General features: G+C 44.2%; 61 protein-coding genes and 1 pseudogene (2 of these 62 only partly in view). 58 read left to right on the top strand and 4 right to left on the bottom strand.

The genetic code is table 11. The features are described 5' to 3' along the window. The 8 genes from ANCC_RS16530 to ANCC_RS16495 form a co-directional block, all read left to right on the top strand. A protein-coding gene (locus tag ANCC_RS16530; RefSeq protein WP_006568324.1) for an ATP-binding protein crosses the window boundary here: on the top strand, positions 1-72 show its end. Its footprint begins 1,263 nt before the window's first position; the window shows 72 of its 1,335 coding nt (coding positions 1,264-1,335); the start codon falls outside the window, past its left edge; the stop codon is at positions 70-72. Between the two features lie 160 nt (positions 73-232). Then, on the top strand, positions 233-895 hold the full coding sequence (locus ANCC_RS16525) for a DUF6088 family protein (RefSeq protein ID WP_006568325.1): 663 nt from the start codon (positions 233-235) through the stop codon (positions 893-895). A gap of 667 nt (positions 896-1,562) precedes the next feature. Beyond that, on the top strand, positions 1,563-2,792 hold the full coding sequence (locus ANCC_RS16520) for a hypothetical protein (RefSeq protein ID WP_006568326.1): 1,230 nt from the start codon (positions 1,563-1,565) through the stop codon (positions 2,790-2,792). A gap of 181 nt (positions 2,793-2,973) precedes the next feature. Next, positions 2,974-4,089 (top strand): alanine dehydrogenase, encoded by a 1,116-nt coding sequence (ald, locus tag ANCC_RS16515; RefSeq protein WP_006568328.1) that lies wholly within the window; start codon positions 2,974-2,976, stop codon positions 4,087-4,089. Positions 4,090-4,130: 41 nt separating this feature from the next. Then, positions 4,131-4,919, top strand: a complete 789-nt coding sequence (locus ANCC_RS16510; protein ID WP_039946934.1) for a DeoR/GlpR family DNA-binding transcription regulator — start codon at positions 4,131-4,133, stop codon at positions 4,917-4,919. A gap of 98 nt (positions 4,920-5,017) precedes the next feature. Continuing rightward, positions 5,018-5,467, top strand: coding sequence for a PTS sugar transporter subunit IIA (locus tag ANCC_RS16505; protein ID WP_006568330.1), 450 nt, complete (start codon positions 5,018-5,020; stop codon positions 5,465-5,467). A 17-nt stretch (positions 5,468-5,484) separates the two neighbouring features. Next, positions 5,485-7,074, top strand: coding sequence for a PTS system mannose/fructose/sorbose family transporter subunit IID (locus ANCC_RS16500; protein WP_006568331.1), 1,590 nt, complete (start codon positions 5,485-5,487; stop codon positions 7,072-7,074). Between the two features lie 127 nt (positions 7,075-7,201). Next, the gene (locus tag ANCC_RS16495) at positions 7,202-7,696 is read left to right on the top strand and encodes a PTS sugar transporter subunit IIB (protein ID WP_006568333.1); all 495 of its coding nucleotides are present in this window, start codon (positions 7,202-7,204) and stop codon (positions 7,694-7,696) included. Positions 7,697-7,736: 40 nt separating this feature from the next. On the opposite strand, the gene ANCC_RS16490 is transcribed toward ANCC_RS16495, so the two are convergent. Further along, positions 7,737-8,525, bottom strand: coding sequence for a DeoR/GlpR family DNA-binding transcription regulator (locus ANCC_RS16490; RefSeq protein WP_006568334.1), 789 nt, complete (start codon positions 8,523-8,525; stop codon positions 7,737-7,739). 140 nt (positions 8,526-8,665) lie between these two features. Between ANCC_RS16490 and ANCC_RS16485 the strand changes: the two genes are divergently transcribed. The 8 genes from ANCC_RS16485 (at position 8,666) to ANCC_RS16450 (ending at position 15,580) form a co-directional block, all read left to right on the top strand. Beyond that, positions 8,666-9,037, top strand: a complete 372-nt coding sequence (locus tag ANCC_RS16485) for a hypothetical protein (protein ID WP_006568335.1) — start codon at positions 8,666-8,668, stop codon at positions 9,035-9,037. Between the two features lie 15 nt (positions 9,038-9,052). Continuing rightward, a complete protein-coding gene (locus tag ANCC_RS16480) occupies positions 9,053-10,315 on the top strand; it encodes an aminotransferase class III-fold pyridoxal phosphate-dependent enzyme (protein ID WP_006568336.1) in 1,263 nt (420 codons plus the stop codon). Positions 10,316-10,738: 423 nt separating this feature from the next. Then, positions 10,739-11,704, top strand: a complete 966-nt coding sequence (locus tag ANCC_RS16475) for a sugar-binding transcriptional regulator (RefSeq protein ID WP_009290061.1) — start codon at positions 10,739-10,741, stop codon at positions 11,702-11,704. Positions 11,705-11,723: 19 nt separating this feature from the next. Continuing rightward, complete coding sequence (locus tag ANCC_RS16470; RefSeq protein ID WP_006568338.1) at positions 11,724-12,131, top strand: transcriptional regulator GutM; 408 nt, start codon at positions 11,724-11,726, stop codon at positions 12,129-12,131. Positions 12,132-12,309: 178 nt separating this feature from the next. Then, the gene (gene srlA, locus ANCC_RS17535; RefSeq protein WP_006568339.1) at positions 12,310-12,831 is read left to right on the top strand and encodes a PTS glucitol/sorbitol transporter subunit IIC; all 522 of its coding nucleotides are present in this window, start codon (positions 12,310-12,312) and stop codon (positions 12,829-12,831) included. A gap of 21 nt (positions 12,832-12,852) precedes the next feature. Then, entirely contained in the window at positions 12,853-13,848 is a 996-nt protein-coding gene (gene srlE, locus ANCC_RS17530; RefSeq protein ID WP_006568340.1) for a PTS glucitol/sorbitol transporter subunit IIB, read from the top strand. Positions 13,849-13,870: 22 nt separating this feature from the next. Beyond that, entirely contained in the window at positions 13,871-14,239 is a 369-nt protein-coding gene (locus ANCC_RS16455; protein WP_006568341.1) for a PTS glucitol/sorbitol transporter subunit IIA, read from the top strand. Between the two features lie 21 nt (positions 14,240-14,260). After that, on the top strand, positions 14,261-15,580 hold the full coding sequence (locus tag ANCC_RS16450; protein ID WP_006568342.1) for an NAD(P)H-dependent oxidoreductase: 1,320 nt from the start codon (positions 14,261-14,263) through the stop codon (positions 15,578-15,580). 47 nt (positions 15,581-15,627) lie between these two features. Here ANCC_RS16450 and ANCC_RS16445 read toward each other — a convergent pair whose 3' ends face one another. Then, positions 15,628-16,563, bottom strand: a complete 936-nt coding sequence (locus ANCC_RS16445; RefSeq protein ID WP_006568343.1) for a sugar-binding transcriptional regulator — start codon at positions 16,561-16,563, stop codon at positions 15,628-15,630. Between the two features lie 251 nt (positions 16,564-16,814). On the opposite strand from ANCC_RS16445, the gene ANCC_RS16440 reads away from it, so the two are divergent. From ANCC_RS16440 to ANCC_RS16370, 15 genes and pseudogenes are all read left to right on the top strand, one after another. Continuing rightward, the gene (locus ANCC_RS16440) at positions 16,815-17,222 is read left to right on the top strand and encodes a transcriptional regulator GutM (protein ID WP_006568344.1); all 408 of its coding nucleotides are present in this window, start codon (positions 16,815-16,817) and stop codon (positions 17,220-17,222) included. 158 nt (positions 17,223-17,380) lie between these two features. Continuing rightward, entirely contained in the window at positions 17,381-17,902 is a 522-nt protein-coding gene (gene srlA, locus ANCC_RS17525; RefSeq protein WP_006568345.1) for a PTS glucitol/sorbitol transporter subunit IIC, read from the top strand. 18 nt (positions 17,903-17,920) lie between these two features. Next, the gene (gene srlE, locus ANCC_RS17520; RefSeq protein WP_006568346.1) at positions 17,921-18,913 is read left to right on the top strand and encodes a PTS glucitol/sorbitol transporter subunit IIB; all 993 of its coding nucleotides are present in this window, start codon (positions 17,921-17,923) and stop codon (positions 18,911-18,913) included. A gap of 38 nt (positions 18,914-18,951) precedes the next feature. Further along, entirely contained in the window at positions 18,952-19,320 is a 369-nt protein-coding gene (locus ANCC_RS16425) for a PTS glucitol/sorbitol transporter subunit IIA (protein ID WP_009290054.1), read from the top strand. Positions 19,321-19,361: 41 nt separating this feature from the next. Beyond that, the gene (locus ANCC_RS16420; protein ID WP_006568342.1) at positions 19,362-20,681 is read left to right on the top strand and encodes an NAD(P)H-dependent oxidoreductase; all 1,320 of its coding nucleotides are present in this window, start codon (positions 19,362-19,364) and stop codon (positions 20,679-20,681) included. A gap of 101 nt (positions 20,682-20,782) precedes the next feature. After that, positions 20,783-21,619 carry a class II fructose-bisphosphate aldolase gene (locus ANCC_RS16415; protein WP_006568348.1) on the top strand — a complete coding sequence of 279 codons (837 nt, stop codon included), beginning with the start codon at positions 20,783-20,785 and terminating at the stop codon, positions 21,617-21,619. A gap of 29 nt (positions 21,620-21,648) precedes the next feature. Further along, positions 21,649-22,170 (top strand): YjbQ family protein, encoded by a 522-nt coding sequence (locus ANCC_RS16410; RefSeq protein ID WP_006568349.1) that lies wholly within the window; start codon positions 21,649-21,651, stop codon positions 22,168-22,170. A gap of 17 nt (positions 22,171-22,187) precedes the next feature. Then, a complete protein-coding gene (locus tag ANCC_RS16405) occupies positions 22,188-22,877 on the top strand; it encodes a triose-phosphate isomerase (protein WP_006568350.1) in 690 nt (229 codons plus the stop codon). A 217-nt stretch (positions 22,878-23,094) separates the two neighbouring features. Then, the gene (locus ANCC_RS16400) at positions 23,095-23,799 is read left to right on the top strand and encodes a ComF family protein (protein ID WP_039946935.1); all 705 of its coding nucleotides are present in this window, start codon (positions 23,095-23,097) and stop codon (positions 23,797-23,799) included. Positions 23,800-24,022: 223 nt separating this feature from the next. Then, complete coding sequence (gene mutY, locus ANCC_RS16395; RefSeq protein ID WP_006568352.1) at positions 24,023-25,075, top strand: A/G-specific adenine glycosylase; 1,053 nt, start codon at positions 24,023-24,025, stop codon at positions 25,073-25,075. A gap of 50 nt (positions 25,076-25,125) precedes the next feature. Then, positions 25,126-25,941 carry a MetQ/NlpA family ABC transporter substrate-binding protein gene (locus ANCC_RS16390; protein ID WP_006568353.1) on the top strand — a complete coding sequence of 272 codons (816 nt, stop codon included), beginning with the start codon at positions 25,126-25,128 and terminating at the stop codon, positions 25,939-25,941. Positions 25,942-25,980: 39 nt separating this feature from the next. Beyond that, positions 25,981-26,760 carry a basic amino acid ABC transporter substrate-binding protein gene (locus tag ANCC_RS16385; RefSeq protein ID WP_006568354.1) on the top strand — a complete coding sequence of 260 codons (780 nt, stop codon included), beginning with the start codon at positions 25,981-25,983 and terminating at the stop codon, positions 26,758-26,760. A gap of 24 nt (positions 26,761-26,784) precedes the next feature. Beyond that, positions 26,785-27,465 carry an amino acid ABC transporter permease gene (locus tag ANCC_RS16380; RefSeq protein WP_006568355.1) on the top strand — a complete coding sequence of 227 codons (681 nt, stop codon included), beginning with the start codon at positions 26,785-26,787 and terminating at the stop codon, positions 27,463-27,465. Further along, positions 27,452-28,174, top strand: coding sequence for an amino acid ABC transporter ATP-binding protein (locus ANCC_RS16375; protein WP_006568356.1), 723 nt, complete (start codon positions 27,452-27,454; stop codon positions 28,172-28,174). Before ANCC_RS16380 ends, ANCC_RS16375 begins: the two co-directional genes overlap by 14 nt. Positions 28,175-28,534: 360 nt before the next feature. Next, a pseudogene (locus tag ANCC_RS16370) lies at positions 28,535-29,554 on the top strand (virulence RhuM family protein). Positions 29,555-29,622: 68 nt separating this feature from the next. Here ANCC_RS16370 and gdhA read toward each other — a convergent pair. Further along, on the bottom strand, positions 29,623-30,957 hold the full coding sequence (gene gdhA / locus ANCC_RS16365; RefSeq protein WP_039946937.1) for an NADP-specific glutamate dehydrogenase: 1,335 nt from the start codon (positions 30,955-30,957) through the stop codon (positions 29,623-29,625). Between the two features lie 174 nt (positions 30,958-31,131). Between gdhA and ANCC_RS16360 the strand changes: the two genes are divergently transcribed. The 19 genes from ANCC_RS16360 (at position 31,132) to ANCC_RS16270 (ending at position 50,366) form a co-directional block, all read left to right on the top strand. Beyond that, on the top strand, positions 31,132-31,923 hold the full coding sequence (locus ANCC_RS16360) for a glycosyltransferase (protein ID WP_009290040.1): 792 nt from the start codon (positions 31,132-31,134) through the stop codon (positions 31,921-31,923). Then, on the top strand, positions 31,898-34,456 hold the full coding sequence (locus ANCC_RS16355; RefSeq protein WP_006568362.1) for a YfhO family protein: 2,559 nt from the start codon (positions 31,898-31,900) through the stop codon (positions 34,454-34,456). Before ANCC_RS16360 ends, ANCC_RS16355 begins: the two co-directional genes overlap by 26 nt. Positions 34,457-34,700: 244 nt before the next feature. Next, the gene (locus tag ANCC_RS16350; RefSeq protein WP_006568363.1) at positions 34,701-35,576 is read left to right on the top strand and encodes a DUF1002 domain-containing protein; all 876 of its coding nucleotides are present in this window, start codon (positions 34,701-34,703) and stop codon (positions 35,574-35,576) included. A gap of 63 nt (positions 35,577-35,639) precedes the next feature. Continuing rightward, entirely contained in the window at positions 35,640-35,906 is a 267-nt protein-coding gene (locus tag ANCC_RS16345; protein WP_009290037.1) for a pro-sigmaK processing inhibitor BofA family protein, read from the top strand. Between the two features lie 454 nt (positions 35,907-36,360). After that, positions 36,361-38,436 (top strand): BglG family transcription antiterminator, encoded by a 2,076-nt coding sequence (locus ANCC_RS16340; protein ID WP_233458287.1) that lies wholly within the window; start codon positions 36,361-36,363, stop codon positions 38,434-38,436. Further along, complete coding sequence (locus tag ANCC_RS16335) at positions 38,430-38,705, top strand: PTS sugar transporter subunit IIB (protein ID WP_006568367.1); 276 nt, start codon at positions 38,430-38,432, stop codon at positions 38,703-38,705. Before ANCC_RS16340 ends, ANCC_RS16335 begins: the two co-directional genes overlap by 7 nt. Before the next feature lie 25 nt (positions 38,706-38,730). Beyond that, positions 38,731-40,011 (top strand): PTS ascorbate transporter subunit IIC, encoded by a 1,281-nt coding sequence (locus ANCC_RS16330; RefSeq protein WP_006568368.1) that lies wholly within the window; start codon positions 38,731-38,733, stop codon positions 40,009-40,011. Then, positions 40,012-40,728, top strand: a complete 717-nt coding sequence (locus ANCC_RS16325; RefSeq protein WP_006568369.1) for a tryptophan synthase subunit alpha — start codon at positions 40,012-40,014, stop codon at positions 40,726-40,728. Positions 40,729-40,765: 37 nt separating this feature from the next. Further along, positions 40,766-41,263: an A24 family peptidase gene (locus ANCC_RS16320; RefSeq protein WP_006568370.1), complete on the top strand. Its 498-nt coding sequence runs from the start codon at positions 40,766-40,768 to the stop codon at positions 41,261-41,263. Continuing rightward, a complete protein-coding gene (locus ANCC_RS16315; protein ID WP_006568371.1) occupies positions 41,260-42,117 on the top strand; it encodes a hypothetical protein in 858 nt (285 codons plus the stop codon). The genes ANCC_RS16320 and ANCC_RS16315 overlap by 4 nt, the downstream gene beginning before the upstream one ends. Beyond that, entirely contained in the window at positions 42,096-43,328 is a 1,233-nt protein-coding gene (locus ANCC_RS16310; RefSeq protein WP_006568372.1) for a TadA family conjugal transfer-associated ATPase, read from the top strand. Before ANCC_RS16315 ends, ANCC_RS16310 begins: the two co-directional genes overlap by 22 nt. Then, on the top strand, positions 43,273-44,052 hold the full coding sequence (locus ANCC_RS16305; protein ID WP_006568373.1) for a type II secretion system F family protein: 780 nt from the start codon (positions 43,273-43,275) through the stop codon (positions 44,050-44,052). The genes ANCC_RS16310 and ANCC_RS16305 overlap by 56 nt, the downstream gene beginning before the upstream one ends. Positions 44,053-44,054: 2 nt before the next feature. Further along, a complete protein-coding gene (locus tag ANCC_RS16300; protein WP_233458288.1) occupies positions 44,055-45,356 on the top strand; it encodes a type II secretion system F family protein in 1,302 nt (433 codons plus the stop codon). A gap of 15 nt (positions 45,357-45,371) precedes the next feature. After that, a complete protein-coding gene (locus ANCC_RS16295; protein ID WP_006568375.1) occupies positions 45,372-45,533 on the top strand; it encodes a Flp1 family type IVb pilin in 162 nt (53 codons plus the stop codon). Further along, positions 45,530-46,984, top strand: coding sequence for a DUF5702 domain-containing protein (locus ANCC_RS16290; protein ID WP_006568376.1), 1,455 nt, complete (start codon positions 45,530-45,532; stop codon positions 46,982-46,984). The genes ANCC_RS16295 and ANCC_RS16290 overlap by 4 nt, the downstream gene beginning before the upstream one ends. 27 nt (positions 46,985-47,011) lie before the next feature. Continuing rightward, the gene (locus tag ANCC_RS16285) at positions 47,012-47,863 is read left to right on the top strand and encodes a TadE family protein (protein ID WP_039946939.1); all 852 of its coding nucleotides are present in this window, start codon (positions 47,012-47,014) and stop codon (positions 47,861-47,863) included. Beyond that, a complete protein-coding gene (locus tag ANCC_RS16280) occupies positions 47,842-48,249 on the top strand; it encodes a hypothetical protein (protein WP_039946940.1) in 408 nt (135 codons plus the stop codon). The genes ANCC_RS16285 and ANCC_RS16280 overlap by 22 nt, the downstream gene beginning before the upstream one ends. Then, positions 48,242-49,396, top strand: a complete 1,155-nt coding sequence (locus ANCC_RS16275; RefSeq protein ID WP_006568380.1) for a DUF6382 domain-containing protein — start codon at positions 48,242-48,244, stop codon at positions 49,394-49,396. Before ANCC_RS16280 ends, ANCC_RS16275 begins: the two co-directional genes overlap by 8 nt. Before the next feature lie 40 nt (positions 49,397-49,436). After that, complete coding sequence (locus tag ANCC_RS16270) at positions 49,437-50,366, top strand: rhomboid family intramembrane serine protease (protein ID WP_009290023.1); 930 nt, start codon at positions 49,437-49,439, stop codon at positions 50,364-50,366. Here ANCC_RS16270 and ANCC_RS16265 read toward each other — a convergent pair. Next, a complete protein-coding gene (locus tag ANCC_RS16265) occupies positions 50,332-51,012 on the bottom strand; it encodes a sensor histidine kinase (protein WP_006568382.1) in 681 nt (226 codons plus the stop codon). The genes ANCC_RS16270 and ANCC_RS16265 overlap by 35 nt on opposite strands. A 167-nt stretch (positions 51,013-51,179) precedes the next feature. On the opposite strand from ANCC_RS16265, the gene dnaX reads away from it, so the two are divergent. The 8 genes from dnaX to ANCC_RS16225 form a co-directional block, all read left to right on the top strand. After that, on the top strand, positions 51,180-52,778 hold the full coding sequence (gene dnaX / locus ANCC_RS16260) for a DNA polymerase III subunit gamma/tau (RefSeq protein WP_039946941.1): 1,599 nt from the start codon (positions 51,180-51,182) through the stop codon (positions 52,776-52,778). 29 nt (positions 52,779-52,807) lie between these two features. Continuing rightward, positions 52,808-53,161 carry a YbaB/EbfC family nucleoid-associated protein gene (locus ANCC_RS16255; protein WP_006568384.1) on the top strand — a complete coding sequence of 118 codons (354 nt, stop codon included), beginning with the start codon at positions 52,808-52,810 and terminating at the stop codon, positions 53,159-53,161. A gap of 15 nt (positions 53,162-53,176) precedes the next feature. Further along, on the top strand, positions 53,177-53,773 hold the full coding sequence (gene recR, locus ANCC_RS16250) for a recombination mediator RecR (RefSeq protein ID WP_006568385.1): 597 nt from the start codon (positions 53,177-53,179) through the stop codon (positions 53,771-53,773). A gap of 830 nt (positions 53,774-54,603) precedes the next feature. Then, positions 54,604-55,020, top strand: coding sequence for an HIT family protein (locus ANCC_RS16245; protein ID WP_039946942.1), 417 nt, complete (start codon positions 54,604-54,606; stop codon positions 55,018-55,020). Between the two features lie 4 nt (positions 55,021-55,024). Further along, on the top strand, positions 55,025-55,624 hold the full coding sequence (locus ANCC_RS16240) for a flavin reductase family protein (protein WP_006568387.1): 600 nt from the start codon (positions 55,025-55,027) through the stop codon (positions 55,622-55,624). Next, positions 55,602-56,111 (top strand): shikimate kinase, encoded by a 510-nt coding sequence (locus ANCC_RS16235; protein ID WP_006568388.1) that lies wholly within the window; start codon positions 55,602-55,604, stop codon positions 56,109-56,111. Before ANCC_RS16240 ends, ANCC_RS16235 begins: the two co-directional genes overlap by 23 nt. Positions 56,112-56,294: 183 nt before the next feature. Next, positions 56,295-57,590 (top strand): UDP-N-acetylglucosamine 1-carboxyvinyltransferase, encoded by a 1,296-nt coding sequence (locus ANCC_RS16230; RefSeq protein ID WP_039946944.1) that lies wholly within the window; start codon positions 56,295-56,297, stop codon positions 57,588-57,590. Between the two features lie 20 nt (positions 57,591-57,610). Beyond that, positions 57,611-57,671, top strand: the beginning of a protein-coding gene (locus tag ANCC_RS16225; protein WP_006568390.1) for a hypothetical protein. It continues 578 nt past the right edge of the window; the window shows 61 of its 639 coding nt (coding positions 1-61); it begins with the start codon at positions 57,611-57,613; its stop codon lies off the right edge, out of view.

The following is a 57,671-nucleotide window of genomic DNA, read 5'->3' as shown; positions in this document are numbered from 1 at the left end:
GTGCTGAATATTCCTCTGTTCATGGCAGATCAGACTGATCAACTGATCGGATTGGCATTAGAACAGATCTAGAAATAAACACAAAAGTATTGCATTGTATAAAACAGCATCCTTGCAAAGGCTGCTGTTTTTGTGTTTTTATGGATTTTGAGTTGATTCTTTAGCGGGAGAGTGTTATTATTTTTACATAAATATAGAAATAAGATATTAAGATAATAACAGAGGTGAGTATATGGAGAAGCCGATTTATCGAGAAATTTTATTACAGTATATTAATAAACAAGAACCAGAACAGCCTATCCTTACAGAAAGAATTGCAAAGTATGCTGCGGTGTGCCTTGGAGTGGATGAAGATAAGGTGAAGAAAGCTGTAAATGTAAATATGGCCCGGCTTGAAAAAGCAGACTTACTAATAAGAGTAACAAAAGGGGTTTATTGCAGGAAAATAAAAACCCCTTTTGGTTATTATAGGCCAAATAAAGAAACTGTATTTTGTAATCAGCTTTTGCGGGATGATACCGGTGCAATCGGATATGAAACGGGCTTATCTGCGCTAAATAAGCTCGGTCTTGTTTCTCAGATGCCAAACCGCAGGAGTATTGCAACAAATCTTCATAACAAAAGAGTTCCGAAGGAGTTTCAGGTAGATGTGCGCAAGCCGGTAACTACGATTACTGAGTCAAACTATAAGTATCTTCAATTTTTAGATGCCGTGCGGGGGTTAGCGCATGCGCCAGTGGATGTATTGAAACCTGAATTAGTTTTGAGGGGGACAGCAAAAGATTTTGATTTGAATACCGATATATTAATCCTTTTTGCGCGAAAGTATTATAATCAGAAAACTTTGCTGAAAACGATTGATATTTTGCTGGAGGGTGTGTATGAAACTGCATAAGGATAAATATAAGTTTTTTAGCACTATTTCCGTCACGCTTTGAAATGCGTTCCTCCAATAGTGCTAAAAAACTATCGTTAGATAGTCCCAAATGGACCGCCGCAGAGACTTTGCTGAATGTTAGAAAATCTTACATCTCTGAGGTAGCAAGTCGTAAAACTAGTCAAAATATCATGACATACAAAAAAATACCCTGGCAGTTAAACACAGACTTCTTTTCTGTGCCTAACTATCAGGGTATATCTTATTTCTGTTACTGTTTATCCGAAGCACACATCTGTGGCAACCTGAGTCTTTCGATTTCAATAAAACTCAGGCATTCTAAGAGCCGAACGGAAATCATTTGACTACGTCAAATCGCATCTGGTACGCAAAGTTGTCAAGCCCCTCAAGGAGTGAGGGGCTTGACAACTTTGTTCCCGAAAAAGGGGTGTTATATTGCAGTTAAAGGAACCAACAACATTTAAGGAGCAGCAGATTATTCTGTAATATCGGTAAGGGTGTATTTATAGCTGTGGAATTACATTTAAATTAGGTTAAAAAATTACAAAAAATCCTGCCAATAGCCGTTTCAGCTGTTGGCAGGATTTTTTAATGTGTCAATTTGTTGTATAATGAAATGGATATATAAGGAAGACTGCAAAAGATATAGTGGAGGTAGAGAACAATGGGGATTTTCGAAGTTTTATTGTCATCTGCTGTGATCGTAGCGTTGATTGAATACATTTCTAAAAATAAGTCAAATAACCTTCAGTACATCACCAGTGCCAGAAGTGAGTGGAGAAAAGCCATGAAACAGACAGCCTGCAGGCTGCATCAGGCAGACAGAGGAAATATCGGAGAAGCGTTTGCAAAATTAAAGGTCAACTTAAACGGATATGGATTCTTTCCGTCGTTTGACCAATATCCTGCTGATAAGCAGCTTGATTTTTTCAGAGATGAACACATATGGAAGCAAATCGCATATATCGAAGAAAACATGTACTGCTGGGAAGAAGAAACATTCACGCGGGAGAAAAATAAGGTCAATAAATATATTACAAGCCTGCTGAAGTTTGACTGGGAGAGGACGAAGCAGGAAGTGAAGTCTAAAAGTTTAATTTTGCTGTGCACAGTTTTGTATCTCTGTGTACATATCCCGGTACTGCATCTCTTTCCGGGGAATAAAAGTCTGATTGGGCAGATAAGTGAACAGATAATCCCGATTACCTGTATTGTTCTGGCACTGATATCAGTATGTCTTCCCTACTTGGTCAATGAGGCTAAGATACTGCAGTTTGGAAAGTGGTACAAATATTTGACGTTTAACATTAGTGGTTGGATCATAGGAATTTTTTTAGAAGCAGGTGGGCTTTGGAGATTATCAGCCTGCTCGGATCACTCGGAATACTGGACTTACTATGTCACAGGTGCAGCTGCTTTCATCATAACAATAGGTATCATGTTTTATATTTTTGGACATAAAATTGTTTATTTAGACTATGATCGGGCAGTAAGAAGAATTATAGGCTGTGATTCTGTTATCTGCTACCATTGCGGGACTGGTATTTTAGCAGATTTTAAGGGTTTTGTTGTGAATGACTTTTTTGCGCAGTTAAATCTGGACTTTTCAGAGAGAGAGCTGCCGGAACAGATGGATGACATGATAGAGTTTATCTGCAGTCCGGAGAATCACATTCTCAAAGATCAGGAGCAACTGCTGAGATTTGGCAGTCGGATAAGGTTCATTTTCAAGAGTGATATTAAAAAATTTGTAAAAGAAAAACCAAAGAGGTGCAAACTTATTTTTAAGTATACCTCAGGATCAGAAGAACGTTATGCGGTTGGATATAATAAAAATACGAAGAAGGAACTCAGAGAATGGATTTACGAAGACAGCGTAAATAGAAATAATTAGTTCTACAAAACAGCATCCTTACAAGGGGTGCTGTTTTTATGCCGAAAAAAGTCTGTCAATCCTTGGTGAGAATAAAACAATCGAAAAACAAGAAAGAAACAATCAAAAATATGTTGACATATGAAAGAAACAGTCATAATATAAAGATAACAATCAAAATAAAAAAGTCAGGAGGTAAAAGATGAGAGTCGGATGTGTGACAGAGATCAAGAAAAAGGAGTACCGCGTAGGGCTGACACCGGACAACGCAAAAAGCTATGTGTCTGAAGGCCATGAAGTTCGTGTTCAGAAAGGTGCAGGCAGAGGATCGGGATTTGCAGACCAGGAGTATGAAGCCGCCGGGGCAGTAATTGTGGAAGAAGCAAGGGCAGTGTGGGACTGGGCTGAGATGATCATAAAAGTGAAAGAACCGCTCAAAGAGGAATATCAGTTTTTTCATAAAGGGCTGATCTTGTATACCTATCTGCACATTGCGGCTGATGAACCGCTGATGAATGCTTTACTGGATGCAGAGGTAAAAGGGGTTGCCTATGAAACTTTGATGGAAGATGACAGAAGTCTGCCGCTGCTGACGCCTATGAGCCAAATTGCGGGACGGCTCAGTGTTCAGGAGGGAGCAAAGTACTTAGAAAAACCATTTGGGGGAGAGGGAATTCTCCTTGGAGGAGTGCCGGGAACACAGAGGGCAAAAGTTGTGATTCTGGGTGCGGGAACCGTTGGTTCCAATGCATGCAAGATTGCTGTGGGCATGGGAGCCTACACAACGATCATGGACATCGACCTGATGCGGCTTAATTATCTGGATGATATTTTCGGGAGCCGGATTCAGACTCTGATGAGTACAGACGGCGCGGTGAGAGATGCCTTAGCCGGAGCAGATCTTGTCATAGGTTCTGTCCTGATTCCAGGGAAAGCCGCACCTAAGATCATAAAAAAAGAGTATTTGAAGCGGATGAAGCCGGGTTCTCTAATCGTTGATGTGGCAGTGGATCAGGGAGGGTGCTGTGAAACCACAAAGATGACGTATCATAATGATCCTGTTTATGAGGTGGACGGGGTAGTGCACTATTGTGTGGGAAACATGCCGGGAGCAGTGCCGCGGACCTCAACGATTGCTCTCACCAATGCTACCATCGGCTATGGCAGGAAAATCGCAGAACATGGACTGGAGGAAGCGTGCAGAAAATATCCGTCACTTTATTCAGCGGTCAATACATATGAGGGGAAAATTACATGCAGGGCTGTGGCCGAAAGTTTTGGATGCAGTTATGTGAAGCCAGACCGTCTTATGGAATGAGAGAGGCGGAAATATCGGCGGGAAACTCACAGGAGGATAGTATGAATAAAACGAATTCTTCCAATGAAACAAAGGTATTGGAATATATAAAAACGAACGGAGAAATGACAACCGGGGAAGGCATCAAACTTCTTGGAGTATCTGAGTCGACTATAAGAAGAATTTTTATCAAACTTCAGAAGGAAGGTGAAGCAGACCGAATTTTTGGGGGTATTAAGGCGGTCTCAGAAGAAGGGAGGTACCGGTATAAGGAGATTGCCGTGCAGAATGTGGCAGAAAAAAAGGAAATAGGAACAGCAGCATCGAAGCTGGTGAAGGACGGAGAATTTTTATATCTCGACAGCGGTACGACAACACTGGAAATGTGCAGGGCGCTTGCCAGAAGGCTGAAACGCAAAGAAGTAAAAAATGTGACGGCGATAACCAATTCCGTAAAGAATGTAGACATTTTGGCGTCGTATTGTGATGTGATTCTTGTGGGCGGAAAGTATTCCAAAGACAGAAAGGATGTATCCGGAAATTTAAGTGAGTCATTTCTGACCCAGTTCCGACTGGATAAAAGTTTTCTGGGAACAGATGGATTTACATTTGCCGAAGGATTTATGTCAACCAGTGTTAATGTCTCGCTGCTGAGCAGACGAGCTTCTTCCCAGGCCGGGGAAACCTACGTATTGATGGATTCCTCCAAGATAGGCCGGCATTCCTTTGGAATCAGCTGTAAGCTGGAAAATGTCAACGGCATCGTTATCGATTCCAAAATAGAGGATTCCGACCGGATTCAATTTGAGGAAAAATCAGTGAAAGTTATTACAAATGACAATATTGAATGAAATAATCAATATTATGAATGAATCAATCAAAAAAGATTGACTGTAAGAACAGACCGTGCTAAAATTTTATTAACAAAAATGAGGAAGGAGGATGAGGAATGATACGGATCGTCCCGGAACATATCGACAGCGATTGTATTGGTATTTTGATCTGCAGCCATGGCAGTATTGGCCGCAGCATGATCGAAGCGGTACAGATGATCTACGGTGACTGCCCGAATATTGCCTGCATAGGACTGGAACCTTCTGACGACATTGACGACTGGGGGAAAGAGCTGGGAGCTTTGACAGAAATATTTCCGAAAGGAACCATTGTATTCCTAGACTTATTTGGAGGGACACCGTGTAATCAGTACTTGATGAACGAGGCAGGAGAAGCACTCGCACAGAGGGACGGACAGGCATGTGCGGTTGCAGGAGTGAACCTCTCTATGATACTGGAAGCGATTGGACAGCGGGAGTATACAGAACTGAAGGAGATTTCAGAAATCCTGGACAAAGCAGGAAAGGATGCAGTTGTTAACGTATTGCAAAAGATGAAAAAGTAAGAGAGGAGATGTATAGTATGCATTTATGGCAGGCAATTATACTCGGTGGATTTTACTGGTTTAGTTTCCTGGGAGTGTTCGATCATTCCCTCAATCTGTTATTCTATCAGCCACTGACATCAGCTCTGCTGGTAGGGCTTGTAATGGGAGACATCCCCACTGCTATGATCGTGGGTGCTACGATCCAGCCTATGTTCCTGGGACAGACTCAGGCCGGATGGGTCATCACCAATGACAATGCGGCGGCAGGTATCATTACGGCATCCGTTGTCATAGCTTCAGGAATGGATATCAAATCAGCTATGGCAGTTGCAGTTGCAGTGGGTATCGTTATGAGCCAGCTGACCAATATCCGTATGACAGTAGGTTCCTTCTGGAATGCCCTGACTGATAAATTTATCAGCAAAAGACAGTATGATAAACTGTGGCTGTCCACCGTCATTTACCCATCGTTATTTAAAGTTATTTTGTATTGGCTTCCTATGACACTCGTTTTGTATTTTGGGGCGAGCAACATCGGATTTTTCGTCAACGGGCTTCCGGGCTGGCTGCAGAATGGGCTGAATGCGCTGGCTTCTTTAATGCCGATCGTAGGACTCTGTATCGTGGCTTCCTCTATTGGAAAAAAGGGCTATATGCCGTTCTTTATCGCAGGCTTTTTATTTGCGGCGTATTCGGGAGTCAGCGGAATCGGCATAGCGATCGTGTCTGTGATCCTTGCGTGGTTTGACTTCCGCTGCCAGAACAAGGGAGAACATCTGTCACTGAATTTAAGAAGCACCACTGTAGAAGACGCGGCACTGAGCAGGAGAGATTTAAATTGGGCGTCTATCCGTATGCTGTCCTTCTATTCCAATGGAAACAGTTACGAGAGGTATCAGGCAAATGGTATTGTAGCGACTATGATGCCGTGCTTGAGGAAACTATATAAGGGTGATGATGATGGCCTTCAGGAAGCAATGGTCAGGACATCGGAATTATTTAATGCGGAAGATATGACATCCGCACTTCCCGTAGGTATCCTCTTATCTATGGAAGAACAGAAAGCCAAAGGGGCGCCGATTCCCGGAGAGATTATTTCGGATACGAAAGCTGCACTGTTTCCTCCGATGGCAGCAGTCGGTGACACACTAAACTGGGCGACGATCGTTCCAACAACTTTGGCGCTGATGTGTCCATATGCCCTGACAGGGGCGTGGTGGCCGGCATTGGTCGTTGTCTTGGTGGGAGCCGTACTCTGTAATTCCCAGGCATTTTTCTTAATGCATCTGGGTTACAACTTGGGAAATAAGGCAATCAAAGATCTGGTGCAGAGCGGGCTGATCAACAAGGTAATGTCCTTCTTTACCGTCATGGGTATGTTTGTAATCGGCGGAATGATCAGTTCCCTGGTAAGTGTATCCTGTCCGTTGACGATCGCCACAGGAAAATTCTCCTTTGCGGTTCAGAAAGAACTGTTTGACGTGCTGATGCCGAATCTCCTGACCTTTATTGCGACTATGATTATCTTCTTTACGATCAAACGGAAAAATATGAGTGTCATTAAAGTCATCTTCGGAACCATGATTGTGGGAATTATCCTGGGAGCTTTGGGAATCATAGCGTGACATTTTCTGCATGATTTCCATTCGGCTCTTAGAATGCCTCACTCCAATCATGCAGAAAATGGACATAAGGTCTGCCGGAGGAGGTTGTCATTGAAACAATTATATTGATTTTTCTTAGGTGAAAAGTATGAAAGAATGGAAAGGTGGTTTTTATATGGGGAAACTTGCTTTGGTTAGAATTGATAACCGTCTGATCCACGGTCAGGTGGCCAGCGGGTGGATTGGGAAGTGTAATGCGGGAAAGATTGTGGTGATCGATACAGCTACGGCGGAAAATGAGATGATGAGAGATATTCTTTCGCTGGCAGTGCCGCCGGGCATTGAATTTTCGGTTTATACCCAAGAAGAGGGAATTGCAGCTTATAAGAATGACCGGTTCGGAACGGAAAGTGTTATGCTGATTTTTAAAAGTATTCAGACTGCTTATGACTGCTATAAGGCGGGTATTGATTTTGCAGAACTCCAGATCGGAGGGACGGGAGTCCGGAAAGATGCGAAAGTACTGGAAGGGCCTATCACGGTGACAGAGAATGAAATCAAAATGCTGGATGAACTGAAAGCGGATGGGGTTGAGATTTATTTGCAGCAGACGGTCCAGAGCAAAAGTACGAAATGGTCTTAGGATCTGACGGAGAAGGCGGTTGGAGGGAAGGGTTCTTCCCTCAGCCGTTTGCAATATGCAGCTTAATTTTATAGTCCTTAAACTGTTCTATTTGGTTTTCCGGAATGTTTGGATCTGTGATGATGGCCGTCGCCTCATCCAGTTCGGCATAATTTACATAAGAAGGATGATCGATTTTGGAGGAATCCAGGAGTACGTAGGATTCCTGTGACAGGGTCAGAGCTGTCCTTGATAATCTGGACGTATTAATATTATCACTGGAGAATCCATGTTCAAAGGTCATGCCGTCTGCTCCGAGAAAAGCTTTGGAAAAATGGAACTGGGAAAGGAAACTGACACCCAGGGTGCCGGCCATGCTCTTTCTCTCATCGAACAGCATACCGCCTACGAGGATGACATTGCAGTAAGGGTTTAGGATTTCCAGATTGATGAGAGAGTTCGTGACGATATTTAAGCTGTTTGAAAGAGTGCCGTTCTGGAAGCGTGTCACAAGGGACTGAGCCATATAAGCAGTCGTCGTACCACAGTCAATATAAATAAAATCAGAATCCTGAATTAAGCCGGCAGCATAACTCCCGATCATCTCTTTTTCTTTTTTCATCTTTCGCTTAATAATATCGTAGTGATAGTAGTTGTCCGGTTTGGCCAGGATAATACCTCCGTATGTCCGCACGACTTTCTTCTGTTCTTCCAGCCTGGTGAAAATTCGGCGGATGGTTGATTCGGAAAGATGAAATAATTCAATGGCGTCTCGGGTCAGTAATTTTTCATGGGAACCCAGATATTCCAGGATATTTGACTCTATTTGCTTTTTCCGCTCTTTTGACATGGGAAACCTCCTTGACGGCTTAAAATTTCATTATATCCAGTATAGCATGACCGAAAATAAATGGCAATATCAGCCAAAATAGTGAAAGAAACTGTTCAAATCACGCTGGAGCATTTTGGCTCAGAAAGGAAGGAAGCGTTATGACAGAGAAAGAACAGAAGTTTATAGACAGGATCAGGCTGGCCGTACAGCTGGCAAATGAAGATGAGGAGGGAAAGAAGCTGGCTGACCGGCTGCTGGACGGAAAAATCATTGTCAGGATAACCGACGGAATCACAATGAATATTCTGATCAAAGATCATCAACTGCAGTTTGTGGATTCTTCGGACCATCCGAGGGCTGTCTATGAATATGGTAACATTGATTCCGCCTTAAAACTTTTAGATAAAAAACTGAGTACTTATTCGGCGACAGTCCATAAACAGCTGAAACTGATGGGTCTGTCTACATTAAATGATGCATTTGATAAAATTTTGAATCTGGCATACGAACATGCAAACGGATTGAGGTAGAAGGGGGTTCTGAGTATGAAAGCATACAGCTATGACAAAAGTTTTGAGTTATATGACCGGGCTAATGAGGTTGTGCCCTGCGGACTGTACGGACACTTGGGTGTCGGCAGGGCAAGGCTGAATCCCATGGGATGTTACCCTCTGTTTTCAGAGCGGGCAGAGGGAACTTATATCTGGGATGTGGACGGGAACCGTTTTATTGACTATGCATGTGCTTACGGACCGAATGCCCTGGGATATCAGGATCCGGATGTGGATGCTGCGGCGATGAGACAGAGGGAAAAAGGAAACTGTACCACGGTTGTCTCCCCGGTTATGATCGAGTGTGCAGAAAAACTGGTGGAGACGATTAACTGTGCGGACTGGGCTTTTTTCGCAAAGAACGGGGGAGATGTGACGACCCTGGCTGTCATGACGGCCCGCCATGCCACCGGACGCAAAAAGATTATTATGATGGAACACGGATATCACGGCGTGTATCAGTGGTGTCAGAAAGCAGGGACACCAGGGGTGCTGGATGAAGAGATCTGCAATAATCTATATGTACCTTTTAATGACTTTGAGGCTATCAAAAAGATGGTGGACGATCATCCGGGAGAGATCGCAGGAATCCTTTCTATGCCTTATGATCATATTTCACATTATGACAATGTACTGCCGGACGAGGACTATTGGCCGAAAGTAAGAAAACTCTGTGATGAGAAAGGAATCGTGCTGATCATTGACGATGTGCGGGCAGGATTCCGCATGGACCTTGCAGGGTCCGATCATTATTTTGGAATCAAAGCGGATCTGCTGACACTGGGAAAAGCCATTGCCAACGGCTGGAACATGGCGGCACTGGTCGGACGAAAAGAGATGAGAGAGGCAGTGGAAGACATGAACTATACGGGAAGCTACTGGCTGTCCGCAGTTCCGCTCGCCGCCTCTGTTGCAGCAATCACGAAGATGAAGGAGATCAACGCTGTCGGGATCATGCAGAAGACAGGAGAAAAGCTGACGAGGGGCCTTAAGCAGACCGCGGACGCAAATGGAGTAAAATTAAGTACTACCGGGCTTCCGTCTCTGTTTAAGATCATTTTGAAGGACCCCGACGAGTCCCTGATCCCACATCAGGTTTGGGTTGGAGAGATGGTGAGAAGGGGTGTCTATATCTCTCATTTTCATAATATGTTTACCAATACGGTTATGACGGACGAGGATTTGCAGTATACTTTTGACGTGGCGGATGAAGCATTTAAAATTGTTACAAAAAAATATCCTGAGATATTAATATAAAGACATCTGTGATTGAACATACGAATCAATGATGAAAAAAACCGGTACTTGCTCACCGGTTTTTTTGTTTGTATAAATGGAAGTATTTTCTAAACAGAGAAGTTTCCAGACTTGGCGAGTGAAAAAGTCAGAAGAATTAAACAAAAAAAGCACGAAAAAAGGTTAAAAAATTAACATAGTTACCAGTGGCTGTATACAATCACTTGATTTATTTGTATAAAATACTGTACAATTATATCTGTCATTTTTTTAACGAATTTTTAGAACAAATGTAAAAGTTTATGTTTCAAAAAAGTCTACTTCGACATTTGTTCAACGAAATTGCATTGATAAAGATTTAAGATTTTGATAGAGTTATTGCATGATAATTAATACAATTTATGGCATCATGGGATGGGCATTCATACAAACAGGAGAAAACATATGAAAAAGATAGTGGATGATTGGAGATTGATTTACAAATGCTGCAGCTTATATTATGAAGATGATATGAAGCAGCAGGATATCAGCGATTACCTTGGGATTTCCAGAGCAACGGTTTCAAGAATGCTTCAGAAAGGCAAGGAAAGCGGTATCGTAAGAGTCGAAGTCATCAATCCGGTACAGTTTTCGTATGGCAAGCTGGAAAAAGCACTGGAACGAAAATATGGTTTAAAGGAAGTTGTCGTAGTAGAGAGCAGCCCGCTGGACACAAAGACAGATTCCATATCCAGGCTGTATGAGAAGGCGGCACTGTTTCTTTCACAGTATTTTAAGGACGGGGATTACATAGGGGTTTCCATGGGATTCACCCTGCACAACGTAGCCCGCACCAACCGTGCATTTTCTAAGGAGAATCACTATATGTTCGTCCCGATCCTCGGCGGAGTCAGCCAGGGAACTGTTTCAAAAGTAGATGTGCAGGCCAATCAGATCGCAAAGGAATTTGCAAAGAAATTTGGCGGGACTTACACCCAGTTTCTTTCACCGGCGGTTTTTTCTGAACGGAAGGTCATGGAATACTTTTTAAAAGAAAAGTCTGTGAACTATATTTTTGAAGATTTTAAGAAGCTGGACACCATCGTCATGGGAGTGGGAATTCCTCAAAGCGGAGGCTCCACCCTGATCCAGGCGGGTTACTTGACCAAGGAGGAGATGGACCAGTATGTCGAGCAGGGAGTTGCAGGGGACATTGCCCTTCAGTTCTTTGACAAAGAAGGAAATGCGGAACCGTTTCAGCAGTTTAACGAGAGAGTTGCGGGAATGACATTCCCGATGATTAAAAAGATCAGAAACCGTATTGCCATTGCAGGCGGCGCCAACCGGGCGGAAGCCGTGAAGGGAGCCATCCGCGGAGGGTATGTCAATATGCTGATCACAAATAACGAGTGCGCTGAAAAGCTGTTATGAGAAAGGGGTACATTTAAAGATGCAGGGAATTTCGGTATTTTTATTAGTTATCTTTGTATTGTTTGTTGTGCAGGCTGTAGGGGGATACTTTCAGGTTAAGGATTACCGCAGAGCGGTGAGGAGAGTTCATCAGCTTGGAAACGTCGGGATCGGCCAGAAGAAGGGAAGATTTCTTTCGGGAAATATTGTGATGATCGCGTGTGACAGCAGCGGTATCATCACCGGAGGGGAAATCATGGAGGGACTGAGTTTCCTTACCAAGTTTAAACCGATCACCAAGATTCTTGACAAGGAGATGGTGGGAACGAGTATTTATGAACACCTGGATGTATTCCGGGGAATGGATAAGAAAAAAAGAAAATATTACAAAGGATATATCCGGGCGCTGGAAGCTTTGGATATGAGGCTTCAGGGGACGACCCTTTAGCATTGCTTTGGAATATATATATAGACTGACAAGACTGCAAAAAGAAGACTGACTGAACTTGTTTTGAGGGCCCAAAAGCATGTTTTAGATTGGTTTTTCTTTTTTGGGAATTTTGTCTGTAAATATTTTATATATATAGGATAAATTGATATATTTCAATTAAGAAGGAGGAGAAAATATGGAAATCATATCTAACGCTGCCAATGGATTTATAAAGTTATTCCAGGAGGGCGGTACCACATTTATGGGATGGGTTACCGGAATCATCCCACTGGTTGTCTGCCTGATGACAGCCGTTAACTCAGTGATCAAGCTGATCGGAGAAGAGAGGGTGGAACGCTTCGCACAGAAGCTGACCAGATTTGCAGTACTTCGCTATACACTGCTTCCGATCATCGCGGTGCTGTTCTTAGGAAACCCGATGTGCTATACCTTCGGACGTTTCGTAGACGAGAAATACAAACCTGCTTATTATGACTCCTGTGTAAGTTTTGTACATCCTGTTACCGGACTTTTCCCACATGCAAACCCCGGCGAACTGTTTGTATACACCGGTATCTCAGCCGGTATCACGAAGCTTGGCCTGTCCATCGGAGGACTTGCCGTGAGATACTTTATCGTCGGTGTGATCGTTATTCTGATCCGTGGACTGCTGACAGAGCAGATCTACTTAAGAATGACAGGAAAAACAAACAAATAATCTGTGGGAGGAGGAAAGAGTATGTATAAGACAATTACGATCAAAGCCGGAGACGGCGGTTGGGGAGGACCCCTGACAATCACTGCAACAGAAAAATGCCACAAGATCTTAAGTGTAACCGGCGGAGGAATCCACCCGGTAGCTCAGAAGATCGCAGATATGACTGGCGGAGAAGCGTTAGACGGATTTAAGACAACAGCGCCGGACGAGGAAGTGCTGGTCGCCGTAGTGGACTGCGGGGGAACCGCAAGATGCGGCGTTTACCCGAAGAAAGGGATCTTTACCGTCAATCTGATGCCAGTAGGGCAGGCAGGACCGCTCGCACAGTTTATCACTCCGGAGATTTACGTGTCCGCAGTGACAGAAAAATGTATCGTGGAATCTGACTATAAAGGTGTAACGGAAACAGCCAAACCGGCAGCCGCAGAGGACGGACCAAAATCCAAAGACCAGGCGAAAGAAGAGATTGCAGCTGCAAACAGCGGCAAAAAAGAAGGAATCATCGTTAAGATCGGAAAAGGCGTTGGAAACGTTGTCAGCAAGTTCTTCCAGGCCGGCCGTGAGACCATCGAGATGATCATCAAAAACGTGCTGCCGTTCATGGCATTTACGAGTACCCTTTTGGGTATCATCAGTGCCAGCGGATTAGGAAATATCATCGCAAAGACGATCTCTCCATTATGTAGTACCTTGCCGGGAATGCTTGGTATCTCCTTTGTGTGTGCCCTGCCGTTCTTGTCTCCGATCCTTGGACCTGGAGCCGTTATCGCACAGGTAGTCGGAACTCTTTTGGGAGCACAGTTTGCCCTTGGAAACATCCCGCCGCAGTATGCACTGCCAGCACTGTTTGCTATCGATGCACAGGTTGGTGCCGACTTCGTACCGGTAGGATTAAGCCTTGGAGAATCAGAGCCAGAGACCATCGAAATGGGTGTTCCGGCCGTATTATTCTCAAGAATCGTAACCGGACCTTTAGCCGTATTGATCGCATTCGCCTTCAGTATCGGAATGTACTAAAAACGGAGGTAAAAAGAAACATATGAAATACCAGTCAACCATCACAGGTCTGGGACCGGATGCTCTGGCGTTCCTGGCCGATGAAGATATGAACTTTATTATCATTTTTAACGAAGATGCACCGCCTGAACTGGCAGAACTTTCTGTCCTTCATACGAAGGCTGAATTAAGGGCTGTGCCGGAAGTCGGAGACACTATGACGATTTGCGGCAAAGAGTTTAAGATCAGCGCCGTGGGCAGTGAAGCTCCTCACACTTTGGCAGAGTTAGGACACTGTACTCTGAGTTTTAAAGGGGGCAGTGAGGCGGAACGCCCGGGATGCATCATGCTGGAAGGAAATAAACTTACAGAGGCAGACCTTCAGGCCGGCGGAACAATTGAAATCTGTTAATTAAAAAAGGAGATAGTTGTTATGTTAAATATGGACAAAAAACTGATTAAGAGACAAGAAGACGGACAGATCATTAAAACCGGTATCGTAGGAGCCGGCCAGATGGGGCGCGGAATGGTAACCCAGATGGTATTGATGAATGGCATGATGCCGGCTATCGTATCTGATATCAAAGTTGAAAATGCAGTCAATGCATTCAAATATGCGGGTGTAAAAGAAGACGACATAGCGATTGCAAAAACTCTCGCAGATGCCAACGCAGCAATGGAAGCAGGAAAATATGTTGCCTGTGAAGATGCAAACTTCGTATCTCAGGCAAACCTGGTAGAGTGTGCCATCGACGCAACCGGTGTGCCGGATGTAGGAGCAAAAGTCGCTACTGACGCCATGAAGAACAAAAAGCATGTGGTTATGCTGAACGTTGAGACTGATGTCGTAATCGGGCCATACTTAAAGAAACTGGCAGCAAAAGAAGGTGTCATCTATACAGGATCCGCAGGAGATGAGCCCGGAGCTGTTATGGAACTTTACAGCTTTGCAAAAGCTATGGGAATGAACGTCGAAGTCATGGGTAAAGGAAAGAACAACAAACTGGACTATGACTGCAACCCGGATACTGTATTAGAAGAAGCAACCAGAAGAGTCATGAGTCCAAAGATGCTCTGCGCATTCAAAGACGGAACAAAGACGATGGTAGAGATGACAGCCATGTCTAACTACACAGGATTAGTACCGGATGTGATCGGAGGACACGGACCACAGACTTCACCGGGAACCGAAGGAATCAAAGAATTAAATGATATCCTGAAGCTTAAGAAAGACGGCGGAATCTTAAACAAACATGGTGTTGTAGAGTATGTAAACGGAGTTGCTCCTGGAGTATTCGTAACCGTATCCACACCGAACGAAGAGATCGCATACCAGATGGCATACCACAGCATGGGACCTGGACCGCTTTGGACCTTATACCGTCCATACCACTTATGTAACTTGGAGACACCGCTTACGGTAGCAAAAGCAGTCATCGACGGAGAAGTGACCTGTGTACCGATCGACGGATTAGTATCTGAGTGTATTACAAGAGCGAAGATCGACCTGAAAGCAGGCCAGACCATCGACGGAATCGGAGGATTCACAACACACGGATCTATCGCGGAAGCAAAAGAATCTGATGCGAAGGGATATGTACCGTTCGGACTTGTAACAAACAAGGCAGTGATGAAGAGAGACGTGAAGAAGGGTGAACTCTTGACATACGATGATGTGGAATTAGATAAGTCTACTCTGATCTACCAGCTGAGAAAAGAGCAGGACGCTATGTACGGAAGAAACGTTTTATAATCAGTACAAAATTAAAAAGGAGCCTTGCTGTAAGGCTCCTTTTGTGCTTAAACCAGCGCCAAAGCCGTCTCTTCGTCTGTAAAAAACGAATTGACGAGCTTTAAATTCAAGGCTACATCAATGATCTGTACTTTGTGGAGTCCGTCGGCTACACCGATGGAAACCCGTGCATTTTTGGCAGCCTTAAAGATATCTGCTTTGATTAGATGTTTTGTTGCCTCAGTTTCTACAGTTTCACCTTCTCTGGTGAGGAACTGAAGGGCCACATCACCGATGGCGTGTGCAGCTTTCAGTTCCGCGATCTCCTGATCATTCAAAATGTTGTAGCAGGTGAGAATCGTTGATTCAAAACTTCCCAGACCCATGAGGAGAATATCCGCATGTTCACCCAAATTAAGGATCTGCCGTGTGTGTTCATTGGAGATCAGGGTTTCATATTCTTCTTTGGAAGAACAAAAGGCAGGAATGTGAAGCATTTTTGCGGTTCCGCCGATGGTATTTGCCAGCTGGAGAGTGTTATAGGTGGGAAGCGCCTCGAAGGATTCACCGAAGCTTCCGGCCAGAGGGACAGTCTGTACATCCGGAAAGCTGATGGGATGCAGTTCTTTAATAAAACGGGACACGGCATTTCCCCAGCCCACACCAACAATGTCCTTTGGCTTCAGCTGTGAGATGAAGTAATCCGCGGCAGCCTGTGCTACATAATCTCTGTTTTGATCTTTTGTGCTGATGACGCCTGCATAACTTAAGCCGTATTTTTCTTTTAGTGCTTCCTCAAGCTGGCTGTTTCCGGTTACAGGGGAATTGATTTCTATCTTTACGATGCCAAGGTCTTCTGCCCTGGACAAAAGCTTGGAGACCCAGGGCCTTGAGATACTTAATTTTTTTGCAATTTCCTGCTGGGACAGCTTGTTCTTATAATACAGAGTTGCAACCAGAACGATCTTGTCCAGCATATTATCTGGATTTTCTTTCTTCTTCATAGGGTAACCTCTCGATCATGAATTTATTAAGGCACATATGTAACTATATGATAAGAGGATTATAAGCCATTTATTCAGGGTTTTCAAGGTTTTTGTGAAAAAATATATTTTAGTATTGACGAACATATGTAAAGTGATTATAATGAAGTTAACAAAAGTAATTAATAAGCACATATGTAACTGGAGAGGATGAGACAAAACAAAAGATGAAGAATACACCACGGAACGTTAAATGAAAGGAGCCAAACTGTATGAATGGTATTTCGGTTTTTTTATTAGTGATTTTCGTATTGTTTGTTGTTCAGGCTGTCGGGGGATATTTTCAGGTGAAGGATTACCGCAGAGCGGTAAGGAGGGTACATAAGCTTGGGAATGTCGGAATCGGCCAGAAGAAAGGGAGGCTGCTTTCAGGAAACATTGTGATGATCGCCTGTGACCAGAACGGAGTGATCACCGGCGGGGAGATCATGGAAGGATTAAGCTTCCTGACAAAGTTCAAACCAATCTCTGAGTTTCTGGGAAAGGAACTCGTCGGAACGAGTATTTATGAGTACCTTGACGAAGTCAGAAACTTTGAGAAAAAGAGACGGAAATATTACAAAGGATATATCAGAGCTTTAGAAGCTTTGGATATGAGATTTCAGGGAAATACCTTGTAATCTGAAACAAGATATATAGAACGGCTGAAGAGAGTAAAACTTATGCAAGTTTCTAAGGGCCCGGAAACAATAATCGGTTTTCCTTTTCTTCAAAATTCATCTGCTAGTTTCTTCTATATATAGATCAAATCAACTTTTAGTAAGAAGGAGGAAAAGATATGGAAATTATATCTAACGCTGCCAACGGATTTATTAAGCTATTCCAGGAGGGCGGCACCACATTTATGGGATGGGTTACCGGAATCATTCCATTGGTTGTCTGCCTGATGACAGCTGTTAACTCAGTGATCAAGCTGATCGGAGAAGAGAGGGTGGAACGCTTCGCGCAGAAGCTGACCAGATTTGCAGTACTCCGCTATACGCTGCTCCCGATCATCGCGGTGCTGTTCTTAGGAAACCCGATGTGCTATACCTTCGGACGTTTCGTAGAAGAAAAATACAAACCTGCTTATTATGACTCCTGTGTAAGTTTTGTACATCCTGTTACCGGACTTTTCCCACATGCGAACCCCGGTGAACTGTTCGTATACACCGGTATCTCAGCCGGTATCACGAAGCTTGGCCTGTCTATCGGAGGACTTGCGGTGAGATACTTTATCGTCGGTGTAATCGTTATCCTGATCCGTGGACTGCTGACAGAGCAGATCTACTTCAGAATGACCGGAAAAGCAAGCAAGTAACAGAAAGGGGGATCCAGTATGTATAAAACAATTACGATTAAGGCCGGAGACGGCGGATGGGGCGGACCATTAACAATCACCGCAACGGTAAAATGCCACAAGATCTTAAGTGTAACCGGCGGAGGAATTCACCCGGTGGCTCAGAAGATCGCAGATATGACCGGCGGAGAAGCGTTAGACGGATTTAAGACAACAGCGCCGGACGAGGAAGTGCTGGTCGCCGTAGTGGACTGCGGAGGAACCGCAAGATGCGGCGTTTACCCGAAGAAAGGAATCTTTACCGTCAATCTGATGCCGGTAGGGCAGGCAGGACCGCTCGCACAGTTTATCACTCCGGAGATCTATGTATCCGCAGTGACAGAAAAAAATATCTTTGAATCTGATTATAAAGGAGATGCAGCTTCGACCAAACCGGCTGCAGCAGATGAACCGAAAAGCAAAGACCAGGCGAAAGAAGAAATCGCAGCTGCAAACAGCGGCAAAAAAGAAGGAATCATCGTTAAGATCGGAAAAGGCGTTGGAAACGTCGTCAGCAAGTTTTTCCAGGCCGGCCGTGAGACCATCGAGATGATCATTAAAAACGTGCTGCCGTTCATGGCATTTACGAGTACCCTTTTAGGTATCATCAGTGCCAGCGGATTAGGAAATGTCATCGCAAAGACGATTTCCCCACTGTGCAGTACCTTACCCGGAATGCTCGGTATCTCCTTCGTGTGTGCCCTGCCGTTCTTATCCCCGATCCTTGGACCTGGAGCCGTTATCGCACAGGTAGTCGGAACTCTTTTGGGAGCACAGTTTGCCCTTGGAAACATTCCGCCGCAGTATGCACTGCCTGCACTGTTTGCTATCGATGCACAGGTTGGTGCCGACTTCGTACCAGTTGGACTGAGTCTTGGAGAATCAGAGCCAGAGACCATTGAGATGGGTGTTCCGGCCGTATTATTCTCAAGAATCGTAACCGGACCTTTGGCAGTCTTGATTGCATTCGCATTCAGTATTGGAATGTACTAAGAAGTATAGAAGCAAAAATGGAGGGTAAAGACGAACCTATGAAATATCAGTCAACCATCACAGGCTTAGGACCGGACGCATTAGCGTTCCTCTCAGATGCCGATATGAACTTTATCATTATATTCAATGAAGATGCACCGCCGGAGCTTGCTGAACTGTCAGTCTTACATACAAAAGCTGAGCTGACAGAAGAACCTGCGGCAGGAGACACCATGACGATCTGCGGCAAAGAGTTTACAATCAGCGCCGTAGGAAGTGAAGCACCGCATACCTTAAAGGAACTTGGACATTGTACATTAAGCTTTAAGGGCGGAACCGAGCCGGAGCGCCCGGGATGCATTATGCTGGAAGGCAGTGCATTGCTGCCGGAGGACTTGAAAGCCGGCGGCACGATTGAAATCAGGTAACAATCTAACAATCATACATAGAATTTAAGGAGATTGATGTTATGTTAAACATGGACAAAAAACTGATCAAGAGACAGGAAGACGGACAGATCATTAAAACCGGTATCGTAGGAGCCGGCCAGATGGGACGCGGAATGGTAACCCAGATGGTATTGATGAACGGTATGATGCCGGCTATCGTATCTGATATCAAAGTTGAAAATGCAGTCAATGCATTCAAATATGCCGGTGTAAAAGAAGACGACATTGCGATTGCAAAAACTCTTGCAGATGCCAACGCAGCAATGGAAGCAGGAAAATATGTTGCTTGTGAGGACGCAAACTTCGTATCTCAGGCAAACCTGGTAGAGTGTGCGATCGATGCAACCGGTGTGCCGGATGTAGGAGCAAAAGTCGCAACTGATGCAATGAAGAACAAAAAACATGTGGTTATGTTAAACGTTGAGACTGACGTTGTTATCGGGCCATATTTAAAGAAACTGGCAGCAAAAGAAGGTGTCATCTACACAGGATCCGCTGGAGATGAGCCGGGAGCTGTTATGGAACTTTACAGCTTTGCAAAAGCCATGGGAATGAACGTAGAAGTCATGGGTAAAGGAAAGAACAACAAACTGGACTATGACTGCAATCCGGATACTGTATTAGAAGAAGCAACCAGAAGAGTCATGAGTCCAAAGATGCTCTGTGCATTCAAAGACGGAACAAAGACGATGGTAGAGATGACAGCCATGTCCAACTACACAGGATTAGTTCCTGATGTGATCGGAGGACACGGACCACAGACTTCACCGGGAACAGAAGGAATCAAAGAGCTGAATGATATCCTGAAGCTTAAGAAAGACGGCGGAATCTTAAACAAACATGGAGTTGTAGAGTATGTAAACGGAGTTGCTCCTGGAGTATTCGTAACGGTATCCACACCGAACGAAGAGATCGCATACCAGATGGCATACCACAGCATGGGACCTGGACCGCTTTGGACCTTATACCGTCCATACCACTTATGTAACTTAGAGACACCGCTTACGGTAGCGAAAGCAGTCATCGACGGAGAGGTTACCTGTGTACCGATCGACGGATTAGTATCAGAGTGTATTACAAGAGCGAAGATCGACCTGAAAGCAGGCCAGACCATCGATGGAATCGGAGGATTCACAACACATGGATCTATCGCAGAAGCAAAAGAATCTGATGCGAAGGGATACGTACCGTTCGGACTTGTAACAAACAAGGCAGTGATGAAGAGAGATGTGAAGAAGGGTGAACTCTTAACATACGATGATGTGGAATTAGATAAGTCTACCCTGATCTACCAGCTGAGAAAAGAACAGGACGCAATGTACGGAAGAAACGTTTTATAGTTTCATAGCAGGAACAGAACAGGAAGAAGATGTCCCGGAGGTCTGTGTTTGTCTGACGGACCTGACCTCTGAGACATTCTCAATTAAGGAGGAAAGAGAAGATGCTTGTAACTTCAAAGGAACTGTTTAAAAAAGCACAGGAAGGGAAATTCGCGATCCCTGCACCAAACTTTATTGATCTTGAGTCTCTCCACTGGCATGTGGAAACAGCCGAAAGACATAATCTCCCGCTGATCCTTGCACTGGCTGAGGCACATATCGGAGAAAATATTACATTGGAAGATGCTGCTTTGGTAGGAAAGAAATATGCCGAGGAAGCAAAAGTACCGGTTGTACTTCATCTGGATCACGGAACTACACCGGAAGTGATCAAAAAAGCAATCGATCTTGGATTTTCTTCTGTCATGATTGACGCTTCACAGGATACTTTTGAAGAAAATGTAAGAAAAACTAAGGATATCATCGACTATGCACATCCAAAGGGAGTGGTAGTGGAAGCAGAAATCGGCCATGTGGGAGCCGGTGAAAACTATGAGAACCATGAGACATCCGATTCTCAGTATACAACTGTAGAAGAGGCAAAGAAGTTTGCCGAAGAGACAGGTGTGGATTCACTTGCGATCTCTATCGGTACAGCACATGGAATGTATAAAGGCATTCCGGAAATCAATTTTGACAGACTGAAAGAAATTGCTGCGGCTGTTGACACTCCGCTTGTCCTTCACGGAGGATCTTCATCAGGAGATGAAAACTTAAACCGCTGTGCAACAAATGGAATTACGAAAATAAATATCTTCTCTGACCTGTTAGTGGCCGCAAAAGAGGAGATTGACAATAATAAACCGAAAACGTATCTGGATGTAAAGGCATTGTCAAAACAGGGAATGCAGAAATGTCTGGAACACTATTATGCAGTATTTGAAACAAGGGAAGCTTAATTTCCAAGCTGTAAGGAGGATAATCAATAATGACCGTATATAAAGAACAAATCAGCCTGAACTCTCATGGCACGACACCGACTTACCTGGATATCACCCCTCAGGTAAAGGAAGCAATCAAAAACAGCGGAATCAAGAGCGGAACCTGTACCGTCATCTCACCTCACACAACCTGCTCTGTTTTCTTTGAAGAATTTGTACATGATTATAATGAGGCAGGGGATGAATTTCTCCAGGAAGATTTAAACAATGTGCTTGAAAAGATCATTCCAAATCAGGATTCTAAAGATCTCTACATTTATCCGGGAGAAAAACATTATGAGGCTGTGGAGGCATGGCCGAACGCTGCAGAATATCTTCCGGACGGGGACAGAAAAGCCCTCTGGAACTGCGACGCACATCTGAAAGCAACACTTCTTGGCTCCAGCCAGGTGTTTGACGTAGAAGACGGAAAATTAGGTGTCGGATCCACAGGATATGTTTATTTTGTAGACTTTGACCGCACACGTGCCCGCACAAGAAAATGCAAGATCATTGTAATGGGCGAATAGGAAGGGATGGCATAAGCATGAAGAGAGAACTGAGAGTACCATTTTTAATCGTCAATCCAAAAGCATATATTTACGGAGAAGAATCCTTAGAACTTGCAAAAGTTTGTGACCAGCTTGCCGAGGAATATGACATTGACATTATCTTTACAGGACAGCATGTGGACTTAAAACAGATCGCACAGGAGACAAAAAATTTGATCGTGACAACACAGCATATGGACGGATTAGTTCCGGGAAGAGGAATGGGATTCATCCTTCCGGATGCGCTGAAAGCAGCCGGAGTGGACGGTGTGATCTTAAACCACGCAGAGCATCCGCTTTCTATGTGTGACTTGGATAAGACCATCAAACGTGCAAGTGAACTGGATATGATCACGATCGTGTGCTCAGATTCAGTGGAACAGACAAGAGCGGTTGCAGAGCTTGGGCCTGATGTTATGATCTGTGAACCTACCAGCCTGATCGGAACAGGAAGCACAAGTGATGACGCATACATAGAAGCTACAAATGAAGCAGTGAAGTCCGTAAATCCTGACATTAAGATCATTCAGGCTGCCGGAGTGAGCACCGGGGACGACGTCTACAGAGTCGTAGTGGGCGGAGCTCACGGAAGCGGCGGAACAAGCGGAATCCTGAATGCTCCTAGCAGAAAAGGAAAGATTGAAGAAATGCTTCAGGCGCTTGTGAAGGCGAAAAAAGAAATATAACATTTTCCACATGATTTCCGTTTGGCTCTTAAAATGCCTCACTTTAGTCATGCAGAAAATGGACGTAATGTCTACTGAATAGATTGCTGGAAAAGTTCTGTATCCTGAGAAGATACAGAACTTTTTTGACGGGTTTCATCAAATTGATTTTTGTCAAGTAATATTATATAATTTACATTAATAAAAAGGAATCGTTCTGCTTTCGGAAAGGATTTTTATGTTATCTTTATTCCTGTCTTTCTTATTTCCGAGGCGCTGCCCGATCTGTCATCATCTCTTAAAAAATCAGCAAAGCCTTATTTGCCCCAAATGTTATCAAAAGGTCGTCTTTGTTCGGGAGCCGGCCTGTTTTTGCTGCGGAAAACCTCTGGAAAACGAAGAAACAGAGCTGTGCAGTGACTGCAGAAAGCATCCGAAGACATTTAAAAAGGGGATCCCTTTGTGTGTGTATAACAACGAAGTGAGGGATTCCCTGGCGGCGATCAAATATCAAAACCAGAAGGAATATGCGGACTTTTATATTATGGAAATAAAAAAGAGGAAATTAAAACAGCTGAAAAATTTGAGAATTGATCTGATACTGCCTGTTCCGCTCCACAAAAGGAAAAAAAGAAAGAGGGGATTTAACCAGGCCATGCTGTTTGCAGAAGGTATCGGAGAGATCCTCCATGTACCGGCCAGTGACTGTGTGCTGTTCAGGACCAAATATACAAAGCCGTTAAAGTCGCTGAATCCAAGGGAGCGTCTGGCATCCATGGAACACAGCTTTTGGGCTTCTGACGAAGTGAAGGGGAAAAGGGTGCTCTTAGTGGATGACATTTACACAACAGGGGCCACGGCAGAAAGCTGCACGAGGGCCTTGAAAGCGGCAGGTGCAGAAGACGTATGGGTGTTTTGTGTGGCAATCGGATATGGAGAATAGGAGGGACTAAAGCAGAGGATAGAAATCCTGATTTGATATCCTTTCCATTATTCTCACAGTAGAAATCTATCGGTTTCCCTGATATAATAAAGCTTTGCGGGCTGTACACAGATGTGTAAGGAAATTATTTGACTATGTCAAATCTCATCTGGCACGCAAAGTTTAAAAGACTATGAGCTGAAGTGGGCTTGCCCACTTTGTTCGGTATAGAAGGGACTTTGTAATGGAATTGAAAAAAGAAATCGGAGAAGCGCTGCTTTTCTGGTATGACCATAATGCAAGAATCCTGCCCTGGAGAGCGGATAAGAATCCATACCGCATATGGGTTTCTGAGATCATGCTCCAGCAGACCAGAGTGGAGGCGGTAAAGCCTTATTTTGACCGCTTTATGGAAGAACTGCCGGAGGTAAAGGATCTGGCGGAAGTAGATGAAGAAAAACTTATGAAACTGTGGGAGGGGCTGGGTTATTATAATCGGGCCAGAAATTTAAAAGCTGCGGCTCAGACCATCGTAAAAGAGTATGACGGGAAGCTTCCGGATGACTATGATCAACTGCTTTCGTTGAAGGGAATCGGTATGTACACGGCGGGAGCCATCGCCTCTATTGCTTATGATATCCGGGTTCCTGCCGTTGATGGAAATGTTCTGCGTGTCATGGCCAGACTCCTGGGTGATGATTCCGACATTCTGAAAGAAAAGACAAAAAAAGAGATGGCGGCAAGAGTTATGGAGATCATGCCGGACCAAAGGGCAGGAGATTTTAATCAGGCTCTGATCGAACTGGGGGCTATCGTCTGTGTGCCTAACGGAGAACCAAAATGTAGTGAATGCCCGTGGGACACGGTCTGTACCGCATACAGAGAGGATCTGACCGGCAGGCTGCCGGTGAAGAAGCCGAAAAAGAAACGGAAGATAGAAAAGAGAACTGTGTTCGTCATTGAGACGGACAGTATGGTTGCCCTTCATAAAAGAGAAGAGAAAGGTCTTTTGGCGGGACTGTGGGAATTTCCAAACATACTCGGGAAGTGCAGCCAGGATCTGGTGGAAGAAACATTGGACGGCTGGGGAATGTCAGACTGTGTTTATGAATTTACCCACGAGGGGAAACATATTTTCAGCCACATTGAATGGCAGATGACAGGAGTGTTGGTTTCTCTGAAAGAACCGGTGGAGTTAGAAGAACTTACATGGGTCAGCAAGAAAGATTTAGAAGAGGAATACGCCATTCCGTCGGCATTTGAAATGTTTAGGGAGTCTTTACAATCTGCCTATTAAAGGGTACAATTACAGAAGCTATATATTATTATAAGGTAAGGAGAGCAGCAATGAAAAAATTAATAGCAGTTGCGCTGTCTGCAGTTGTCTGTTTTGGTGTGCTGGCCGGATGCGGCAGCTCCAAAAAAGAGGACAAGACAATCGTAGTCGGTGCGAGTCCATCACCACACGCAGACATCTTGAAGGTTGCGGCAAAGGAACTGGAAAAGGACGGCTACAAGCTGGAGATCAAAGAGTATTCAGACTATGTACAGCCGAATAACGCATTGGGATCAGAAGATCTCGACGCCAACTACTTCCAGCACATCACCTATCTGAAAAATTTTGCGAAGGAACACAAGCTGGATCTGGTTTCTGCCGGAATGATCCACTATGAACCGTTCGGTATTTTCCCGGGGAAAGCAAAATCACTGAAAGATGTGAAAAAGGGTGCAGTGATCGCAGTTCCTAACGACACTACAAATGAGGCAAGAGCATTATTGCTTTTGGAAGCACAGGGCCTGATCAAGCTCAAAGACGGAGCAACCCTCACGGCAACCAAAAAGGATATTGTAAAAAATCCGAAAAACATCGAGATCAAAGAGCTGGAAGCAGCACAGCTGCCGCGTTCTTTAAAGGATGTGGATTTTGCAGTCATCAACGGAAATTATGCTTTGCAGGCCGGCATGACAGTAAATAAGGACGCCCTCGCAGTGGAAGATGAGGAGTCTGTGGGCGGAGCAAAGACCTACGGAAATGTCGTTGCAGTCAAGAAAGGCAATGAAGACAAGGACTCTATTAAGGCTCTGATCAAAGCATTAAAGAGCGACGCAGTAAAGAAGTATATGGAGAAAGAATATAAAGGCGCGGTCGTACCGTTATTCTAGAACCATTGCGATAAAACTAAGTTTAAGAAGGAGAAAATCATGAGAAAAATTTTAACCGTAGCACTGGCTGGTGTATTGGCAGCAACAATGCTGTTTGCAGGATGCAGCAAAAAAGAAGAAGCAGCGATACCTGAAAAAATTATTGTGGGAACAAATGCGGAATTTCCCCCATTTGAATATGTTGATGATAATAAAAAGATCGATGGTTTTGATATTGCAATGATGAAAGAAATTGCAAAACGAATGGATGTCAAGATAGAGATCAAGAATATGGAATTCAAATCCCTGATTGGTTCTTTGGAATCTAAGACGATTAATGCGGTTGCAGCCGGAATGACAAAAGATCCGGAGCGTATGGAAGCGGTCGACTTTTCTGACAGTTATTATACAAGCAGCCAGGTTATGATTGTAAAAAAAGACAGCAAGCTCAAAAAGATGACAGAACTAAAAGGAAAGAAAGTCGGTGTTCAGGAAGGAACAACAGGAGACAAGCTTGCAACAGGAGAAAACTTTGGGGAGAAACAGAAACCGGTTGTCAAAGGCGTGGATGTGAGGCGTTTTCCAAAGGGTGTGAATGCTGTTATGGATCTTAAAAACGGCGGAGTTGACGCGGTTGTCATCGATGAAAAACCTGCCATGGAGTTTGTAAAGAACAACAAGGGTTTAAAGATCGTCAGAGATAAAGCAGCAGAAGAATACTACTGCATCGCTCTTCCGAAAGGAAACGAGAAATTGGTAAAAGAGATCAATAAGCAGTTAAAAGCCATGAAAGAAGACGGTACATTAGACAAACTGAAAGCAAAATATATCGATAAGTAACAGGATGGAAAGGTAAGATAAATTATGAGTTTAGATTCATTTTATAAGGCATTTATCTCCGGGAAACGTTACCTGATGTACCTTGACGGTTTGAAAATGACGATTCTTGTTTCTGTACTTGCCATCCTCCTTGGCGTTGCCCTGGGAACGGTATTGGCGTTGATGCGGCTGACTGCGGAGAAAAAAGGGAAAAGTACGGTTTTATCTAAAATTGCATACGTGTACATTGACATTATACGGGGAACACCGACTGTCACTCAGCTGATGATCATGTTCTTTGTAATCTTAAAAGGTGTGGATGGACTGATCGTGGGAACTGTGACTTTTGGTTTAAACAGTGCCGCCTATGTCTCAGAGATTATCCGTGCCGGAATCCTGGCAGTGGACCAGGGCCAGATGGAGGGCGGACGTTCTCTCGGATTGTCATATGGACAAACCATGAAAGATATTATCTTACCGCAGGCAATCAAAAATATTCTTCCCGCATTGGGAAATGAATTTATCGTATTGATCAAAGAGACAGCGATATTAGGATATGTATCTATCGTTGACTTGAGCAAGGCAGCAGACTTTGTTATTTCCAGAACATATGAAGCGCTGACACCGCTGATAGGAACGGCAGTCATTTATTACTTAATCGTTAAGGTGCTGACCTTAGTTCTCAATGCTGTAGAAAGGAGGCTGAGACAGAGTGATAAACGTTAAAGATTTACACAAATATTTCGGCTCCCTGGAAGTCTTAAAAGGCATTAACTGCCACATTGAAAAGGGTGAATGTGTCTGCATCATCGGTGCATCGGGATCAGGGAAGAGTACATTTTTGCGCTGCCTGAACCTTCTGGAGACACCGACAAAAGGGGATATCAACATTGACGGGATTAACATTATGGAAAAGGGCTGTGATGTAGATGAGCTTCGCAGAAAAGTGGGAATGGTTTTTCAGCATTTCAACCTTTTCCCTCATCTGTCCATCCTGGACAATGTGACCTTAGCGCCTGTCAGGCATAAAATGATGACCCAGGACGAGGCGAAGAAAAAAGCTATGGAGCTTTTGAACCGTGTAGGTGTCGGCGACAAAGCGGACAACTATCCGGTGCAGCTCTCCGGAGGACAGAAACAGCGTGTGGCCATTGCAAGATCTCTTGCGCTGTCACCGGATATTATGCTGTTTGATGAGCCTACATCGGCTTTGGATCCGGAGATGGTCGGAGAAGTTCTTGAGGTTATGAAACAGCTTGCAAAGGAAGGAATGACCATGGCGGTTGTAACCCATGAGATGGGATTTGCCAGAGAAGTGGCTGACAGAGTCTTGTTTATGGACGGCGGAGTTATATTGGAGGCCGGGACACCGGAACAGATATTTGACTATCCGAAAGAAGACAGGACGAAAGAATTTTTGAGTAAGGTATTATGACATTTTCCACACGATTTTCGTTTGGCTCTTAGAGTGTCTCACTCCAATCGTGTAGAAAATGGACATATTATCTGCTGGAGCAGGCTGCTTAGAAATCAAAGGTGCTACCTGCGATAGTTTTTCTGATACTAAGCTGATCTTTATACGGCAAAAGTGTTTTAAGGCAGAAAGATTAAGACGTTATTTATAAAAAACATGTTGCAAATTTCGGAGCAACATGTTTTTTCTTTAGAAAATTATTTCTGGCTGCTGGAGCTATTTAGTAAGTAATTTATTTTGTGTTTACAAAATATTACAAATATTGTATAATCACAATATGAGAATAACACAATCAGAAAAGTATGAGGTGTGGAGGGTATAATGACAGAAGTAGATATTTCTTCATCGAATGATAAAGGGCACATAATTATATACCAGACGGAGGATGGACTTACACATATTAATGTTAAGATAGAAGATGAAACTATTTGGCTCACACAGGCACAGCTATGCAGCTTATATCAAACCAGCAAGTCTAACATAAGCGAACATATTAAACATATATTTCAGGAAGGTGAACTGGAGGAAAAAGCAGTTGTTCGGAAATTCCGAACAACTGCGGCTGACGGAAAAAGCTATAATGTAATACATTATAATCTTGATATGATTATTTCACTTGGCTACCGTGTAAAATCAATCATCGCTACGAAGTTTCGTATTTGGGCAACAGAACGTTTGAAAGAGTACATGATAAAAGGTTTCACAATGGACGATGAAAGATTGAAGCAATTAGGAGGAGGAAATTACTGGGGAGAACTTCTTGATAGAATCAGAGATATTCGCTCTTCAGAAAAGGTGCTTTACAGACAGGTGCTTGACTTATATGCCACAAGTGTAGACTATGATCCTAAAAGTGCTCAATCCATTCGTTTTTTTTAGATTGTACAAAATAAACTTCATTTTGCTGCACATGGGCATACTGCTGCAGAAGTGATTTATGAACGTGCCGATGCAAACAAGCCGTTTATGGGTTTAACCTCATTTTCCGGAGAGATACCAATTAAAAAAGATATTGGTATTGCTAAGAATTACCTGAGACAAGACGAACTGAAAGTACTTAATAATCTTGTTTCTGGATATTTTGATTTTGCTGAGATACAGGCTTTGCGCCATAATCCAATGTATATGAAGGATTATATCAAGCATTTGGACAGCATACTGGCATCTACTGGGGAAAAGTTACTCGAAAATTCAGGAAGTGTAAGCCACATTCAGGCAATGGAGAAAGCGAAGAAGGAGTATCAAAAATACCAGGTTCAGACCGTTTCTCCCGTGGAACAGGCATATCTTGATTCTATAAAATCGATTGAAAAAAAAGCAAAAAGAAAATCCAGAGAATAAATGAAATAAAATACCGGAAACCTGTCACAGTTCCCGGTATTTTTTAGCTGCATTAAATTGTATGTATTCTACACGATTCCCTGTGCTGTCATCGCATCAACAACCTTTTCGAAGCCTGCGATATTTGCACCGGCTACGTAGTTTCCTTCCATGCCGTAGCGTTTTGCCGCGTCGTCTAAGTTGTGGAAGATATTTACCATGATATTCTGTAATTTACCGTCTACTTCCTCGAATGACCAGCTTAAACGCTCGCTGTTCTGGGACATTTCCAGTGCGGATGTGGCAACACCTCCGGCATTGGCAGCCTTTCCAGGGGCAAATAAGATATTGTTTGCCTGAAGATATTCTGTTGCTTCCAGAGTCGTAGGCATGTTTGCACCCTCTGCAACTGCGTAGCATCCGTTTGCGACTAATGTTTTTGCATCCTCGATGTCTAATTCGTTCTGAGTTGCACATGGAAGGGCAACATCACAAGGAACAGTCCATACGCCTCTGCCTTCATGGTATTCTGCGCTTGGACGGGCCTTAGCATATTCGGTAAGGCGGGCACGCTTCACTTCTTTTACATCCTTTAATAAATCTACATCAATTCCGTCTTTGTCATAAATCCAGCCTGTGGAATCAGAGACAGTTACGACTTTGGCACCTAACTGCTGTGCTTTCTGGGTAGCGTAGATCGCAACATTTCCGGAACCGGAAATACATACGGTGGCATCTTTGAGAGATTTGCCGTTGCATTTGAGCATTTCATCTGTCAGATAGAGGAGTCCGTATCCGGTAGCTTCTGTACGTGCCAGAGATCCGCCGTAAGATAATCCTTTTCCTGTGAGCACACCTTCGTATACTCCGCGGATTCTTTTATACTGTCCGAACATGTATCCGATCTCGCGGGCACCTGTACCGATATCTCCGGCAGGGACGTCTGTGTCAGCACCGATATATTTGCAGAGTTCTGTCATGAAGCTCTGGCAGAATGCCATGACTTCTCTGTCTGATTTTCCTTTCGGATCAAAATCAGCTCCGCCCTTTCCTCCGCCGATCGGAAGACCGGTAAGGGAGTTCTTAAAGATCTGTTCAAAACCTAAGAACTTAATGATTCCAAGATTTACAGACGGGTGAAGTCTCAGACCGCCTTTGTATGGTCCGATGGCGCTGTTAAACTGAACGCGGTAACCGGTGTTTACCTGTACCTGCCCTTTGTCGTCCACCCAGGGCACGCGGAATTTGAACTGGCGTTCCGGATTGACAAGACGCTCTAACAGGGCTTCTTTTCTAAACTTCTCTTCGTTTGCTTCAACGACTGCGCGAAGAGATTCCAGTACTTCCTTGACTGCCTGATGAAACTCCGGTTCAGCCGGATTCTGGGCAACCACTTTCTCAATTACTTCATCTACATATGACATTGTGTATCCTCCTTGAAACAATACTTCAGTATTTTGTTTTGCTTGGACTTTTATCGATAACATTATACAGGATAAAATTTCATAAGACAATAGTAAATTACTGCTTTAATGTGTTAAAGTAAATCGAAAAATGCATGAGGAAAAGATTTCAAGTTTTTTTCGGGGTGTGATATAATGAGCGCAGAACGCCGCCGGGGATGCGGCGGCATGAAGAAAGGAAATACAATGAAAAATTCAGTTGTCATTGCTTATTATAATGGGAAACAATATATAAAAGAACAAGTGGATTCAATCTTAGGACAGCTTGGAGCGGAAGATGAGCTGATCATTTCCGTGGATTCCGATCAGGATGGTTCCGGGGAGCTGCTCAGAGAAATGGCTGAGAATGACGGCCGTTTAAAATTGATCAAGGGCCCGGGCCAGGGAGTGGTAAAAAATTTTCAGAACGGTCTGCTTCACTGCACGGGAGATCTTATTTTTTTAGCCGACCAGGATGATGTCTGGCTGCCCCAAAAGGTTGAGAAAGTCACTGCCTGCTTTCAAGACCCTGATGTTACAGTGACAGTCCACAATGCGCAGATTTCCGATGAAGGATTAAAACCTCTGGATGAGACGACATTTCAATGGAGGGACAGCGGTGCGGGGTTTTGGAAGAACATAAAAAAGAATTCCTATATAGGATGCTGTATGACGTTTCGGCGGGATATCTTAAACCGCATTCTTCCTGTTCCGGATTCAATCTGGATTCATGACCAGTGGATCGGGCTCCTCGCTGAACAGCTTGGGAACCCGGTATTTTTAGAAGATGTTCTTTTACTGTACCGCAGACACGGCGCAAATGTTACCGAACTTACACACGGCAGTGTTATATCCATGTTAAAAAAGCGATATGATATGATTATGGGAATTAACCGTCGGATCAGGAGGTGGAAGAGAGAAGATGCCAAAAAGAAGAAATTTTTATAGACGGAATAAATATTTAATATGGGCATTCCTTGCGCCGTTTTTCATCCTCGAAGGAATTGCAGTCATAATGAAAGTAGAACCCTTTGGGAACAACTCCTTTCTGATCGTGGATGCACTGCATCAATATCTTCCATTTTTTGCGGATTATCATGAGAAGCTCAGGTCTTTGGACAGCCTGTTTTATTCTTTTCATGGCGGCCTCGGCTTCAACTTTTTGGGGCTGTGGGCGTATTATCTTTCCAGTCCGCTGAACCTTATTATTGTACTTTTTCCAAAAGAGATGCTGAACATGGTTCTCAGTCATCTCTATATTATAAAGATTGCCCTGTGCGGGCTGAGTGCGGCGTATTATTTCAGATCCAGAGATAAAAAAAGGCAGGATATGAGCATCACTGCATTTGGAATCTGTTATGCACTGAGCAGTTATATCGTGGGATACAGCTGGAATATTATGTGGCTGGAAGTCATGATAATGCTTCCTCTGATCCTTGCAGGAATAGACCGGCTGATAAAAAAGCGGGACGGAAGGCTTTACTGTGCTGCCTTGTTTTTCTCCCTTCTCTGTAATTTTTACATGTCTTTCATGACATGTCTGTTTCTTGTACTGTGGTATTTACTGTATGACCACAAAAAAGTAAAGGACTTTTTTGTAAACGGTCTGAAATTTGCAGGATATTCTGTGCTGTCGGCGATGATGGCGGGGGCGGTCCTGCTTCCGGCATATTTGGGAATCATGAAAACTTCATCTGCGAAATGGGATTTTCCAAAAGAACTTTGGTATGGAAATTTTGCGGATATCTACTGCCGCCATTTCCTGGGTACTGCGCCGATCACAAACTCTGTAAACGACGGGGAGATCAACCTCTACTGCGGGATATTGACACTGATCTTCGTGCTGTTCTATTTTATGGCCTCCCGGATTTCCTGGAAGACAAAAATAAAACGCGCACTGCTTCTGATTCTTTTGTTTTTCAGCTTTAATATGCCGTTTCTCGGCTATATATGGCACGGATTTCATAATCAGTACGGAATACCAAACCGGTTTGCATATTTATATATTTTTCTTCTGCTCATTATGGCCTATGACGGGCTGCTGGTCATCAAAAGGGAAGGAAGAGAACAGGCATGGAAACTCTGTATTGCCTGCGGCATCTTCTGTATGTCAGTTGGGATCTCAAGCCTCCTGAATACAAAAGCTTTTGACCGCAAAGTTTTGGCACTGACAACGGCAGCGGTTTTCGTGTATCTCCTGGTGTTTGCTCTGTACGACAGAAAAACGCTGTCCAGAAAAGGGATGATTGCCATATGCTCGGTTCTGCTGGCCATAGAAACAGCCGGGATGGCAGTCTACGGCTTTTCTGAGAACGGTCAGGTGCTGGTCACTGAATATTTCGGGGATACAAAAGATATCCAGAAGGTAAAGGACAAATACAAAACAGGTCCGGACCGGCGAATGGAACTGATCAAGGGCAAAATGCTTGATGAGAGCATTTGGCATACGTTAAACGGAGTCACCATGTTTGGGTCTACGGCCCTCGGCAGTGTAGTGGATATCATGGACGACCTGGGATTTTATACGGGAATCAATGAGTACCTGTATGAGGGGGCAACCCCTTTTACAAATAATCTTCTCGGAGTGAAGTATAATTTGTTAAGGACATCGGATACGAATACCACAGAATTTCAATATTTGGACCGCATCGGCAATGTAAATGTTTATGGAAATCCATATTCAACGGCAGTTGGATACGGTATGAAGAAGTCGGCGTATAAATGGAATTATGATGACGTCAATCCGTTTCTCGTACAGAACAGGCTGTCCGGCGATGCGTTCGGGGGGAATGATATTTTTCATATGATTAAGACGAAACAGCCGAAAACTAACGCCTGCAAGATCACGCAGAGCAATGATGGGGAATATGTCTTTGAAAATACCGCAAGTCTTTCCGACAACATGGTATTTGAAATCCCGGTCACAGAAGATGGAAAGCTTTATTTTCATTTTGACGGAAGTCAGGTGGAGGATACGGCCATTTACCGAAACAATGAGATATATATAAGCGGCCGTCTGAATGCACAGTGCATTTATTTTGGAGATTTAAAGAAAGGCGATCATATCACTGTAAACATGAAACTGAAAGAAGATGACCTTATGTCGGGTGTGGTGAGAGTCACGCTGGCATCTTTAGATGAGGATGCCATGAAAGACCTGTATGGGAAAATGCAGGAACAGGCATTTCATCTGAGAGAATCTTCAAGCGGCATGCTGAAAGGCTCTGTAAATATGTCAGAGGCAGGACCGGTCTTTTTCTCAATCCCGTATGATAAGGGCTGGAAGGTTCTTGTGGACGGAAAAGAAACAGATGCAAAGTCCATTGGAAATGCATTTCTATGTGTGGATGTATCTGGAGGAAAACATGAGATTGAGCTTAAATACTGCCCGGAAGGATTTAAAGAAGGCATCATCTTAACAGCTCTGGGATGGATTTTGTTCACAGTGATCTGCATCAGAAAACGGAAAAAATCCGCATAGACGGAGAGGAGGCCGGGAACGGTAAAGCTCCCGGCCGGTTATGAAAAAATTTTAAAAGCCTAGCAATCAAATGTATTTAATTACTATGGTTTTAGTATAAGCAGAAAATGTGAGGGGAATTTGATAGGATTATGAACAAACTGTGAACAAAAGTGTAAGAAAAAAATAAGCTTTTTATTGCTATTTATAAGAGACTGATATGTTACACTAAGCAGGTAAGAATAATTTACGGAGGAAAATCAAGATGGGAAAAAGAAAAGTTTTATTCAGGGCGGCAGCCCTGGCTTTGGCTGCGGTTATGACATTTTCATGGGGGCCGTCTAAGTTTGTGAAAGCGGACAGTGTAGACAGCGATCAGTATCTGGCATTAGGGGCAGATCTCAGTTCAAAAGAAAAACAGACAGTACTGGAACTGCTCGGGGTGAGCAACACAAGCGATTATACGTTGATTACAGTTACAAATAAAGAGGAACATGATTATCTGGGCGATTATCTTTCAAGCAAGGTCATAGGCAGCAGGGCCTTATCTTCTGTCACAGTTAAAAAGACCGACGGCGGAAGCGGTGTCAATGTTACCACAGAAAACATTACATACTGTACGGAAGGAATGTATAAAAATGCCCTTGTCACTGCGGGGATCAAAGACGCAGAGGTAAAGGTGGCCGGACCGTTTAAAATATCCGGTACTGCGGCGCTGGTGGGAGTCATGAAGTCTTACGAGCAGATGACAGGAAAAAAGATTCCGGAAAAGAGCAAGGATGCTGCAACCGACGAATTGATCACAACCGGTGAGGTGTCTGAGAGCATCGGAAAAGAAGATGCAGAAAAGCTGATCGCTGATGTAAAACAAAAGGTTGCCGAGGATAATCTAAAGACTCCGGCAGAAATCGGGGAAGCTATCGATGAGTCTGCGAAGGATTTGGAGATCAATCTTTCCGATGCAGACCGGCAGAAGATTCAGGAGCTGATGGATAAGATCTCAGACCTTAATTTAAATGTGGATCAGCTGAAGGAACAGGCAAAAGATATATATAATAAACTCAACGACAGCGGATTTTTTGAGAAGGTGAAAAGCTGGTTTTCGGGATTCGTAGATACCATTAAAGGAATTTTCAGCTAATCATAAAAATTTGGATTAACCCTCTTTATGTCTACATATATTGGACATAAGGAGGGATTTTTTATGGATCAGAATCAGATGCTTTTATACATAATGGTGGGTGGCTGCGGCCTCTGTGTGCTTTATGGAATCTTAAAGAGGCCGTCCTATCTCCTGGTCCTGCTGGCCAGGGGAGGGTTCTGCTCGGCTCTTATATTTTTTATACACATCTATTGCCAGAAAAACGGAATTCATGCACCTGTAGATTTAAACATAGCTTCTATAGGAACGGGAGCACTCCTGGGACTGCCCGGTGTCGTCGTGCTTTATGTGCTGGGATGTATTGTATGACATTTTTACCAGTTCTGCGGCTTGCTGTCTCAGGAAGGTAAGATTTTCTAACTTTCAGCAAAGTCTCTCCGGCGGCCCGTTCGGAACTCGCTGACGCTCAGACAGCCTCACTGCGCTTCACGCACCGCCTCCGAACCTTCGTTGAAAGAAGAAAAACTAACCTTCCTTCGAATGCAATGCCTCCGAACTGGTAAAAATGGACATAATTTCTGCTGGACAAGCCTTCCTTGAACAAAAGAAGCTATCCATCGATCGTTTTTACCACTTTTCCGTTTGGCCCTTAAATGCATCACTCTAATCATGTAGAAAACTAATTTAAATGATTTTTGCTGTAAAAAACTGCACTGGAAGGTGCAGTTTTTTGGTGTTCAGATCTCTGCAGTTCATCTTGAAAATATTTGGTTTTGCGCAGATTTTCATACAATCTTATAATGGGTTTAAGGAGGGAGAAAGGGTGAATAATCGATTAAAAACTATTTTCTTATTCTTAATTCAAAATGACGATCAATACATCACGGTGAGAGATCTTTCGCGGAGATTTTCCATCAGTATGAGGACTGCTTATAATGACTTGAATCGGATCGGTGATTTTCTTTGTGAAAACGGTTTTATCAATTTGAACAGAGAAAAAAACAAGGGAATTTTGCTTCGCCTGGATAATCAAGAAAAAAGGAGACTTCAGAAAATGATATGGAGCGGGGAAGACCAAAATATTTCTCCCAGGGAACGAAGCATTAAGATCACTCGTTATCTTTTGGAATGCCTTGATTATATTACTATTGATGAGATTTCCAATCATTTTCAATATTCAAGGAATACGATTGTCAATGATCTGAAAAAAGTAAAGGGATGGATGAGCGGACATGAGCTTAAATTGGTGACTTATCCATACAGAGGGATCTGCATTGAAGGAGAAGAACACTCCGTAAGAGCTGCATGGACTGCGTGTCTTACGGAAGAAAGACAGGGGAAGAATTTGATCAACGAGCCGAAATTATGGGGCACAGTCATAGGAAAAGACGAAGCGCTAAAGCTGATTCAGACTGTCTCTGACCTGGAAGAAGAGCTTCAAACAAGGCTTTCTGATGAAGCTTACAGCCGGATTGTCTTTTCTCTCGGATTTTCTTTATATAGGATCAGAAATGACAGAGAGATAGAGGAAGACTTTCTATATCCCGGTTTGGAAGAATCAAACGAATATCAGATCATTTCAAGAAGGGGAAGGGAACTTGAGAAAAAATTCGGGGTTTTCTTTTCGGAAAAGGAAAAAGCGTACCTTTCGTCACTTTTTATTGCGAGCAGTCTGCAGGATGAAAAAAATTTCGGCAAAATTGTGAACCAATGGCTGCCTCTTCAGATCGTAGTCAGAAAATTTATCAAGGCCATGGAAGAAGAACTCGGTGTAGAACTGATGCAGGACCGTCAGCTGTTTTATGGACTGCTGGCACATTTGAGGCCGGCGTATTACAGAATTCTCTGCGGCATGCCTGCTGACAATCCGATGTATGAATATGTCATAGAAAATTTTAGATTCATTCATGAAAAGGTAATGGAACAGATTTGTCTGGCAGAACGGGACCTGGGAATCTTATTTCCCGAAGAGGAGGTCTCATTTCTGACGATCTGTTTTGCGGCAGCACTGGAGAGGCAGAAGAAGAAAAAGAAAAGGATTCCCCGGGTCATGGTGGTATGCAGCACGGGAACAAGCACATCACAGATGCTCTTGTCCCAGCTGAAAAGCAGATTTCAAATTTCCCTGCTTGGGGCGTTTCCGGCCAGAAAGGTGGATGATATTTTAGAGAGTCAGGAAGTCGATCTGATCATTTCCACGGTGGAACTGATCCGCGACAATGTAAAGATCATAAAAGTCAGCCCGGTTCTCAGTGAAAATGATATGGCCCGGCTGAGTGAACTGCTCGGTTCCATCGACACAAAAATCAGTGTAGACAAGATTTTGGAGATTATGAAACGTCATGGAATGATCCGGGATGAAGGAGGACTGAAGAGAGAACTTGAACAGTATTTTAAATCCGAAACTACAGAGTTAATTACGACAGGAAAGGACAGAGATCCAATGTTGATAGAAGTGTTAAATGAAGACTTGATTGAAACAAATGCAGAAATGAAAACCAGAGATGAAGCGGTGAGAGAGAGCGGACGGCTATTATGCAGCCAGGGGTTTGCGGAGGAGAGGTACATAGACGCGATGATTCAAAATGTGAAGGAAAACGGCACTTATATCGTGATTGCGCCCGGAATCGCCATGCCTCATGCAAGGCCTGAATGCGGTGCGAAAAAGATCGGGATCAGCCTTATGACATTGAAGGAGCCGGTCGTATTCGGCCACAAGGTCAATGATCCCGTGAAAATTGTTATAGGCCTTTGTGCAGTCGACCACCAGACACATCTGACAGCGCTCTCGGAGCTGGTGGAAATACTAAACGACAAGGAGAAAATAGAATTAATTTTAAAGGCCGGATCACCCAAAGAGATCATGGATGTTGTAAAGAAAGGAGCAGCCTTATGTTGAATATTGTGACAGTGTGCGGAGCAGGAGTGGGAAGCAGCATGATGATGCGTTTGTATGCGCAGCAGAGTTTATCGGAAGAAGGAATCGAAGCAAATGTGGAGGCGGCAGACATTGGTTCTGTCAATCCCGATGCCTTTGACATTGTGATCACCACGTCTGATTTTGCAGACCTTCTTCATGCGTCAAGAGCAAAGATTGTGAGGATCGATAATATGATGGACAAAGCATATTTGAAAGAACAGCTTTTAAGAACAATAAAAGAAATCTAGGCAGTGATTAGAGAAAGGATAAAATATGGATATATTAATGTACCTGATCAACAACGTCTTTAATCAGGCGGTGTTTGTCATAGGAATGGTCGTTTTTCTGGGAATGCTCGTGCAAAAAACGGAGATGTCTAAAATCATTGCGAGCACGGTTAAGACAATGATTGGATTCTTGCTGATCAATACAGGAGGACAGACGCTTGGGGCTGCACTGCTTCCTCTTCAGCCCATGCTCATAAAAGTATTCCGTCTTCAGGTAAAAGTACAGGATCTGGGGGCCGCACAGGCAGAAAGCCTTGGAGACATAGGCAGTGAGATGGCCTTGATCTTTGCCCTTGGATTTTTAATGAACATTTTGCTGGCGAGGATTACGAAATTTAAGTATGTACATCTTTCTGCCCATGTCTCATTTTTCTTTTCCGGACTGATTGCGGCGGCATTAAAATTTGGGACAAATTTAAGTTTTATACCGTTAGTTCTGTTAGGCGCCGTTCTGTTAGGGAGCTATATGACCTTTACATGTGCCTATGTGGCACCTCTGATGAAAAATATTAAGGGAGGAGAAGGATTTACCCTTGCGCATTCCAGTTCCTGCGGTATCTGGCTGGCTGCAAAGATCGGCGGACTCGTGGGCAATAAAGAAAAGGATTTAGAAGATATTAAAATACCGAAGAAATTAAATTTCCTGCGGGAAATGACAATAGCACTTACGGTCGTAATGACTTTGATGTTTTTCGTGATTTCTCTGATCAGCGGGCCGGGATGGGTTGTGCAGCAGGTCAGCGAAGGCAGGGATATTATCAGCTTTTCCCTGCTGAACGGATTACAGTTTGGACTCTGGATTACGGTGATCATCACGGGTGTCAGAATGCTTTTATCAGAAATTATCCCTGCATTCCATGGAATTGCAGACAAAGTAATTCCAAACGCAGTTCCCGGACTGGATGTGCCGCTTCTGTTTCCCAATTATCCGACTTCCGTTATTTTTGGATTTCTGGTGAGCCTGGCCGCAGGATTTATCGGCATGGGAATCTTAGGAGTAGTCAATTATCCGGTCGTCGTATTTCCGGCTCTGATCCCTACATTTTTTACAGGGGCAGTCACGGCTATTTTCGGGAATTCCACAGGCGGAATCCGGGGTGCGTTTGCAGGTTCGTTTTTGAACGGACTCATCCTGATCATAGGTCAGGCACTTCTGCTTCCGATGATCGGAACCTATGCTCCGATTATGAGGATATTAAGTGAGACTGACTATTGTTTATACGGGCCGCTTTTAGGAGGAGTTTTAAAACTTCTGGGAGGCATTTAAATGAAAGATCTTGTATTGTATATGACCATCGGCTATCCTGATGAAAATACTTTTTTTCGAATGCTGGATATGCTGGATGAGGAAAAAGTTCCTGTTTTGGAATTGGGGATTCCTGTTGGGAACCCATTTGTGGACGGTGATCTGATCAGGCAAAGCCATAAGAAGGTGCTCGATTCGGGAATTGGACAAAAAAAGATCATAAGGTGGCTTCAGAGAATACGGAGGGATTATAAATTCTGCATCATACTGATGACGTATAAGGAGGGTATGGAAAGGTTCTGTTTATCTGAACTGGACAAAAATTTATACGACGGCATTTTATGTGTGGACGAAGTGATAAGGGCAGATACCGGGATGAGACCGGTTCAGATATATAATGAAACTATGACGGAAGTCCAAATGCTCAGTCTATTGGCCGAGAATAAAAATTTTGCATATGTCATGAGCGGAAATGGGAAGACGGGATCTTTTTCATGCCTGCCGGACGGATATAAAAGGACCGTTCACTTTTTAAAGAAAAATACAAACCTGCCTGTCTATGTGGGATTTGGCATAAAGACGCTGAAAGACGTGAATGCCGTGTGCAGCCATGGGGCAGACGGAGTGATCATCGGATCTCATTTTATGAGGATCATGAGTGAGAAGGGATATTTGGAATGTAAAAAATATATAAATATAATAAACAATTATTTACAAAAAACAGCTTTACAACCATAAAGAATAATTGTAAAATAATACCATAGGAGGGAGGCCTATGGTATTATTATTTTATCTCACAGCCGCCGTGATCTGGGATTTTACAACGTTCCGGATACCGAATTATTTTATTTTTTTTGGACTGATCCTTGGAGCTTCGCTCCTGCCGTTTCGCGGTTACGGCATACAGGAAATTCTGCTGGGGTGTCTGTGCCCCGTTGTTTTCTTATACCCGCTGTTTTGTATGGGTGCCTTTGGCGCGGGAGATATCAAGCTCTTTGCGGTCACAGGATTGTTCCTCGGCGGATTAAATATCTATCTTGTAGCGGTATCTTTTGCCGCCGGAGGTGTTCTTTCTCTGTTTCAGATGTTATCTGACAGAAGTCTGATTCCGCGTCTTGTCTGTTTCTATTCCTATCTGGCCGGCTGTATCCATGAAAGAAAGTTCATGACGTATCCGTCTTATTCCCCTCAGAAAAAGAAAAATCAAATTCATTTTACCGCGGCAGTGATGATCGGGTATCTGATGCTGTGTGCCTGGAAGGAGTGCCTATGAGCCATATTTTTATCGGAATCTATGATGAAGACGCTGTTTACGGAAAACGGCTGATGGAGTATATCAACCGGCAGAAAGAGTATCCTCTCACAGCGGCGGCGTTTGCTTCCTTCGAAGCGCTCACGGAATTTATCGCCAGTCAGGATGTGAAAGGTGTGATTCTTGAGGAGGGAACACAGATCAACAGTAAAGTACCGGTTTACTATCTAAAGAAAGAGCCCTTAAAGGGGGCATGCCGATATGGAAGTGCAAAGGAGATCGTGAAGGAGGCATACGCAGTTTTCAGTCCAAAAGGCCCGGAATCAGGCGGTGTGACAGGTGTCTACTCTCCTTCTGATAATTTGAGACGTACCGGATTTGCGCTTGAGACCGCAGTAAAACGCAGTGCACTGTATTTAGGTATGGAAGCTTACGGATATGCCGTTCAAAACAGGAGCATGGAGGACCTTCTGTTTGCGGTGAAGGCCAGGAGGGAGAATATCATCGATTATGCGCAAAGTCTGATCTCGGGCACTGACGGAGTCAAAATGATCGGCTCTGCCCGATGTTTTATGGACTATAAGGACATGTCCGGGGAAGATTACCGGTGGTTTTTTCAGCGGCTGGAAGAAGCGGGAATATATGCCGTATTAGATATGAGCACAGCCTGTATTTATGATTTTGAACTGTTCTCGCTTTGTGACCGTCTGTATCTTCCGATTTGGGAAGAAGATATGGAAGATCCCAGGCTTTTGGGATTTAAAGAACTTTCTAAACAGCACCCTGTACTTTCGAAACTGCACTGGAAGGAGGTATATTTATCAGAGACACAGAACCAAGCAGACAGGACGAAATGTTCTGCAGAGAGAAATTAAAAGAAAGAGTGCTTCACAGAGCTGACCTTATCTGTGATATAAGCGACAGGCAGCTTCTGGAATTGATAGAGGAAGAGCTGCAGCAGATGTCAGAAGAAGGATATCTGCCGCTGAAGTATAAGTACGAACTGCTGAAAGAGGTTTATAACTCGCTGCGCAGACTGGATATTCTCCAGGATCTGCTGGACGATACTTCAATCACGGAGATCATGATCAACGGATATCAAAATGTATTTGTTGAGATCGCCGGAAAACTCAGGAGATGTCATAAGAAGTTTTCTTCCGAAGAGAAGCTGTATCAGGTGATCCAGCAGATCGTGGCAGGGGCCAATCGTATCGTTAATGAGACGAATCCCATAGTAGATGCCAGGCTTCCCGACGGTTCAAGGGTCAATGTAATGCTGCCGCCAGTCTCTTTGAATGGTGCCGCTATGACGATCAGAAAGTTTGCGGGGGAACCTATGACGATGGAATGGCTGCGGGAAAAAGGGGCCTTTACACATTTTACGGAGCAGTTTCTTGAGATTCTCGTCAAGGCCAGATATAACATCTTTATTTCAGGAGGCACCGGAAGCGGAAAGACAACATTGCTGAACGGAATGTCAAACTGTATTCCGAAAGATGAACGGATCATCACGATAGAGGACTCGGCGGAACTGAAACTCAATGGCATTGAGAACCTGGTCCGCCTGGAGATGAGAAATGCCAATATTGCCGGGGAGAACCAGATCACGATTGCACAGCTGATCAAGGCAGCGCTCAGGTCAAGGCCTGACCGTATCATCGTGGGGGAAGTGCGCGGAGAGGAAGCTTTGTCGATGCTGAATGCCATGAATACTGGACACGACGGGTCCATTTCCACCGGGCACTCTAACGGACCTGAGGACATGTTGAGACGTCTGGAAACGATGGTTCTAATGGGAGTGGAGATGCCGGTTTCAGCTATACGGGGACAGATCGCATCTGCCATTGATATTATCATTCATCTCGGCAGAGTCAGAGACGGCAGCAGAAAGCTGATGGAGATCGATGAGGTCCTTGGAATCTGCGACGGTCAGGTGAAACTTGCAAAACTGTTTACGTTTGATCAGCAAAAAGGGCTCTGTTTTGCTGAACCACTTTACAATACGAAAAAACTTAGGGAGTATGGTCAGTATGAAGCTTATAAAGAGTTATTATCTCAGCAGAATCAAGGAGGTAAACATCCTTGAAGTGTTTAATATACGAAAGGCTGTGCTGAAAGCGGCGCAGGGAATGATTCTGTTTTTTATCATATGTTATCTCTTTTATGACCGGATCTGGCTCGGGATCTTATATGCAGTGTTTTGTTTCCCATATATGCTGTATCAGGCCAGGGAGGAGAGAAAGATGCGGATCAGACAGTCCAGGCTGGAATTTAAAGAGATGCTGCTCTCCGTCTATAACAGTCTGAGCGCGGGATACTCTCTGGAAAACGCTGTGAGGGCCGCTCGGGATGATATGAGAGCAGTCAATGGAGATAAGAAAAGTGTGCTGGAACAGGAACTCTCGCTGGTGTGCGCGGGACTGGAGGTAAATCAGCCCATCGAAGTGCTGATGGATAAGATGGCTTTAAGGCTTGGTGTGGATGAAGCATCGCAGTTTGCACAGGTGCTGTGGATTATCAAGAGAAACGGAGGGAATCTGATCCAGATTATCAAAAAGTCCGTGGAGCATATGAACCAGAAAATACAGGTCAAAGAAGAAATCCTTACGATGGTATCTGCCAAAAGAATGGAACAGAAGATTATGTCCGTGATGCCGTTTTTTATTCTTTTGTATGTGCGTCTTATGAACCCGGGATATTTTCAGGTTTTATACGATTCTCCGGGAGGCGTGATATTGTCGACGGTTTGTCTGATTGTTTTAGTCGCTGCAGGAATGTGGGCAAAAAAAATTGTGGAAATCGAGGTGTAACATTGATAGAAAAGTGGGTCCGTCATCTGCCGGAGACAGCTGTCAGGAACAGGAGGGAGTACATCCGCAGCTACTTCTGCGGCAGCAGGGAGGAACAGGAGAAAGAGGTTTGGCGTTCACTTTCCGAACAGTGGAGAAAGGTATTTCTCGCAGCATGTGTATTTCTCGGGGTTATCTTTTTGGCGGCAGGGTCGGAATGGCTGGGAGCAAAAGATATCTCCATTCACAGGGACAGAGACGGAGAAGAATTAAACCGGGAACTGAATATTGATACAGGCAAAGAAAAAGAATCCTATGATCTGATCATTCATCCTAAGGCATACACCGAAAAAGAAGAAAGGAAAGCCTTTGATAAGGCTAAAAGTTACCTGAAAAAACATATGAAAGGTGATAATCCGTCTTTAAATGAAGTGAAAGGCCGGCTTCATTTCCCGGAGCAGATTCCGGGAAATCAGGTCAAAATCAGCTGGGATACAGGGGATCTGAGTCTGATCGATGAGGCAGGCAATGTATTTAACGAAGATTTAAAGGAACCTGTGATCATAAAAGTGAATACCTCTCTCTCATACGGAGAGCACAGAGAAATGATCATGACTCCGGTCCGTCTGGTTCCGGGACAAGCCGATAAAAAGGGGACGAAGATCGACGGAATTAAAAAGAAATTAGAACAGATTGAGAAAGAAAATGCAGGAAAAGATACGTTTCGTATTCCTTCAAGTATAAACGGCAGCGAGATTACAGAGGCGGATAAGGGGAATGGCCGTCTTCCGGCACTGGCCGCGATAGGCATCCTCTGTCTCGTGCTTCTGTGGTACACAGAGGAAGAAAGACAGAAGCAGAAGAAAGCCAAGGCAATGAAAGAGACGATGGAGGAGTATCCTATGATTATCAGCCGTTTTGTTTTGCTTCTGGGAGCCGGAATGACGATTCAGGGGGCAGTCCATTCTATCGGATCTTCTTTTGACAGAGATCATCCCAAGTTTGTTTACCGGCAGTTTCAGCAGGCAGATAAAAAGATCGCTCTCGGAATGTCTCAGGCGCAGGCTCTCAGAGAACTTGGAAGCAGCATTCAGCTGCCATGCTATAAGAAACTGTCAGTCCTGCTGTCCCAGAGTCTGCTCAGAGGAACAAGGGATCTTTTAAGCAGACTTGAAGAGGAAGAGACAGAGGCATTTTCAGAGCGGAAGGAAACGGCCAGGCGCAAAGGGGAAGAGGCCAGCACTAAGCTGCTGATGCCAATGATCCTTATGCTCATCGTTATTCTTACCCTGCTTATGGTGCCTGCATTTTTATCATTTTCATAGAAAGGAGAATTTATTATGAAGGAGTTTATGAAAGATGAGAGCGGCATGGGTGTGGTAGAAGTGATTTTGATCATTGTCGTCCTTATAGGACTTGTAATTATTTTCCAAACACAGATTAAGAGAGTGGTGCAGAACATTTTTAAGACGATCACATCCAAGACGGGCCAGGTTCAATGAAAACAAATACGAAGGGCAGTGTGACCGTATATGCAAGTCTTATGTTTCTCATAGTCTTGCTGCTGCTGAGCATGTGTCTGGAGGGGGCCTATCTCTATCTGGGCAAAGGGAAGGCCCAGGGAGCTTATATGGCTGCCCTCGCAGGTGCCAGGGGAAATTATCAAAAAGAGCTGGAGCAGCAATATCATCTGTTTGGACTGGATGTGCGGTATGGAAAACAGCTGGACGGGAAACTTGCGGAGACGTTGAAATACAATCTGACAGAGAGCAGAGATCCGTTTTCTTTTTATCCCGGTTCTGTGAAGACTTCTCATAAAGTTTCGCTGGCAGACAAAAGAGGTGAGATCCTGAGAGAACAGATAGGAGAATTCATGAAATATGAACTCGGAAAAGACGGTATCAGGCTGCTGAAAGAAAATGTGTTAAAGATGCCGGGAGAAGAGGACGCTTCCCGGGTAAGGGAGGTCATCAATGAGTCGGACAGAAAAGCCAAAGAAGAGGAAGAAGCGGAGGTGTCAGAAAAAAAGAAAGAAAAGCCGGTGAAAGCAAAAGATCCAAGAAAAGGTCTGGTCAGGATTTTGAGGGAGGGCATCGTGACTGTTGTCTTGGGAAAAGAGGCCGAAGTATCCGAGCAAAATGTACCGATCATCTACGGACACAGGGATACAAAGAAAGAAAAGAATCCTGATTTTTATCAGGCGGAATCCGTAAGTCAGTCTTTAAAAGGCCGGGGGCAGGATGCATCTTCATCTGGCATAAAAGCAGAACTTATGGGAACAGCCTACGGGGTAAAATATTTCAGGAACTATACATCCAAAGAAAAGAAGAAGGGGCTGCAGTACGAGACAGAATACCTGATTGCCGGAAAGGAGTCGGAAAAAGAAAATCTCGGTTCGGTGTTTTCCAAGATTCTCTTAATGAGATTCCTGCCAAATTTGATTTATGTTCAGGGCGATACTGTAAAACAGGGACAGGCAGAGGCGCTTGCGGCCTCAATTCTTGGAATTACGGGAATTGTACCTGCTGTCAAGCTGGCAAAGCATCTGCTGCTTGCAGCGCTGGCCTATGGAGAATCAATTCTTGACCTGAGGAATCTTTCAGAAGGAAAACAGGTGCCTCTGTGGAAATCCAAAGACACATGGCAGATGGAATTCGCGGGTCTTTCCTCACTCACCGGCAGAAGAAAGTCTGTAAAGAAAGGACTGTCTTATAAAGATTATCTTCAGGTATTATTATTCCTTCAGACTGAAAAACAGGAAAAATATCTGCGGATGATGGATGTGATCGAGGACAATATAAAGAGGAAAGTCCGCGGGTTTTCTCTGAAGGATTGTTATGTTTCCTTTGAGGCAGAGACAATCATGAGTCTGCATCCGTTCAGATTCGGGGGAGTCAGACTGCCGGTCACAGGGCGGTATCAATGGTCAATGATAGAAGTATCACAATATTAATGTCGAAACGGGAGGAGGGGAGCAGAGATGTTCTTGGATTGTAAAAGAAAACATTTCTCCAAGCCAACAGCCAACAATATAAAAATATCAACTGAATACAGACGATCCAAAAGGACATCTCTGCTCTCCTCCTCCGGCGGAAGCATGACGCTGGAGGCCAGCCTTCTGATTCCGGTTTTTATATTCTTATTCCTGGCGCTGGCCTCGGTCGGTGAAACCTTATGGATTCACGGACAGGTATATCACGGAATTACAGAGGCTGCAAGGGAGGAAGCGGTATATGAGTATATGCTGGTCAAAAAGAACATCCCTTCTTTGAGAACCGTGCTGCTGAAACAGAAGTTTCTTTCAGCTGTGGACCAAAAGAAGCTGAATCATTCCTCCCTTGCGGGAGGTGTGCAGGGCGTTTTGTTTACAGGGTCACGGTTTCAGGAAAACCTCGAAGCCTATGAGATCAGGGCACGCTATCGGATCGTATACCGTCTTCCGTTTCTTCCGCCGTTTACAGGAAACTACGAGCAGAAGATCAGACAAAAAGCGATGACCGGGTATGCAGAGGGACAGAAAGGAGCTGACGGCGGGGAAGTATATATAACACCCTATGAGAGTGTATACCACAAAGACATAAATTGTACGCATCTTTCTCTGTCCATTGTTTCTGATTCAGATGTGCAGAAATATATAGACGGAAAAACCAGATACCGGGAATGTGAACGCTGCACAAAATACCATAAAGGGAAGATATCCATCTTATTTATCGCGAAAGAGGGAGATGCATATCACACGGATTTAGGATGCAGCGGTTTAAAGAGAACAGTCAGTAAGAAAAAGATAAGTGAGGCAGAGGGGATGAAGCCATGCGAAAGATGCGGGAGATAGATGGATATATGACATTGGAGGCAAGCCTGATCATACCTGTTCTCTGCTTTTTACTTGTTCTTCTGTTTTCGTTTTTCTTTTATATTATGGATCTGGGTATCGTATCGGGACTTGTAAAAGAGGCAGGGCTGCATACGGAAGATAAGAATCAGGAAACAAATCTGCGGCGGGATTTGGAAAGAAGGATCGTGCTGGGTAAGGTGAGCTCTGTCAGCGTATCTGAGACAAAGGAAAAGAGAAAGATCAAAGTACAGGCTGAAATTGGAGTGCCGGCGGCGGGAAGTGTGGAAATTTTTGGACTGCGGCTGTTTAAGATCACGGAACAGCAGGAATTTATGCTTCCAAAAGAGACAGAAAAGATCAGGAGGTGGAGCTTGATTGAATGAACAGTGGGTCCGGGAAGGATTTGAACATTATTATGTTGTGCCTAAAACAGACGGAGAAGTATATGAAGAACAAGTCCTTCTGTCACATATGATCACAGGGCTCCTTCCCTGTGAACTGCGGAGAACGGAAGATGAAGAGGCCTATTATTTTCATCTTGTTTCGGCTGATTTATATATTGACCAGATTGGAAAACTGGATGCCAGGAATTTTTTCATGGATCTGATCACGGTGATAGAAAAAGCGGAGGAGCACCTGCTGAATCCGGATCATTTTATTTTGACACCGAGGCATGTGTATGTTTTCGACGGAAAGCCGGCTCTCTGTTATGTGCCGGGAAACGGATCAGACATTACAGAGCAGCTCAGAGAGTTTGTACAGTCCTGTATTGACCGGCTGGATTATAGAAACCGGAGCCAGGTCACATTTTTTTATGAACTGCACAACAGGCTGAGAAAATCCCCTGTGTCACTGGACGGGCTGAAACAATTTATAACCCCTGAACCGGTAATGAATGAGATGGAACAGGAGCTTCCGGGGACAAAAGAATTTATGCAGGAAGAATCCTTTAAGCGCAAGAGAAAGAAAAACAGCAGGATGCAGGTCTGTTCGGCTATGCTGTATATTCCGCTTCTGTTTTCTGCCGCCTATTTTGCGGCCAGAGCATGGAATGAGGGAATGACCTATCCAAATCTCAGAGGGATTGTGATCGGAGGATTCCTGATTGCGCTAAATACGGGATGTCTGTGGGCGGGAGTAAAAAACAGCAGAAAAACCATAGAGAAACCGGAAAAGGCTGAGGAGCAGCCTGCGGATGAGACTGTACTAATGTGTGATGAAACCGCGCTCTTAGTCTGGGAGAAAGGGCCTGTTTTGAGACTTTTGGGAGCGGAACATACGGAAGTAGAATTAAACAGCGCTGAGTTTACTGCAGGGAGGCAGGAAGAAGGGGTTGATCTCTTCCTTCCCCAGCCCGGGGTGAGCCGGAGGCACTTTCAAATAGTGACAGAGGGCGGGGGATACATACTCAGGGATCTGGGATCGAAAAACGGAACATTTTTAAATGGTGAAAAAGTGTGGAAGGAAACAGAATTAAAGAGCGGAGATATAATAAAAGCAGGTACAGAAGAATTTGAATTTATGGTATAATTCCAATAGAGTTGAAAAGGCTTCTATTGGAGGAAATGTCATGTACCAGAGAATATTAAATTTACTGAATATCAGAGGATACCAAAAAGAAATGACTCCTTTGGGCCCGTGTTATGTAAAAGAAGATTGGGGAAGGAAAAAAGGAGTATTTATTGCCTATGAACACAAACCGGACGGAAGCCTTTATACTACAGAGGAGACCGGATCGCTGAATGAGGAACTGAAGCAGTATATTGGACCGAAGGCATCGGTTCTTGTACTGATTCTTTCAGAACAGGGCAGATCCACATGGACGGATCCTGACAGGGCTTTTGAGGAATTATATGATCCTGTCTGTATGATCCTTTCAGCCTCAGACAGCAAAGACCGGTCATCGGCTCCGCCAGAAGAGTTCCGCTTCAGAAAACTGAAAGATTACCAGGCTACGGCTGTTATACTGACGATCAATATTTTCATGTATCTGTGGTCTGCTGCCAGCACAGAGATCCTTAATTGGGGAGCGCTCACATGGATGCATGCATTCAAACAGGGGGAGCTTTACCGTTTGGTTACGAGCAACTTCCTGCACAATGGATTTGATCATCTGTTTAACAATATGATCGTCTTTGTTTTGATTGGCAGCAGACTGGAACCGATCTTCGGCAGGGCCAGATATGTAGCCTTATATATGGGAGCCGGGCTGTGCGGAAGTATCGTCTCCGCTGTGTACTATATGAATATGGGAGAAATGGTGGCATCTGTCGGTGCATCGGGAGCTATTTTCGGACTTATTGGTGCAATGCTTTGGATCTTGATTAAAAACAGGGGTTATCAAAAAGAATTTTACGGAGGAGGAGTCGCGCTTATGATCGCGGGAAGCCTGTATCATGGCTTTTCTACCATGGGAGTTGACAATGCAGCCCATATCGGGGGCTGCATCGGGGGATTTCTTTTGGCTATCTTGCTGTATCGGCAAGACAGGGGAAAATGAGGGTGAAGGTAGTGCCCTGATTTAAGGCCGAATCCATGTGGATAGAGATGTCCAGTTCCCTGGCAATTTCACTGACTACGGATAGGCCGATACCGTTTCCTTTGGGCACAAAAGAGACACCGCGGTAAAAGGCGCGGGACTGCTGTTCTTTTGTCATGCCGATTCCGGTGTCGGAAAGACTGCAGACAATAAAATCTCCTTCCCGGCTTAAATGGACAGAAATCAGAGGCTCTCTTGAGGCCTCTTTTTTTCTGCAGATTGCGTTGACACCATTGGAAATTAAGTTGTTGAAGATTTGAAGGTATTTAGTCTTGGATCCCTTGACATAATAGGGAGAGGAATCCTCTGTCTGGACAGAAAAGCGGATTTTGCACTCGTTCAGCCTTAAACTCCATGAACATCTGATTTCTTCCAGGAGTGCGTTTAAGTCCACGGGCTCCAGTGTGGCTGAGGCATCGGATACCGGGGAAAGCATTTGGCGGACCATGTCAAAGACAGAGGAGAAATCAGCTTTCATGCCGGACCAGTAAACGTCCTGTGAGAGCTCCGGGTGTGTCTGCTCTATGTACTGAATCTGACTGTAAATTAAAGTCAGAGAGTTTTTTAATTCATGAGAAAATGTTGTCAGTGTATTTTGATTCTTCATATTCACGCTTCTTTCTATGTACAAATTTCATGCAGGGGCAACTATAAGTTTATATGGGAGTTCGTGTAAAAGGCAACGGAAAACAGGGGCAAAAGTTCGACGATTTTTTTCCTTTTCCATTTTCAGAGGTTATGATACAATAAGGAAATGATGCAGGAGGAAAGAATATGTCATATATGGCTTTATACCGAAAGTTCCGGCCGTCGGCCTTTGATGAGGTCAAGGGGCAGGATCATATCGTCACGACGCTGAAGAACCAGCTGGAAGCCGGGCGTATCGGCCATGCCTATCTGTTCTGCGGAACCAGGGGAACCGGAAAGACGTCGGTCGCAAAGCTGCTCGCCAAAGCAGTGAACTGTGAGCACCCGGAGGACGGAAATCCCTGCGGAGTCTGCGAAAGCTGCAGGGAGATTCAGGAAGGCAGTTCTATGAACGTTATGGAGATTGACGCAGCGTCAAACAACGGTGTCGACAATATCCGGGATATCAAAGAACAGGTGCAGTATTCTCCGGCTTCAGGAAAATATAAAGTGTTTATTATCGACGAGGTGCATATGCTTTCCATGGGGGCATTTAATGCCCTGTTAAAGACTTTGGAAGAGCCGCCGGAATATGTGATCTTTATTCTGGCCACCACAGAGGTACACAAGATACCCATAACGATCCTTTCCCGATGCCAGAGATATGATTTTCACCGGATCACAGCAGATGTTATTGCGGACCGGCTCATGGAACTGATGTCGGAGGAACACGTGGAGGCAGAAGAAAAGGCGCTGAGATATGTAGCCAGAATGGCGGACGGTTCCATGCGCGATGCTCTGAGTCTTTTGGATCAATGCATTGCATTTTATCTCGGGAAAAAACTGACCTATGAAAATGTGCTTGAAGTGTTGGGAACCGTGGATATCAGTGTCTATGCAAGGCTTCTGGACAGCATCCTTGCAAATGATGTGACGGAGGTTATCGGGATCGTCGGAAAGGTTGTGGAGCAGGGAAGAGAACTATCCCAGTTCATCACGGATTTCATCTGGTATTTGAGAAATCTTCTGCTGGCAGGCAAGGGTGATGCATCCATGGAAGCTCTGGAAGTTTCTGCGGAGCAGCTCAGTCTGATGCAGGAAAAGACAGCACAGGTGGAAGAAGAGACTGTGATCCGGTATATCCGCATACTGTCGGATCTGCTGAATCAGATCCGGTTTTCCACATCGAAAAGAGTGCTGGCAGAGGTGGCATTGATCAAGATGTGCCGGCCGCAGATGGAGACGGATCTGTCCAGTGTACTGGAGCGGATGCGTATGCTGGAGGCTTCGCTTGAACAGATAAAAACTCAGGGAATTGCCGCGGTACCCCAGACTGCCGCAGAAGAACCTGTTCAGAAGCAGAAGGAACCGGAAAAGACAACGGAGCAGATACTGGAAGAGAGGCTTCCGAAAGCCAGAGCCCGGGAACTCAAGGAGATCATCAAGCACTGGAAGCAGGTGAAGCTTGCACAGCCGCCGATGATCAGGAATCTCCTTTCGAAGGGAATTCTGACTGCGGATGAATCGACAGAAGTTCTGAGACTTATGTTCAAGCCGGAAGGCAGTATGAACATGGGGAAGGATTACTTTCAGAGGCATCCCGAGAAGATAGAGGCACTGGAAGAGGAACTGGCCGAGAGATCAGGGTTCCAGGTAAAGATAGAGATCGGTGAACTGGAATCTGAGAAAAATGATGACACCATTAATCTGGATTGTATTCACATGGATGTGACAATAGAAGAATAAAAAGAGTTTTATTTCAGGAGGTATTTAAGATGGCAAAAAGAGGCGGATTTCCGGGTATGGGCGGAAATATGAACAACTTGATGAAACAGGCGCAGAAGATGCAGAAGCAGATGGAAGAAACAACAAAACAATTAGAAGAGACTGAATATGAAGCCACAGCCGGAGGCGGAGTTGTAAAGGTTGTTGTTTCAGGCAAAAAAGAAGTGGTATCCGTAAGTCTGGATGAGGAAGTAGTTGATCCGGATGATATTGAGATGCTGGAGGACCTGATCGTTGCAGCCACCAATGAAGCGCTCCGCAAGATGGAAGAAGATTCACAGAGCAAAATGGGGAAAATCACCGGAGGTCTCGGAGGAGGCATGGGAGGCGGATTTCCTTTCTAAGGATGGATAACGGATATGGATTATTACAGCAGTCAGATCACGAAGTTGATTGAAGAATTGGGAAAGCTTCCGGGAATCGGCCCCAAGTCGGCCGGAAGGCTTGCCTTTCACATTATAAATATGCCGCTGGACCAGGTGAAGCATTTAGCTGAGAGCATTCTGGATGCAAAGGAAAATGTCCACTACTGTAAAGAGTGCTGTACCCTGACGGATCAGGACATCTGTCCAATTTGTTCCAGCAGCAAGCGTGATCACAGTACCATTATGGTGGTGGAGAGCACCAGGGATCTGATGGCCTATGAGAAAACAGGAAAATACGAGGGCATTTACCATGTTCTGCACGGAGCAATATCTCCGATGCTTGGGATCGGACCTTCTGACATCCGGCTGAAAGAGTTGATGGCCAGACTTCAGGGTGATGTGAACGAGCTGATCATTGCTACCAACTCAAGCCTGGAAGGAGAGACCACGGCAATGTATATAAGCAAACTTGTGAAGCCGACAGGCATCAAAGTCAGCAAAATTGCCAGCGGAGTTCCGGTGGGCGGAGATTTGGAATATATTGATGAGGTTACCCTTCTTCGGGCACTGGAAGGAAGAACTGAATTATGAAATGAAAAAGAGCAGCCGGGCAGGCTGCTCTTTTTCTGTAAGTAACTTTAAAACTTTAAAACAATAAGGAGAGGATTTTCATCCTCAAGAGGGGTAGGATTTGAAAGTATTTAAAAATGTTTAACTACTTTACATGTTTTATTGTAACGAATAATTGTGAACAAATCGTGAAGAAACTGTGGATAAATTGAAAAAAGGCGGTTAAATTATCAGAATATTTAGAAATAAATAATAAGAAAACAAAAAACACTGTATACATAATGAAATTGCTTGACAATATAGGGTCTGTTTTTTATAATAATAACATAAAGAGGAACAAGGAAACGGATACCTAGAAAGAATCGATGGGAGGCGATATTGTTTGGATATTATGTCGAAAGACATAGAAGACATTCTATATACAGAGAGTAATAAATTTCATACAGTGAGCCTTCAGAATATAGAATAAATATGTCCGGTATAGATTTTATACACAGGTCGGAGAGACAGGACAGGTAGAACGTCATACGAAGAATCAGATGTATATAGAAGAGAACGGAAGTAAAAGAAATGAAAGATCAAGAAGTTTGATGTTTGAGTCGCAGAGACTCAGAGTTCGGATTGATTGAGAGATTGAAGGGGATACAGAAGTTGTGTATGGCATGTATGAAATAGGGCGGATCGAAGAGAAGCCTCCGATCAATAACAATTAAATAGTCTAAAAGGTGAGTCGCAGAGACTCACCTTTTTTAGTTAAGCGAATATTATAGTAATAATTTCACACTTCATTTTTGGATTCTTGAAAAAGGCCTATAAATAAGATACAATACTTACCAAAGGAGATGAAGATCATGAAAAAACAGGATTGTATATTTTGCAGGATAATCAGCGGAGAGATTCCGTCAACAACCATTTATGAAAATTCAAAATTTAAGGTAATCATGGATATCGCTCCGGCCAACAAGGGGCATGTACTCATATTGCCGAAAGAACACTATGATAATATTTACGATATAGATACGGCCACAGCCGGAGAACTGTTTGAACTTGCAGCTATGACTGCGAGGGCTTTAAAGTCAGTACTTGACTGCGACGGAATGAATATTTTACAGAACAACGGAACAGTAGCTGGTCAGACCGTCTTTCATTTTCATATGCACATCATCCCAAGATACGAGGGCGATACCGTAAATATCGGATGGAAAGAACTGAGCTATGAAGACGGAGAGATGGAACAGCTCAGGGAAGCCATACGGAAGGAAATGTAAGGGCATGTCAAAGATATCCTGGAAACCGGGCAATATGATATATCCCCTGCCGGCGGTGATGGTAAGCTGCGGTGCGGAGGGAGAATCTGACAACATCATTACTGTGGCATGGACGGGTACGATCTGTACAAATCCGCCGATGACCTATATTTCACTGAGACCCCAGAGACATTCCTATCATATGATCGAAAAGAGCGGTGAGTTTGTCATCAACCTGACCACGGCAGAACTTGCCAAAGCGACAGACTTCTGCGGCGTGCGCTCCGGAAGGGACCTGGATAAGTTTAAAGAGACGGGACTCACGGGGGAACACGGTACACTATCCCATGCGCCGTATATCAAGGAGAGTCCTGTGAATATTGAATGCCGGGTAGAAAAGATCACTCCTCTGGGCTCTCATCATATGTTTACGGCCAGAGTTGTAAACATTCTCGCAGATGATACTTATATGGAAGAAAACGGACGGTTTGCCCTCGAAAAGACCAATCCCCTAATCTATTCACACGGAGGATATTTTGAGACGGGCAGACAGATCGGAAGTTTTGGATACTCCGTAAAGAAGAAAAAAAGGAAGAAAAGAAATGACAAGCCAAAAAGGAAATAACTATATTTTAATTGGAATGCCCGGGGCCGGCAAGAGTACCATCGGAGTTCTGCTCGCCAAGGCATTGGGAGCCGAGTTTATTGATACGGATCTGGTGATCCAGCAGAAGACCGGAAAGCTTTTGAGAGATATCATAAGCCAGGAAGGAAACGAAGCATTTAAAAAGATTGAGGAGGAGGTCAACGCATCTGTCGAAGCCGAAAACTCTGTGATCGCACCGGGGGGAAGCGCCATTTACAGCCCGAAAGCGATGGAACATTTTAGAAATATTGGTACAGTCATCTATCTGAAGCTTGATTATGAAACGGTTGCCGAACGCCTTGGCGACCTTGCGGCAAGGGGTGTGGTGCTGGATAACGGGCAGACACTCAGTGACTTATACCGGGAAAGAATACCTCTCTATGAAAAATATGCAGACATCACGGTAGATGCCGATGATTTAAAGATCGGGGAAGCCTTAGAAAAAGTGTTGGAAAACTTAATGTAGTGTGATATACTGATAAATATGCGAGTAAGCGGCATGGAACTTTTGGGCTTATGCAGGCTATGACTGCCTGTCCAGGGGTTGTGTTTAAAAAAAGATACGCTTATTTTTCAGAAGAATGGATAGATTATTGATAGAGAATGAATGATTCGATTGATTGAATAGAGTTTTATATAGAGGTGTATGATGGAACAATATATCATTAAAGGCGGAAACCCACTGGTAGGGGAAGTTGTCATCGGAGGCGCAAAGAATGCTGCACTGCCCATTTTAGCAGCAGCAGTTATGACAGACGGAACGTGTACTATTGAGAATATGCCCGATGTCAGGGATACAAATGTTTTGCTCCAGGCCATGGAAGGCATTGGAGCCACAGTGAATAGATTAGGAAAACATGAAGTAGTTATCAGCGGAAGCGGGATGAATGCGGACTGCGATGTGGATAACGAGTATATCCGGAAGATCAGGGCTTCTTATTATCTGATCGGGGCTCTTCTTGGGAAGTATAAAAGGGCCAGAGTAGCCCTGCCGGGCGGATGTGAGATCGGAAGCCGTCCGATCGACCAGCATATCAAAGGATTTAAGGCGCTGGGAGCCAGGATTGAGATAGAAAACGGCATGATCACAGCGACTGCCGATGAGCTGATCGGCTGCCACATTTATATGGATGTGGTATCTGTGGGTGCGACGATTAACGTCATGATGGCAGCGGCTTTGGCAAAGGGAAATACAACCATTGAAAATGTGGCAAAAGAGCCGCATGTAGTTGACGTAGCCAATTTTCTGAACAGCATGGGAGCCAGCATACGCGGAGCCGGCACTGATGTGATTAAGATCAAAGGCGTAGAAAAGCTTGGAAATTGTGAATACTCCATTATTCCGGACCAGATTGAGGCGGGGACATTCATGACTGCGGCTGTAGCTACGAAAGGTGATATTACGATTAAAAATGTTATTCCAAAGCATCTGGAAGCCATCAGCGCGAAGCTGGAGGAGATCGGTGCGCAGGTAGACGAGTTTGACGACGCGGTCAGAGTTGTAGCAACAAAAAGGCTCGATTCCACCCAGATCAAAACTCTCCCGTATCCGGGATTTCCGACGGATATGCAGCCTCAGATGGCAGTGTCACTGGCTCTGTCCAACGGAACAAGCATCGTTTCAGAGAGCATTTTTGAAAACCGTTTCCGGTATGTGGATGAACTGACAAAGATGGGTGCCCGTATTCAGGTAGACGGCAGAACAGCCATCATTACCGGAGTCAAATTGTTTACCGGGGCAGATGTCTCAGCACCTGACCTTCGTGCAGGGGCGGCGCTGGTCATTGCAGGCCTTGCGGCCGACGGTTATACTACAGTCAGCGATATCGGATATATCTACCGGGGCTATGAAGGCTTTGAAAAGAAAATTCAGAATCTTGGCGGAGATATTCAGCTGGTGAACAGTGAGAAAGAAATCGCGAGATTTAAGCTGCGTATTGTATAGATATTAAGGGGGAATTGCCGGTGCGACAATACCTGAAGAATGAAGTTTTTAAAATATCCAAGTGGATAGAGTTTTATTTAT

It is taken from the genome of Anaerostipes caccae L1-92, assembly GCF_014467075.1.
GTDB classification, from domain to species: domain Bacteria; phylum Bacillota; class Clostridia; order Lachnospirales; family Lachnospiraceae; genus Anaerostipes; species Anaerostipes caccae.
The sequence above is the reverse complement of the archived record's forward strand: the minus strand, read 5'-3'. Positions and strand labels throughout refer to the sequence as shown.

Coding starts and splice junctions, on each gene's coding strand:
- ANCC_RS16525 (WP_006568325.1), top strand. CDS start 233: ATGGAGAAGCCGATTTATCGAGAAATTTTATTACAGTATATTAATAAA.
- ANCC_RS16520 (WP_006568326.1), top strand. CDS start 1,563: ATGGGGATTTTCGAAGTTTTATTGTCATCTGCTGTGATCGTAGCGTTG.
- ald (WP_006568328.1), top strand. CDS start 2,974: ATGAGAGTCGGATGTGTGACAGAGATCAAGAAAAAGGAGTACCGCGTA.
- ANCC_RS16510 (WP_039946934.1), top strand. CDS start 4,131: ATGAATAAAACGAATTCTTCCAATGAAACAAAGGTATTGGAATATATA.
- ANCC_RS16505 (WP_006568330.1), top strand. CDS start 5,018: ATGATACGGATCGTCCCGGAACATATCGACAGCGATTGTATTGGTATT.
- ANCC_RS16500 (WP_006568331.1), top strand. CDS start 5,485: ATGCATTTATGGCAGGCAATTATACTCGGTGGATTTTACTGGTTTAGT.
- ANCC_RS16495 (WP_006568333.1), top strand. CDS start 7,202: ATGAAAGAATGGAAAGGTGGTTTTTATATGGGGAAACTTGCTTTGGTT.
- ANCC_RS16490 (WP_006568334.1), bottom strand. CDS start 8,525: ATGTCAAAAGAGCGGAAAAAGCAAATAGAGTCAAATATCCTGGAATAT.
- ANCC_RS16485 (WP_006568335.1), top strand. CDS start 8,666: ATGACAGAGAAAGAACAGAAGTTTATAGACAGGATCAGGCTGGCCGTA.
- ANCC_RS16480 (WP_006568336.1), top strand. CDS start 9,053: ATGAAAGCATACAGCTATGACAAAAGTTTTGAGTTATATGACCGGGCT.
- ANCC_RS16475 (WP_009290061.1), top strand. CDS start 10,739: ATGAAAAAGATAGTGGATGATTGGAGATTGATTTACAAATGCTGCAGC.
- ANCC_RS16470 (WP_006568338.1), top strand. CDS start 11,724: ATGCAGGGAATTTCGGTATTTTTATTAGTTATCTTTGTATTGTTTGTT.
- srlA (WP_006568339.1), top strand. CDS start 12,310: ATGGAAATCATATCTAACGCTGCCAATGGATTTATAAAGTTATTCCAG.
- srlE (WP_006568340.1), top strand. CDS start 12,853: ATGTATAAGACAATTACGATCAAAGCCGGAGACGGCGGTTGGGGAGGA.
- ANCC_RS16455 (WP_006568341.1), top strand. CDS start 13,871: ATGAAATACCAGTCAACCATCACAGGTCTGGGACCGGATGCTCTGGCG.
- ANCC_RS16450 (WP_006568342.1), top strand. CDS start 14,261: ATGTTAAATATGGACAAAAAACTGATTAAGAGACAAGAAGACGGACAG.
- ANCC_RS16445 (WP_006568343.1), bottom strand. CDS start 16,563: ATGAAGAAGAAAGAAAATCCAGATAATATGCTGGACAAGATCGTTCTG.
- ANCC_RS16440 (WP_006568344.1), top strand. CDS start 16,815: ATGAATGGTATTTCGGTTTTTTTATTAGTGATTTTCGTATTGTTTGTT.
- srlA (WP_006568345.1), top strand. CDS start 17,381: ATGGAAATTATATCTAACGCTGCCAACGGATTTATTAAGCTATTCCAG.
- srlE (WP_006568346.1), top strand. CDS start 17,921: ATGTATAAAACAATTACGATTAAGGCCGGAGACGGCGGATGGGGCGGA.
- ANCC_RS16425 (WP_009290054.1), top strand. CDS start 18,952: ATGAAATATCAGTCAACCATCACAGGCTTAGGACCGGACGCATTAGCG.
- ANCC_RS16420 (WP_006568342.1), top strand. CDS start 19,362: ATGTTAAACATGGACAAAAAACTGATCAAGAGACAGGAAGACGGACAG.
- ANCC_RS16415 (WP_006568348.1), top strand. CDS start 20,783: ATGCTTGTAACTTCAAAGGAACTGTTTAAAAAAGCACAGGAAGGGAAA.
- ANCC_RS16410 (WP_006568349.1), top strand. CDS start 21,649: ATGACCGTATATAAAGAACAAATCAGCCTGAACTCTCATGGCACGACA.
- ANCC_RS16405 (WP_006568350.1), top strand. CDS start 22,188: ATGAAGAGAGAACTGAGAGTACCATTTTTAATCGTCAATCCAAAAGCA.
- ANCC_RS16400 (WP_039946935.1), top strand. CDS start 23,095: ATGTTATCTTTATTCCTGTCTTTCTTATTTCCGAGGCGCTGCCCGATC.
- mutY (WP_006568352.1), top strand. CDS start 24,023: ATGGAATTGAAAAAAGAAATCGGAGAAGCGCTGCTTTTCTGGTATGAC.
- ANCC_RS16390 (WP_006568353.1), top strand. CDS start 25,126: ATGAAAAAATTAATAGCAGTTGCGCTGTCTGCAGTTGTCTGTTTTGGT.
- ANCC_RS16385 (WP_006568354.1), top strand. CDS start 25,981: ATGAGAAAAATTTTAACCGTAGCACTGGCTGGTGTATTGGCAGCAACA.
- ANCC_RS16380 (WP_006568355.1), top strand. CDS start 26,785: ATGAGTTTAGATTCATTTTATAAGGCATTTATCTCCGGGAAACGTTAC.
- gdhA (WP_039946937.1), bottom strand. CDS start 30,957: ATGTCATATGTAGATGAAGTAATTGAGAAAGTGGTTGCCCAGAATCCG.
- ANCC_RS16360 (WP_009290040.1), top strand. CDS start 31,132: ATGAGCGCAGAACGCCGCCGGGGATGCGGCGGCATGAAGAAAGGAAAT.
- ANCC_RS16355 (WP_006568362.1), top strand. CDS start 31,898: ATGCCAAAAAGAAGAAATTTTTATAGACGGAATAAATATTTAATATGG.
- ANCC_RS16350 (WP_006568363.1), top strand. CDS start 34,701: ATGGGAAAAAGAAAAGTTTTATTCAGGGCGGCAGCCCTGGCTTTGGCT.
- ANCC_RS16345 (WP_009290037.1), top strand. CDS start 35,640: ATGGATCAGAATCAGATGCTTTTATACATAATGGTGGGTGGCTGCGGC.
- ANCC_RS16335 (WP_006568367.1), top strand. CDS start 38,430: ATGTTGAATATTGTGACAGTGTGCGGAGCAGGAGTGGGAAGCAGCATG.
- ANCC_RS16330 (WP_006568368.1), top strand. CDS start 38,731: ATGGATATATTAATGTACCTGATCAACAACGTCTTTAATCAGGCGGTG.
- ANCC_RS16325 (WP_006568369.1), top strand. CDS start 40,012: ATGAAAGATCTTGTATTGTATATGACCATCGGCTATCCTGATGAAAAT.
- ANCC_RS16320 (WP_006568370.1), top strand. CDS start 40,766: ATGGTATTATTATTTTATCTCACAGCCGCCGTGATCTGGGATTTTACA.
- ANCC_RS16315 (WP_006568371.1), top strand. CDS start 41,260: ATGAGCCATATTTTTATCGGAATCTATGATGAAGACGCTGTTTACGGA.
- ANCC_RS16310 (WP_006568372.1), top strand. CDS start 42,096: ATGTTCTGCAGAGAGAAATTAAAAGAAAGAGTGCTTCACAGAGCTGAC.
- ANCC_RS16305 (WP_006568373.1), top strand. CDS start 43,273: ATGAAGCTTATAAAGAGTTATTATCTCAGCAGAATCAAGGAGGTAAAC.
- ANCC_RS16295 (WP_006568375.1), top strand. CDS start 45,372: ATGAAGGAGTTTATGAAAGATGAGAGCGGCATGGGTGTGGTAGAAGTG.
- ANCC_RS16290 (WP_006568376.1), top strand. CDS start 45,530: ATGAAAACAAATACGAAGGGCAGTGTGACCGTATATGCAAGTCTTATG.
- ANCC_RS16285 (WP_039946939.1), top strand. CDS start 47,012: ATGTTCTTGGATTGTAAAAGAAAACATTTCTCCAAGCCAACAGCCAAC.
- ANCC_RS16280 (WP_039946940.1), top strand. CDS start 47,842: ATGCGAAAGATGCGGGAGATAGATGGATATATGACATTGGAGGCAAGC.
- ANCC_RS16270 (WP_009290023.1), top strand. CDS start 49,437: ATGTACCAGAGAATATTAAATTTACTGAATATCAGAGGATACCAAAAA.
- ANCC_RS16265 (WP_006568382.1), bottom strand. CDS start 51,012: ATGAAGAATCAAAATACACTGACAACATTTTCTCATGAATTAAAAAAC.
- dnaX (WP_039946941.1), top strand. CDS start 51,180: ATGTCATATATGGCTTTATACCGAAAGTTCCGGCCGTCGGCCTTTGAT.
- ANCC_RS16255 (WP_006568384.1), top strand. CDS start 52,808: ATGGCAAAAAGAGGCGGATTTCCGGGTATGGGCGGAAATATGAACAAC.
- recR (WP_006568385.1), top strand. CDS start 53,177: ATGGATTATTACAGCAGTCAGATCACGAAGTTGATTGAAGAATTGGGA.
- ANCC_RS16245 (WP_039946942.1), top strand. CDS start 54,604: ATGAAAAAACAGGATTGTATATTTTGCAGGATAATCAGCGGAGAGATT.
- ANCC_RS16240 (WP_006568387.1), top strand. CDS start 55,025: ATGTCAAAGATATCCTGGAAACCGGGCAATATGATATATCCCCTGCCG.
- ANCC_RS16235 (WP_006568388.1), top strand. CDS start 55,602: ATGACAAGCCAAAAAGGAAATAACTATATTTTAATTGGAATGCCCGGG.
- ANCC_RS16230 (WP_039946944.1), top strand. CDS start 56,295: ATGGAACAATATATCATTAAAGGCGGAAACCCACTGGTAGGGGAAGTT.